The organism is Phormidesmis sp. 146-20 (assembly GCF_052939475.1).
Map to the genome: position 1 here is coordinate 1 of NZ_JBJPHT010000024.1, position 57671 is coordinate 57671.

At 49.4% G+C, this 57671-nt stretch carries 50 protein-coding genes and 1 tRNA gene (1 of these 51 running past the window's edge); 33 read left to right on the forward strand and 18 right to left on the reverse strand.

Features of this window, described 5'->3' with window-relative positions:
- The first annotated feature begins 195 nt into the window (after positions 1-195).
- Together ACKFKH_RS18660 and ACKFKH_RS18665 are read left to right on the forward strand one after the other, a co-directional pair.
- Positions 196-501, forward strand: coding sequence for a transposase family protein (locus ACKFKH_RS18660; protein ID WP_446859837.1), 306 nt, complete (start codon positions 196-198; stop codon positions 499-501).
- 300 nt (positions 502-801) lie between these two features.
- Entirely contained in the window at positions 802-1641 is an 840-nt protein-coding gene (locus tag ACKFKH_RS18665; protein ID WP_446859838.1) for a DEAD/DEAH box helicase family protein, read from the forward strand.
- Here the strand turns inward: ACKFKH_RS18665 and ACKFKH_RS18670 are convergent.
- Positions 1540-2073, reverse strand: a complete 534-nt coding sequence (locus ACKFKH_RS18670; protein WP_446859839.1) for a hypothetical protein — start codon at positions 2071-2073, stop codon at positions 1540-1542. The genes ACKFKH_RS18665 and ACKFKH_RS18670 overlap by 102 nt on opposite strands.
- 122 nt (positions 2074-2195) lie before the next feature.
- Here ACKFKH_RS18670 and ACKFKH_RS18675 point away from each other — a divergent pair, with 122 nt between their 5' ends.
- A complete protein-coding gene (locus ACKFKH_RS18675) occupies positions 2196-2564 on the forward strand; it encodes a hypothetical protein (protein WP_446859840.1) in 369 nt (122 codons plus the stop codon).
- A 193-nt stretch (positions 2565-2757) separates the two neighbouring features.
- Positions 2758-2952, forward strand: a complete 195-nt coding sequence (locus ACKFKH_RS18680) for a hypothetical protein (protein ID WP_446859841.1) — start codon at positions 2758-2760, stop codon at positions 2950-2952.
- A 154-nt stretch (positions 2953-3106) separates the two neighbouring features.
- Here ACKFKH_RS18680 and ACKFKH_RS18685 read toward each other — a convergent pair whose 3' ends face one another.
- From ACKFKH_RS18685 to ACKFKH_RS18715, 7 genes are all read right to left on the reverse strand, one after another.
- Positions 3107-3511 (reverse strand): hypothetical protein, encoded by a 405-nt coding sequence (locus tag ACKFKH_RS18685; RefSeq protein WP_446859842.1) that lies wholly within the window; start codon positions 3509-3511, stop codon positions 3107-3109.
- A 40-nt stretch (positions 3512-3551) separates the two neighbouring features.
- On the reverse strand, positions 3552-4340 hold the full coding sequence (locus ACKFKH_RS18690) for an Arm DNA-binding domain-containing protein (RefSeq protein WP_446859843.1): 789 nt from the start codon (positions 4338-4340) through the stop codon (positions 3552-3554).
- Between the two features lie 143 nt (positions 4341-4483).
- Positions 4484-4556 (reverse strand) — tRNA-Met (locus ACKFKH_RS18695).
- A gap of 127 nt (positions 4557-4683) precedes the next feature.
- The gene (locus tag ACKFKH_RS18700) at positions 4684-6672 is read right to left on the reverse strand and encodes a peptidoglycan DD-metalloendopeptidase family protein (protein WP_446859844.1); all 1989 of its coding nucleotides are present in this window, start codon (positions 6670-6672) and stop codon (positions 4684-4686) included.
- Positions 6673-7891: 1219 nt separating this feature from the next.
- Positions 7892-8353 (reverse strand): tRNA (cytidine(34)-2'-O)-methyltransferase, encoded by a 462-nt coding sequence (locus ACKFKH_RS18705; protein WP_446859845.1) that lies wholly within the window; start codon positions 8351-8353, stop codon positions 7892-7894.
- A 373-nt stretch (positions 8354-8726) separates the two neighbouring features.
- Entirely contained in the window at positions 8727-9857 is a 1131-nt protein-coding gene (gene gshA / locus ACKFKH_RS18710; protein ID WP_446859846.1) for a glutamate--cysteine ligase, read from the reverse strand.
- A gap of 253 nt (positions 9858-10110) precedes the next feature.
- Positions 10111-10809, reverse strand: a complete 699-nt coding sequence (locus ACKFKH_RS18715; RefSeq protein ID WP_446859847.1) for a TetR/AcrR family transcriptional regulator — start codon at positions 10807-10809, stop codon at positions 10111-10113.
- A gap of 230 nt (positions 10810-11039) precedes the next feature.
- Between ACKFKH_RS18715 and ACKFKH_RS18720 the strand changes: the two genes are divergently transcribed.
- The 9 genes from ACKFKH_RS18720 (at position 11040) to ACKFKH_RS18760 (ending at position 24244) form a co-directional block, all read left to right on the forward strand.
- Positions 11040-12338 carry an HlyD family secretion protein gene (locus tag ACKFKH_RS18720; RefSeq protein ID WP_446859848.1) on the forward strand — a complete coding sequence of 433 codons (1299 nt, stop codon included), beginning with the start codon at positions 11040-11042 and terminating at the stop codon, positions 12336-12338.
- Between the two features lie 18 nt (positions 12339-12356).
- On the forward strand, positions 12357-14330 hold the full coding sequence (locus ACKFKH_RS18725) for an ATP-binding cassette domain-containing protein (RefSeq protein ID WP_446859849.1): 1974 nt from the start codon (positions 12357-12359) through the stop codon (positions 14328-14330).
- A gap of 60 nt (positions 14331-14390) precedes the next feature.
- Positions 14391-15494 (forward strand): ABC transporter permease, encoded by a 1104-nt coding sequence (locus ACKFKH_RS18730; protein WP_446859850.1) that lies wholly within the window; start codon positions 14391-14393, stop codon positions 15492-15494.
- Positions 15495-15652: 158 nt separating this feature from the next.
- Positions 15653-16798, forward strand: coding sequence for an ABC transporter permease (locus ACKFKH_RS18735; protein ID WP_446859851.1), 1146 nt, complete (start codon positions 15653-15655; stop codon positions 16796-16798).
- Between the two features lie 263 nt (positions 16799-17061).
- Positions 17062-19452, forward strand: coding sequence for a TolC family protein (locus ACKFKH_RS18740; RefSeq protein WP_446859852.1), 2391 nt, complete (start codon positions 17062-17064; stop codon positions 19450-19452).
- 198 nt (positions 19453-19650) lie between these two features.
- A complete protein-coding gene (locus tag ACKFKH_RS18745) occupies positions 19651-20661 on the forward strand; it encodes a M23 family metallopeptidase (RefSeq protein WP_446859853.1) in 1011 nt (336 codons plus the stop codon).
- 96 nt (positions 20662-20757) lie between these two features.
- Positions 20758-22482, forward strand: a complete 1725-nt coding sequence (locus ACKFKH_RS18750; RefSeq protein WP_446859854.1) for a succinate dehydrogenase/fumarate reductase flavoprotein subunit — start codon at positions 20758-20760, stop codon at positions 22480-22482.
- A gap of 11 nt (positions 22483-22493) precedes the next feature.
- Positions 22494-23117, forward strand: coding sequence for a hypothetical protein (locus tag ACKFKH_RS18755; protein WP_446859855.1), 624 nt, complete (start codon positions 22494-22496; stop codon positions 23115-23117).
- Between the two features lie 473 nt (positions 23118-23590).
- Entirely contained in the window at positions 23591-24244 is a 654-nt protein-coding gene (locus ACKFKH_RS18760; RefSeq protein WP_446859856.1) for a TMEM165/GDT1 family protein, read from the forward strand.
- Positions 24245-24723: 479 nt separating this feature from the next.
- On the opposite strand, the gene ACKFKH_RS18765 is transcribed toward ACKFKH_RS18760, so the two are convergent.
- Complete coding sequence (locus ACKFKH_RS18765; protein WP_446859857.1) at positions 24724-24981, reverse strand: chlororespiratory reduction protein 7; 258 nt, start codon at positions 24979-24981, stop codon at positions 24724-24726.
- Between the two features lie 152 nt (positions 24982-25133).
- Here ACKFKH_RS18765 and ACKFKH_RS18770 point away from each other — a divergent pair, with 152 nt between their 5' ends.
- From ACKFKH_RS18770 to ACKFKH_RS18790, 5 genes are all read left to right on the forward strand, one after another.
- A complete protein-coding gene (locus ACKFKH_RS18770; RefSeq protein ID WP_446859858.1) occupies positions 25134-26105 on the forward strand; it encodes a YegS/Rv2252/BmrU family lipid kinase in 972 nt (323 codons plus the stop codon).
- A 233-nt stretch (positions 26106-26338) separates the two neighbouring features.
- Positions 26339-29512, forward strand: coding sequence for a PAS domain S-box protein (locus tag ACKFKH_RS18775; RefSeq protein ID WP_446859859.1), 3174 nt, complete (start codon positions 26339-26341; stop codon positions 29510-29512).
- Positions 29500-30450, forward strand: coding sequence for a diguanylate cyclase domain-containing protein (locus tag ACKFKH_RS18780; protein WP_446859860.1), 951 nt, complete (start codon positions 29500-29502; stop codon positions 30448-30450). Before ACKFKH_RS18775 ends, ACKFKH_RS18780 begins: the two co-directional genes overlap by 13 nt.
- A 593-nt stretch (positions 30451-31043) precedes the next feature.
- Positions 31044-31586 carry an outer membrane beta-barrel protein gene (locus tag ACKFKH_RS18785; RefSeq protein ID WP_446859861.1) on the forward strand — a complete coding sequence of 181 codons (543 nt, stop codon included), beginning with the start codon at positions 31044-31046 and terminating at the stop codon, positions 31584-31586.
- Between the two features lie 220 nt (positions 31587-31806).
- Positions 31807-32640, forward strand: coding sequence for a histidine kinase (locus ACKFKH_RS18790; protein ID WP_446859862.1), 834 nt, complete (start codon positions 31807-31809; stop codon positions 32638-32640).
- A 238-nt stretch (positions 32641-32878) separates the two neighbouring features.
- On the opposite strand, the gene ACKFKH_RS18795 is transcribed toward ACKFKH_RS18790, so the two are convergent.
- Positions 32879-35830: a cobaltochelatase subunit CobN gene (locus ACKFKH_RS18795; protein ID WP_446859909.1), complete on the reverse strand. Its 2952-nt coding sequence runs from the start codon at positions 35828-35830 to the stop codon at positions 32879-32881.
- Positions 35743-36576 (reverse strand): DUF3479 domain-containing protein, encoded by an 834-nt coding sequence (locus ACKFKH_RS18800; RefSeq protein WP_446859863.1) that lies wholly within the window; start codon positions 36574-36576, stop codon positions 35743-35745. Before ACKFKH_RS18800 ends, ACKFKH_RS18795 begins: the two co-directional genes overlap by 88 nt.
- Positions 36577-36781: 205 nt before the next feature.
- Here ACKFKH_RS18800 and ACKFKH_RS18805 point away from each other — a divergent pair, with 205 nt between their 5' ends.
- The 8 genes from ACKFKH_RS18805 (at position 36782) to ACKFKH_RS18840 (ending at position 43135) form a co-directional block, all read left to right on the forward strand.
- Complete coding sequence (locus ACKFKH_RS18805; RefSeq protein ID WP_446859864.1) at positions 36782-37249, forward strand: hypothetical protein; 468 nt, start codon at positions 36782-36784, stop codon at positions 37247-37249.
- A 281-nt stretch (positions 37250-37530) separates the two neighbouring features.
- Complete coding sequence (locus ACKFKH_RS18810) at positions 37531-40770, forward strand: type ISP restriction/modification enzyme (RefSeq protein WP_446859865.1); 3240 nt, start codon at positions 37531-37533, stop codon at positions 40768-40770.
- 113 nt (positions 40771-40883) lie between these two features.
- Positions 40884-41087 carry a hypothetical protein gene (locus tag ACKFKH_RS18815; RefSeq protein WP_446859866.1) on the forward strand — a complete coding sequence of 68 codons (204 nt, stop codon included), beginning with the start codon at positions 40884-40886 and terminating at the stop codon, positions 41085-41087.
- A 2-nt stretch (positions 41088-41089) separates the two neighbouring features.
- Complete coding sequence (locus ACKFKH_RS18820) at positions 41090-41356, forward strand: type II toxin-antitoxin system RelE family toxin (RefSeq protein ID WP_446859867.1); 267 nt, start codon at positions 41090-41092, stop codon at positions 41354-41356.
- 264 nt (positions 41357-41620) lie between these two features.
- Positions 41621-41866: a type II toxin-antitoxin system RelN family antitoxin gene (locus tag ACKFKH_RS18825; RefSeq protein WP_446859868.1), complete on the forward strand. Its 246-nt coding sequence runs from the start codon at positions 41621-41623 to the stop codon at positions 41864-41866.
- Positions 41859-42215 (forward strand): type II toxin-antitoxin system RelE/ParE family toxin, encoded by a 357-nt coding sequence (locus ACKFKH_RS18830; RefSeq protein WP_446859869.1) that lies wholly within the window; start codon positions 41859-41861, stop codon positions 42213-42215. Before ACKFKH_RS18825 ends, ACKFKH_RS18830 begins: the two co-directional genes overlap by 8 nt.
- Before the next feature lie 57 nt (positions 42216-42272).
- Positions 42273-42506: a DUF6737 family protein gene (locus ACKFKH_RS18835; protein ID WP_446859870.1), complete on the forward strand. Its 234-nt coding sequence runs from the start codon at positions 42273-42275 to the stop codon at positions 42504-42506.
- Between the two features lie 275 nt (positions 42507-42781).
- Positions 42782-43135, forward strand: coding sequence for a hypothetical protein (locus ACKFKH_RS18840; protein WP_446859871.1), 354 nt, complete (start codon positions 42782-42784; stop codon positions 43133-43135).
- A 437-nt stretch (positions 43136-43572) separates the two neighbouring features.
- Here ACKFKH_RS18840 and queC read toward each other — a convergent pair whose 3' ends face one another.
- A complete protein-coding gene (gene queC, locus ACKFKH_RS18845; protein ID WP_446859872.1) occupies positions 43573-44262 on the reverse strand; it encodes a 7-cyano-7-deazaguanine synthase QueC in 690 nt (229 codons plus the stop codon).
- Between the two features lie 86 nt (positions 44263-44348).
- Here queC and ACKFKH_RS18850 point away from each other — a divergent pair, with 86 nt between their 5' ends.
- Positions 44349-45692, forward strand: a complete 1344-nt coding sequence (locus ACKFKH_RS18850; RefSeq protein WP_446859873.1) for a 16S rRNA (cytosine(967)-C(5))-methyltransferase — start codon at positions 44349-44351, stop codon at positions 45690-45692.
- A 160-nt stretch (positions 45693-45852) separates the two neighbouring features.
- Entirely contained in the window at positions 45853-46269 is a 417-nt protein-coding gene (locus tag ACKFKH_RS18855) for a tellurite resistance TerB family protein (protein ID WP_446859874.1), read from the forward strand.
- A gap of 63 nt (positions 46270-46332) precedes the next feature.
- Here ACKFKH_RS18855 and psb35 read toward each other — a convergent pair whose 3' ends face one another.
- From psb35 to petP, 5 genes are all read right to left on the reverse strand, one after another.
- A complete protein-coding gene (gene psb35 / locus ACKFKH_RS18860) occupies positions 46333-46545 on the reverse strand; it encodes a photosystem II assembly protein Psb35 (protein ID WP_446859875.1) in 213 nt (70 codons plus the stop codon).
- Between the two features lie 130 nt (positions 46546-46675).
- Positions 46676-48961 carry a transglycosylase domain-containing protein gene (locus tag ACKFKH_RS18865; RefSeq protein WP_446859876.1) on the reverse strand — a complete coding sequence of 762 codons (2286 nt, stop codon included), beginning with the start codon at positions 48959-48961 and terminating at the stop codon, positions 46676-46678.
- A gap of 644 nt (positions 48962-49605) precedes the next feature.
- Positions 49606-50631 (reverse strand): chlorophyll synthase ChlG, encoded by a 1026-nt coding sequence (chlG, locus tag ACKFKH_RS18870; protein WP_446859877.1) that lies wholly within the window; start codon positions 50629-50631, stop codon positions 49606-49608.
- A gap of 170 nt (positions 50632-50801) precedes the next feature.
- The gene (locus ACKFKH_RS18875) at positions 50802-51893 is read right to left on the reverse strand and encodes a Get3/ArsA fold putative tail anchor-mediating ATPase NosAFP (protein WP_446859878.1); all 1092 of its coding nucleotides are present in this window, start codon (positions 51891-51893) and stop codon (positions 50802-50804) included.
- Between the two features lie 97 nt (positions 51894-51990).
- Entirely contained in the window at positions 51991-52197 is a 207-nt protein-coding gene (petP, locus tag ACKFKH_RS18880) for a cytochrome b6f subunit PetP (RefSeq protein ID WP_446859879.1), read from the reverse strand.
- 159 nt (positions 52198-52356) lie between these two features.
- Between petP and hisF the strand changes: the two genes are divergently transcribed.
- The 3 genes from hisF to ACKFKH_RS18895 all read left to right on the forward strand — a co-directional run bounded on the left by hisF (position 52357) and on the right by ACKFKH_RS18895 (position 55123).
- Positions 52357-53142, forward strand: a complete 786-nt coding sequence (hisF, locus tag ACKFKH_RS18885) for an imidazole glycerol phosphate synthase subunit HisF (protein ID WP_446859880.1) — start codon at positions 52357-52359, stop codon at positions 53140-53142.
- Positions 53143-53260: 118 nt separating this feature from the next.
- Complete coding sequence (locus ACKFKH_RS18890; protein ID WP_446859881.1) at positions 53261-53536, forward strand: hypothetical protein; 276 nt, start codon at positions 53261-53263, stop codon at positions 53534-53536.
- 300 nt (positions 53537-53836) lie between these two features.
- Positions 53837-55123, forward strand: coding sequence for a ribulose bisphosphate carboxylase small subunit (locus tag ACKFKH_RS18895; protein WP_446859882.1), 1287 nt, complete (start codon positions 53837-53839; stop codon positions 55121-55123).
- Between the two features lie 314 nt (positions 55124-55437).
- Here ACKFKH_RS18895 and ACKFKH_RS18900 read toward each other — a convergent pair whose 3' ends face one another.
- A complete protein-coding gene (locus ACKFKH_RS18900) occupies positions 55438-55809 on the reverse strand; it encodes a hypothetical protein (RefSeq protein ID WP_446859883.1) in 372 nt (123 codons plus the stop codon).
- 477 nt (positions 55810-56286) lie between these two features.
- Here ACKFKH_RS18900 and ACKFKH_RS18905 point away from each other — a divergent pair, with 477 nt between their 5' ends.
- Both ACKFKH_RS18905 and ACKFKH_RS18910 read left to right on the forward strand, forming a co-directional pair.
- Positions 56287-57285, forward strand: coding sequence for an amidohydrolase family protein (locus ACKFKH_RS18905; protein WP_446859884.1), 999 nt, complete (start codon positions 56287-56289; stop codon positions 57283-57285).
- 59 nt (positions 57286-57344) lie between these two features.
- Positions 57345-57671, forward strand: partial view of an IS5 family transposase gene (locus tag ACKFKH_RS18910; protein WP_446859885.1) — the 5' portion only. It continues 609 nt past the right edge of the window; the window shows 327 of its 936 coding nt (coding positions 1-327); the start codon lies at positions 57345-57347; the stop codon falls past the right edge of the window.

The following is a 57671-nucleotide window of genomic DNA, read 5'->3' on the forward strand; positions in this document are numbered from 1 at the left end:
TTCAAGTCGCACTGGTAAAACCAGTGGCTTACCTTCTGAGCTACTGACAAGTTAATACCAAACTATTGTGAAGCTGCATAGAACTCAAGAAGCTGAAAGCATTGCTATGCAAAGGTTTTTCCAATTCTTCTGTGCAGCTTCATACAAAATTGATATAAGACAGGTATGAGATCATAGAAATAGAGCAGTGATAACGTGAATTTCAATGAAACAACCCGGCTTGTGGTCGAGGCGATAAAGCCTATCAAGGAGCCGATCGCACCACGCCCCCACAAGAAGCCGAGAAACCAAGAACTCACCGAAGCCCAGCGTGCAGAAAACCAGGAGATTTCGGGTCAGCGCATCTTCATCGACCCCCTGATTCGCCGCCTGAAGATCTTTCGGATTCTCACCCATCGGTTTCGCCTTGATTCGCAGCGCTACGAGTCGGTGATGTTGGCAATTTGTGGGCTGGTGAGATTGCGATTGGGTCGGCTTGATTTCACGAATTACGACCGTTGAAATTAGGAGAAAGCTGATGATTTAAGCCCCGTGATGTTGAACAATGGTTTCTGTTAGAAACTGCCTCAATCCCTGATGCTACCATTCTGGAACAATCCTGGTGAAATGACCTCAAACCCAGGAGCAGTCTCGCTTGTAAATTCTCGGAAAGGTCTATTAGACAACTTCCGAAGCTGGGACTGGTTTATCAGAGAGTTCCCAGAGATTGCAGAACGACTATCTAACTCAAAGGAATATTCGCCGGGAAAGAGTGTTCTTGGCTCTGCATCCAGTTGTCCAGACTTTCAGATAAACACTGCCATGCGTCTCGGCGCGCTTGAAGTACTTGCTAACATTTTCTCAGGTCGTATTACTGCTAATGACAAAGATCCATTTCCACATCAACTTGCACTACAACAGTATGTGAAGACAAATTCAACCAGAGTTAAGCGGTTACTAATTGCTGATGAGGTTGGGTTAGGAAAAACGATTGAGATTGGTTTGGTGTTGCGAGATTTACTTGTCTCAGGAGGAAGTTTTGAACAATTTCGCTGCCTCTATCTAACAAAAGCTGGACTTCTAGAAGATGCTTGTACAAAACTCCAAGCAGTTATGAAGGGAGCGATCGACGGACAAAACATTGTTCAAGTTGTAAGCTCCTTCAGGGACTACGGTAAGAACAGTATCAGCGGTATTCATGTTGCCAGTATCGATGCTGCAAGATGTTATGTGGAAGAAAACGATAAAGAGAGCTTACCTCAAGATTTTACAATTAGTCCTGAAATTCTCATTATTGATGAATGTCATTACTGTGGAAGCAATGAAAATCTCAGCAGTTCTGAAAGAATTAAATCTGCAACTCAAACTTATAAAGCTGCCTACCAAATGATCACAGGGCAATATTGGCAGAATTCTAGCCCGCCAAAACTCGTTGTTTTAATGAGTGCCACTCCTTTTCGCTCCAAAGTTCAGTTTGTCAACTTGCTTCGTCTCTTGACTCATCAGAGTGCAGTTGAAAACGCTTTCTCAGATATCACAGAGAGTGAACTCGTCGAGAAATTAAGTCAAAATCTTACGCTTGTGTTGCAAACCGTAGCTAATGTGAATCGGCCGATCGCTTCCATAGAAATACAGCGAATCAAACGGCAATCGCCGCCCTAGAATCCACTCCACCAAGCGATCGCTTTCCAACCCTACAATCCGAAAATCACAAGCTGCACCTAAGCGTTTACCCCTTCGGGGAACAGCGAAGCTACCGCAGTAGTACTTCCCATTCCAGTTCACCTCATGCGCCATGTGCTGATCTCGGCTCGAATCAACGCGACCATTTTTAATTCCTGTTTCTGGGTCTTTCTGGCTCAAAAGGCGCTTCAAATCTCTTAAGCAGAAGCCATAGGTAAGCTGAAATCGCTCTTTGCCAAAATGGTCAATGATGGGGTCAAGCAAATGCTGACAGAGTGCTTGCAATGCTGGAATCGTTTCGTCTATGTTTTGTGGATAGGGGTTGATGAGATCTTGATGCTTCTGGTAGGTCTGGGTACAAGTACAGAAGTCATCCAGGTTGAGATATCGCCCCAACAATTGAGGCTGCATTTATTTGCATCTCCGCAGAAGCTGCTCAATATTATTAACGTGAAGAAATAGGAGTAATCTCGTTATTCTGCCTCTTCTGACGAATCACGGAACTCTTTATTTCGCATTTTCGAGAAAAACCTTTGCGATCTGCCATCAGAAATCTCGAAGCGATCGCAGAAAATAGAAGGGAACATTTGGGGACAAAAGAATCGATGGTTTGGCACACCAGTTTAGGAATACGATCGCTCCAAGGCACTGAGGCAGAACTTTATCTAGCCACCATGCAAGATGCGATCGATTACATCGAAGTCATGGGTGACGAATTAGATGTCAAAACGGGCGCAAGCTTCGCTCCACGTAGTGTTCGCATTTTCGATTCTACGAGTTTCCATCAAAAAGTCATCATTCTCCATCATTGTCTGTCCGCACTCTTGAAGCCAGAAGTTGAAGCTCCGGAATTGACGAATGTTCTCGAAGCAGGTGCTTACTTCCCTTTCGCTTACCTATAGATGCGATTGGAGGAAGAAATTTCAGAAGAGGATGAATGGTCTGATGACGAAGAAGATTTGAAATATGCTTATCGTCGATCGCTGTGGAACGCCTTTGAAGAATTTGTACGTCCTCGTTGGGTAAGCTGCTGTCGAAGAATACGGAGAACGTGAGGAAGAAGCTGATTTTAGCGATCTCTCCACTGACTTCGACTTGTGGGAAGAAATCATCGAAGACTTAGCCGATCGAATTTTTTGGGATCGAGACTGGCAGGTGAGTTCGCGCTGCTTGCATGTTGAGGATGAACTGCTCGACAGTATTGAAGAAGAATTTAGCCAACTTACAGGCTTAGATGAAGCATATATGAAGAATCGATTGCCTAGGCTGACGAGGCTGATTTGCCCCTAGCAGAGCGAGCGCTACTCGCATTAGCCGAAATCCGCCCTTGGAGATTGGAACCCTGAAGATTGTCAAATTTTCCTGTAACCATCACGACATCACACTGCTTCCAAAACCAATTAAACAAGCGAAAAAGGGTTGATTCGATCAACCCCTCGCTATCTTAATCACCAAATTCATCCTCTTCTAGCCCAAACGATGGGACTTGAATGTGGTTGATTGTCCCTGCGTAATGCTCTTCGATTACCGCAACAGATGTCCCGCACCATTCAGCCACCCGACGCGAAGAAATCCCATCTTCTAAGCACAGGGTGATGAATGTGTGACGACAGTTGTACTGAGGCAAATATTCTTTGACCTTGCCTGCTGCCACTAATTGCTTGACTACAGGTTTCCAGACGCGATTCAAGAAGTTGTGCGTATCCAATTCTTTCCCGTTTCTTGCTGGAAACACCAAGTCATTTGCGCTGCTAGCTTGCGGTCTAATCTCGTCCAAGATGCGCTGCAATTCTGCATTGATCGGAAAATAGCGTGGCGTGTGCGTCTTCGTGGACTTACGGATTCTCACATCAGTGGCAACCGCTTCACAGAAGTAGATGCGATTCTTCTCAATGTGCTTCCATTTGAGTGCGTTGCCTTCGGCTCACGCGGAGCGTGTCCGCTTCTTCGGGTCGGCATCCGGTATGAAATAGGAATTTGACATAGGAAGCGTAATACGAATGCGGAATCGGGGAGAACTTCGAGGAATAGGTATCATTCTCAAACGCTGAGATGATCGCTGGAACGCAAGTTCGAGAAAACGGCTTGCGCGACACCCGACTCTTCTTTTTTGTCCGAATTTCCTTTGCCAGTTCCTTGAATGGATTGTCAGTCACCAATTTCTTCCGCATTGCCCATTCGCAACAAGCACTCAGTTGCTTCAGGGTACGTTTTGCCGTTTCTGCCGCGTAATTCTTGAGCAGATAAGTTTGAATCGCAATTGCATCTTCAAAATTCGGCTTGGGCATTTTGCGAAGACGCTTCTCGACTTTGCCGTAATCCCGAATGATCGTCGTTTCTTCAAGATGAGCGCTTTGAAACTCGGTGTACTGTTCCCATAGCTCGATCAGCGAAGTCTTTGGCGGCGCACTTGAGGTAAAACTTGGGGTAACGGTGCTGAGAGCCGATTGCGGCTTGTATTTCTCCAATGTTGGATCAAACCTGGCCTTGAAAATGTCGTCTTCGATCATCGCTGCCTTGCGTTCTGCCACTTTGCGATTACTAGGTGTATCTGCAAGTCCAGTGGAGAGGTAGTGACGTTTGCCAGCGACCGAAAACACAAGCTGAATGCGATCGTTCGATACCTTGATCTGAACCGAACCTTTGAAAGCGCGTCGTGACGGATTGCTTGAGTACATTCGTGAAACTCCTAAACAGGAACATTCATACTCAAACGCTTTACCCCAAATTTACCCCAATTTCTAGCCCAAACTGAGCTAACCTGACCCAAAACAAAGCAGAGGGAATTCCTTGAAACCCCGCTGTATCTTACTTTTCCTTATGGCTCAGGCGAGATTTGAACTTGCGACCTTGGGCTTATGAGTCCCCTGCTCTAACCACTGAGCTACTGAGCCAAATTGAATTATTGCCTTAACAAGCATAGCACAAGACTCGAATCAGAATCTAGAGCGTCCTGTAAAAATAGCAAAAAGAGGAGCCAGTAAGACTCCTCCAAGAAGAAATCAGTCATTCACAGAACGACTAGCCGCGATTTTGAGGCAGATAGGCGATCGGGTTAACCGCTCCCTGACCTGGAAGATGAACTTCAAAGTGAGAGTGAGGCCCAGTGCTAAAGCCTGTACTGCCCATTTCAGCGATTTGCTGACCTTGAGCGACCTGCTGACCCACTTTCACTAAAATGCGGTTGTTGTGCCCATAGAGGGTAACGCTGCCATCTGCGTGCTTGACCTCGACCAGGTTGCCATAGCCGCCATCATTCCAGCCTGCGGTGATCACCTTACCGGGAGCCGCCGCCACAATCGGAGTCCCGATCGGGGCCGCAATATCGATCCCTTTGTGCATCCGTCCCCAGCGCCAGCCATACGGAGAAGTCAGCATTCCCTTAGCAGGCCAGATATATCCGGCAAACTTACCACTTCCAGGCAAGTAAGAATCGGGCTTGCCCAACGGCGGTAGGCTAGGAGAAACCATTTTGCCCACCGAAGACCGCATCAAGGGCGCGTAGGACTCCGAACCCGCAGGAGCGGCTGCCACGATTTGAGGTTTCTTAGCCTGCGGTTTTTCTGATTTGCGCTCACGCTGCTGCAAACTGCGAAGCTCTGCTTGGAGGGTTTCTAGATTGCGACTGGGACGAAACTCTGGGTTGACCCGTCGAGTCGAAGCGTTGAGCGTGGAGGGAGCGGGAGCCTGAGTACGACCGGAGAATAGAGGCTTAGACGGTTGGCTAGATCCTCTAGACTGGTACTTTTGACGCAGCTTAACCACCTCTGAAACCAGGTTGTTGACGTACTGATCGGGCTGCTTGGAGTCGATCGCTTGAGACGCTTGAGGCGCTTGAGTTTTGCCGTATTGTCCGCCCGATGTAATTCCAGAAGGATTGACGAGGGCAAACTGCTCGGCATCTCCGCCTACGCCAGCGGTCGAAGGAATGGGCTGGACATTTACAGAAACAGAGGGCGCAGTGGGTTGATTGGTCGCAGCAGAAAGGCTAGGCACCACTGGAACGGTGACCGAAGTCAGTCTGTCTGAAACTGAAGCAACCGGAACTGAGGCAACCTGCGAAGGCAAGGCTGCGCTAGATTGGGGAATTTTGATCGATTGATTAACCTTTAGCAAATTGGGATTGCTCAGTTGGTTAATCTTCACCAATTCCGAGGAAGAAACCCCGTGAGCTTGCGCGATCGAGGACAGGGTTTCCCCAGCGTTTACCTGATAGTTCATCAGATTTGCCACTTCAGCAGGAGATGGCACCTCCGCCGTGGAAGCCAACCCGTTCTCGGACTCCTCAGACTTCAACTCCGCCAAACTCTGCTTCAGACGATCCCGCTGCTGCTTTAGGCTCTGGACGGCAGCATCTTGCTTACTCTTTAGCTGCTGGGACTCGTCACCGGGGGTATAAATCCCAGGCTGGCTTGAGGCGATGACAGCAACGGGTTCTGTGAGTGAAGGCACTACTGCATTTGTAGAACCAGTGGCAGACACAGCCGCACGGTCATCAGGCCGACTTTGCTCAACGGTCGAAGCGCTTGCGGGCACTTGCAGCACTTGCCCAACGTAGAGAACGCTGTCAGGGCGCAGATTATTGAGCGTGGCGAGTTCGCTGACACCGAGTCTGTAAAGCTGCGCGATTCTCCAGAGGGTTTGACCTTCTTGAACCGTGTGCTTGACCTGTTCGGATTGAACGGCAGCAGCAGCTTCACTCAGGGGCGGCAAAACCGCAACATCGGGTATCGTAGCGGCGGTCGGTTCGGCAGGAACAGGTTCAGCGGCGACAGCGGCTTCTCCTTGTTGAGGTGCAAGTACCCCGTAAGCTCCCATCGAAATTGCCAACCCGATCATGGCGGCAGAAGTGCGAACGCGACGGTTTGATTCTGGGAGCGCCTGCTTGGGCTGTTCCGTCAGAGCGTCATTGTTGACAGCGCTAAAGGGAACAGGATTGATCTCTTGCGGAAATGCTCGTTTCAAAAAACGACCTCCTAAATGTCCAGCATTTAACTGTCCTTGAGCCATGAATTTCACCCTCTGTCAGTGATCAAAACTGCTTGAAGAAGCGATCGAGATCACAATCGGTAAATACACTTAGGCAAGATTACCTTGCTTTTTTGATTTAGACAAGTTCATATCATTCAACAAAATGAAATGATTTCCTGACAAATACCAAAAAAGCGGGTGACTGACTTGTAGCAACTTATCGTAACAGGGTAACTGTCCGATGTTGACCTGAGACAAATCCAAACAGGAGTTTAGCTTACTCTGCTCAGATTGCAACAGGAAAATATGGGGCAGTTGTTGATTCATAACTCAGAAAGACGGACAGGGTGTGAATCTGTCTAATTGAATCTTTAGTCCAATCTTAAGATCCGCGTCAAGTCACTGATTATCAGCATGTAGTGACATGAAGTTAAAGCAAAGGCAGATTCGCCTTCAACCGTAGAATCATGCAGACTACCATACTCTAAAGACGCAGGTCTGTCGCCTGGAAGAAATTATAAAAGCTAGAATCCTCACTCCACGAAGATTTCAGCCATTGAAAATTAATAGTTTGAAATTTCAAAGATAAAAATCTGAAGTTCTTCCGACGATCGACACCTCTGATATAAATTTCTTATTGGTTTAAAGCAATTTAGTAGTGTAAATCACTAATTGTGAGGATGATTTCACTTTGTGAATCAGGAGGCAGTATTTTCTCTGCACAACTTCTGCATGATTATCAGCTTGATGCCTAGATGCACATATTTAGATGCACATATTTAGATGCACATATATAGATATGGCATTGGTCAGCCATCATGGATTCTAATCCTTAGATCTACGGCTTGCCGGAGTTAAAGCGATTTTGGATTAACAGAAGTATTTGAGCTAAGAAACAAAGCTTTCTGCACAAGTCTGGGGTAACAGGGCTGAGTTCAAGCGCTACCAACAAGCGCTACAAAAGGGTTCAGGATTTGAGCGGTAGACGTTAACTCAACGTCAGTTCGATGAGAGTGACTCACTTCGCTTCAATCAGCTTCAGCCCCCTAAATCCCCCAAAATTGGGGGACTTTGAACGAGAGATCTTGTCCAAAAGTCCCCCAGAATTGGGGGGTTGGGGGGCTGAAGTGCTGAATAACGGAGCGGAAAAACTCCATCGAATTCACGTTAACTCAGATCCGGCCGCTTTCATAATCTGGGGGTGGTCTCTTTGAGGTGTCCGCAAAGGTCGCCCTAACCTGCTCTCAATCGTGGACAACTACTGCATCAATCCGAGTTGGCGACGAGCCTCAAATAGTCCAACAGTTGCGCTGACAGAGAGGTTGAGACTTCTAACCTGCGGCTGACTCATGGGAATATGAACCGTCAGAGCACACGCAGACAACACATCGGTCGAGAGTCCGGTCGTTTCGCTACCAAATAGCAGCCAGTCGTCGATCGCATAGTTGACCTGAAGATAACTAGAACGTCCTGAAGTGCTAAAGCCGATCCAGCGGCCGCCCTGCTGTTGGTGAAAGGTCTGAAACGCTTGTAGAGACTCGTGACAGTGCAGGTTGACATAGGGCCAGTAGTCGAGGCCAGCCCGCTTGAGGGTGCGATCGCTAATTTCAAATCCTAGCGGCCCGACCAGGTGAAGTTCGGTATTTGTAGCAGCACAGGTTCGAGCGATATTACCCGTGTTAGGGGGGATCAGGGGATGAATCAGGACAATTCTAGGCATGAATGAATCAATACTTGAGTTCTCAGTATCCAGAAGAATGCAGATGATTGGCTAAATTGAACGATTGATATATTTTTTTAATAATAGAGAATCATTGATGAATTGATTAGATATTTTAATTTTAAATTATCATCAGCCTCTGGATAGATTAAAGATTTGATTTTGTCATAAAGTAGTGATTTTTCTTGGCGAGAACTTAAATTCTCCTTTTATCAATCTCTAATTTGGCGCAGAAGAATCAATCAGTTGGCTTAGGGATCGATCGCATTTTTAGGGGAGCTTTAGTTGATTTACCTTCAAAATTTAGCGGTCAGACTAAAAGTTTGCTGACAATTTTACTCCAACCGCTAAAGGTCACCGACCAGATTTGTCTTTACGCCACCAACAATTCTGCTTGAAGCGCCACTTCTTGCATTTGCATTGATTGGATTGCGTCCATCAAAATCTGCTGATTATCCCAGCCCTGCTGTCGGAGTTTTAGCCAGCGTTGCGCTTCATTGCCTTCTCGAAGAATTTTTTTAACAGGAAGTAAAAAGCAGCTAAAGCCGTGTTTTTTGGCGATCGACCAGACTTCACCATAAAGTTCTTCGACCCAATCTTGAGCCAAAATGGGTCGGCCGTCTTGCCAATGACGCAATTCAGCCTGCAAACTCTCCTTGGCGGCGAGGCTTTCATTTTGGTCGGTCAGCGTGACCAATTCCTCGGCAGAGAGGTCGCTGAGTTGGAGCGGGTCGAGATCAGGATTTTCGATAAGTTGGATAAGTCGAGCTTCTAGAAGGGCTGTAACCGAGAGGAGGGCGATCGGATCAGACACCAGATCACAAATCCTCAGTTCCAAACGGTTGAGATTGTAGGGACGGCGATCGCCATTCGGTCGTACCGATGACCAGAGATGCCGCACACTTTGCATCGTTCCGGCTGCTAGTTGTTCCTCTGTCCAGTTGATAAAGTGAGCGTGGCTGGCAAACAGGGGGACGTGAGCAGGTGTTTTTGGGAAAAGTCCCCAGCGAGTTGAATGGTAGCCCGTCACGTCTCCATTCAAAAAGGGAGAGGCGGCACTCAGCGCCAAATACAACGGAGCTTCTAGCCTCACCAGCCGACAGGCCCGCATGAGAATTTCTGGATCACTAAAGCCAACATTGATATGGACGCTGGCCGTGACGACTCTGGTACCGTAAGTCTGCTCGATGTAGTCGTGATAAGGATTTCCAGGATCAGAGCGATGAAAGCGATCGGCTCCTCCCAAGGACAACGTGCTTCCCGGAATCAGGGTATAGTCTCCGAGTTGTTTGAGATATTGGCGCAGTTGAGTGCGAGGGCGTACCAGATCACAGAGCGATCGTTCATATCGATAGCTAGGAGGAGTGGTGTATTCAACGTTTCGGCTATCTGGTTCTCTCACAAAACCGTCAAGTGTAGCCACAATTTTGTCAGACATGCCGACGACTTCACCTTCGGGCGTTCCTGTGTAAACCTCAATTTCAAACCCTTTAGATAGCAGCATCTTGCCTCCGAAAAGTGATCGCTCTTATGTTTCCAGTATCAGGGAAAAGGGGAATTGGGGAGAGCGTCGGAAGAGAGAGGGAGGAGGGAGGGAAGAGAGAGGGATGAGGGATGAGGGATGAAAAAATTGTTTCTATCGGTTTTGGGGTGTCAATATTTCGGATTTTGCTCTTACCAAACAAGACCCGGACGAATCGCCACAACTCCCAATCTCTGTCCTCATCCCTCATCCCTCATCCCTCATCCCTCATCCCTCATCCCTCATCCCTTCTTTGCGCCAGGACTAAATTAATTAGGTTATTGATCAAGCGATCGCGCTCCATTGGAATGATGTCTTTGCCGTAGAGAACTTCTTGTAAAACGACGAATGAGACGAGCGATCCGAAGAAAATTTGGGCGATCGCGTCTGGGTCATCAATGCCGATTTCGGGGTGCAGGTCAAAATAACCTCTGAGAAGCTGCCGACCCTGGACGACAACGGCGCGAGTGTAGAGCTTGGCTAATTCTGGAAATCGGGCGGACTCGGCAATAATGATCCGAAACAGAGATAAATATTCCTCGTTGACTACCTTTAAAAAGTACGTCTCTGCAATTTGTCGCAGCATGATCGCTGGGTCGCCGCGCAACGATTCTGAGCAAAAGGTTTCTTGAAAGTGGCGAATCGTGGCCCGCTCGATCAAGGCAATAAATAGTCCTTCTTTGTCGCGAAAGTGGCTGTAGATGGTTTGTTTTGACACGCCTGCTTCTGTGGCCACTCGATCCATGCTGGTGCCTGGGTATCCCGATCGCAAAAAAACTCGCATCGCCCCCTGAAGGATTTGTTCCTGTTTTGGGCTGGCAGCCACGCTCAAGATTTTTAACTCAGACACTTTTAACTCAAATACTTCTAACTCAGATACTTTTAACTCAGACACTTTTAACTCAGACATCGGCGGCGGTGAGTCAGGGGACATCGACGATCCTAAGTGATCAATTAAGACTCCGTAGAGCGACTGGAGACGAGAAGACAGAACCGTCGATCGTCCGTTAGCCTCAGCCTACCTATCATTGACCGCTACTAGCCATTCTTGCCTTTGAATTCAGATTGGCTTGTTAACTTTTTCAAAGAGGAGTTGTTTAATCAAACTGGACAGTCTAGTATGATTTCAACTCGCATCCTCGCTGCTTTAAAAGCCTTACCGCGATGTCTCAGACCCTTCCCAAATCGACGGACAATCTTCAGGATTCGCTCAAACCTCAAGCGCGGCGTAAATTTAAGCCCATGTTGCTGATTCCGATTGGAGTGGCGATCGCCGGGATCAGTTACGCCACCTGGCAACTTTTGCCCAAACCTGAAGCGACAGCACTGCGACTGAGCGGACGGATTGAGGCAGACGAAACGGATATAGGGGCAAAAACGGGGGGACGGGTGAGTACGATCGCCGTTCGAGAAGGGGATCAGGTGCAAAAAGATCAGGTGATTGCTGAGATCACCGATGAAGAAGTGCCCGAACAGTTGAGAGCAGCGACGGCAGACATTCAGGCGGCTCGGCAAGAAGAACAGCAGGCGAGACAAGAGGTGGCTGTGGCAGACAGTCGAATTCGAGAATCACAGCTTAATTTGCAGCAGTCCAAAGGCGACGCCACCGGGCGAATCAGTCAGGCCTCGTCTACCGTTTCTGCGGCCAAGGCGCAACTGGCACAATCTCAGGCACAGGTGAAGCAAGCTGAGGCTGACGTTAAGCAAGCCGAAGCGCAATTGAGATTGGATATTAAGACGCGCGATCGCTATGCTCAACTCGTGGCAGATGGCGCAATCAATCAGCAGCAGTTTGATCAAGCCCAAACGACAGTCGAAACGACTCAGGCAAAAATTGAAACCGCTAAAGCAACGTTGTTGTCTCGTCAGGCGGCTGTTGCGGCGGCTCGTGATCAACTCAGTGCAGCTCAGGGTGGGTTAACTCAAGTGCAGACGACGGGATTGAATCCGGATATTCGTAGCGCTCAGTTGGCTGGCTTTTATCAACAGCGCGATCAGGCTTCTGCAAAACTGGCGGCCGCTCAAGCCAAAGTGAGAAATAAGATCGCCACTCAACAGCAGTTACAAAAACGGTTGGATTCCTTCACGATCAAGAGTCCGATCGCTGGAGTGGTGACGGCTCGACCCGTGGAACCGGGGGCCGTCGTGGCAACGGGTAAAACGCTGTTAACCGTGATTGATTTGAATTCGGTTTATTTACGCGGCTATGTGCCAGAAGGTGAGATTGGCAAAATTCGGGTGGGACAATCCGCAAGGGTGTTTCTCGACTCCAATCCTGATCAGCCTTTGGCGGCAAAAGTGGCGGCGATCGACCCCAAAGCGTCTTTTACGCCAGAAAATATTTATTTTAGAAACGATCGCGTCAAGCAAGTCTTTGGAATTAAAGTGACGATCGACAATCCCAACGGTTTCGCCAAACCCGGAATGCCGGCCGATGCCGAAGTCAAACTCAAAGGCGAATAATCGCAATCAGGACATCCTATGACTCAGAATGCGATCGACCATCCCACTTCTACGCTGGACGCTTCAGTTTCCAGTTCCCCGATCATTCAAGTCGCCAATTTGCACAAGCATTATGGACGAGTGGCAGCGGTGCGGGGAGTCGATTTTGAAGTGCGACGAGGGGAAGTGTTTGGGCTGATCGGGCCAGATGGAGCAGGAAAGACGACGACGTTTCACATTTTGGGCGGCGTGATGGAGGCGACGGCGGGAGAGGTGCGCGTTCTCAATCAGCCTGCACGAGATGCCCGATTGAGCATTGGCTATCTGACGCAGCAGTTTTCGCTTTATCTCGATTTGAGTTTGAATGAAAATTTGCGCTATGTGGCGGGCTTGCGGCAAGTCCCCGATCGCCTCTTCCAAGAACGTCAAGACAAATATTTGCGGCTGATGAGTCTGGCTCAGTTTGGCGATCGTTTAGCGGGTCAACTGTCGGGCGGCATGAAACAAAAGCTGGCTCTCTGTTGTGCGCTGGTGTCTGAGCCTCAAGTTTTGTTGTTAGATGAACCGACGACAGGCGTTGATCCCGTTTCGCGGCGGGAATTTTGGGATGTGTTGGCGGCCTTGTCTGCGGAAGGGGTGACGATCGTCGTAGCGACTCCCTATCTTGACGAAGCCGAACGCTGTAACCGAGTGGCTTTGATGTATGACGGTCAGATTCAGCAGATTGGCACTCCGGCTGAGTTGCGAAATAGTCTGGGGTTAGAGCGTTTAGAGGTTTTTCCTTCCAATTTGAGTGCAGCAGAGCGGGCGTTAGCCACCAGCGGGGAATTAGGTGAAACGGCGATCGCGGATGTGCAGACCTTTGGCGATCGCTTGGATGTATTGGTGACGGATTTGCGAGAGGGAGAGGCGCAGGTACGGGAGATCCTCGATCGGCATGACTTGAAAGTGGGCGCAATCAATCCCGCAGAGCCAACGTTGGAAAATGTGTTTGTGACTCGATTGCGGCAGGAAGGCTCGGTTCCTCAATTTCTGGAGTTTCCGCGATCGAAGGGCGATCGTAACCAGTGGGATTTAGCAGCCAGCAACCCGATCGCCATCTATGCCCAGAATTTGAATCGAATTTTTGGCAGCTTTCAGGCCGTCAAGAATGTGAATGTCGAAGTCCGCTATGGCGAAATTTTTGGGCTGTTGGGAGCAAACGGCGCAGGCAAAACGACGACGATTAAAATGCTGTGTGGCTTGCTGCCGAAGAGTTCGGGTGAGATTGCGCTGGGAGGAGAACAAGGCAACCTTCGTAGCAGTGACTTGCGGCGGCGGATTGGCTACATGAGTCAAAAATTCACGCTCTACGACGATCTGACCATTTTGCAAAACCTGGAATTCTACAGCGGCGTGTATGGCATTCCGCGCAAGCTGCGTCGAGAAAAAATCGAGTGGGTGATTGCCACCTGTGGACTAGAAGGGCAAGAAACCATGCTGACGGGGCAACTTCCGGGCGGTTGGAAGCAGCGCGTTGCGTTTGGGGCATCGGTCATGCACGAGCCAGAAATTTTGTTTTTAGACGAGCCAACTTCTGGAGTCGATCCGTTAGCCCGACGACAATTTTGGCGACTGATCAACGAGTTTGCCCGCAACGGGACGGCCATTCTCGTCACCACCCACTATCTAGAAGAAGCCGAACAATGTAACCGCATGAGCTTCATGGTGGCTGGCGAGACTGTCACAGAAGGTTCACCCAGTCAAATCAAAGCCGCCCAACCCGGACAACTAATCGAAGTCATGATCGACCAAAATCAGGCCGCCTCCAACCTCCTCAAACAGCACCTGGACTCCTGGCGCGTCTCAATTTTTGCCGATCGCCTCCACATCGTCGTCGATGACCCCATTCAAGACACTGCCAGAGTGCGATCGCTCCTCAAATCCGCCAATCTCCCGGTACGATCGCTCCGCCCCATCCCCTTCTCCCTCGAAGATGCCTTCATCGGAGTCGTCCAACGCGCCCAACCCTAACCCCCAAAGAATTTAATTCCTCCGTCCTCCGTCCTCCGTCTTCCGTCCTCCCTCCTCCCCATGTCCCGAATCCTCACCCAATGCTCCAAAGAACTAGCGCAGTTTCGTCGCGATCGCCTCACATTAGCGTTAGCGTTCATTTTGCCAGTCATGACGCTGTTTATCTTCGGATTCGCAATCCGGTTGGAGGCAAAGAATATCTATTTGATTGTGCAGGACGACGATCGCAGCAATCTCAGTCAAAGCTACATAGAGCGACTCTATGCGACCAATCAGTTTACGCCTGTGCAGTGGAGTGGAAAGGATGCGGCAGAGGGCATCGATCGGGGGTTGGCCAAAGCGGCGGTGATCATTCCCCCTGATTTTAGTCGCGACATCAAAGCTGGAAAGACAAGCACCGTGCAGGTTTTGATCGATGGAACGGATGTCAACAATGCCCGTGTGGTCAAAAACAGCATTCAAGCCGTCACTCACTTTTTCATTCAAGACCAGCAGCTTTTACCATCACCGAGTCGAGTCATCGCCCATACGCGCCTGTGGTTTAATCCGGGTCGCAAGGAATCGCTGTATATCGTACCGGGAGTTTTTGGTGTAATTTTAGCAATCTATCCAGCATTGTTAGCATCGTTGGCAATGTCGCGAGAAAAGGAGCAAGGTACGATTCTACAAACTTACGCTTCGAGTATGAGCGCTGCTGAATTATTGTTAGGAAAATGGTTAGCTTATTTTGTTGTAGGAATCGGTCAAGCGTTGTTTGTGATGAGTTTAGGATGCATTGTTTTTAGAATCTGGTTTGTGGGCGATCCCTCTCCTTTGATTATTGGAACTGCGTTATTTTTAACAGCCAGCATTATGTTTGGCTTGCTAATCGGCGTTCGTGCTAACAATCGTACCGTTGCTGTTCAGGGCGTTGCTACCGTAGGCTTCCTCACAGCGCTTTTATTATCTGGTTTCATCTATCCCTTAAGCAACATTCCCTTTCCATTATCGTTGGTCACGAATGTAGTTCCCGCTCGTTATTTTATCGAAATCAGTCGAGATGCATTTGTCCGAGGCACAGGCTGGCCGGGCATTTGGACGGCTCCTTTATTTTTAATTCTGCTCTCTCTATTTTTCTTCAACATCGCCAGAAGAGTCATTAGCCGAATGCAGCTACCCGGTTGATTAGCAGTGATGCGATTTAGTTTCTTTCGCTTCGTTGTCCAGTTCTTTTGCCCCCCAACCCCCCAATTCTGGGGGACTTTAAACTCGAAACATTAATCAAGTTCTACTCCTCACTCCTCACTCCTCACTCCTCACTCCTCACTCCTCACCTTCTCAAAATGAAACTACTTCGGCAATTAATAGAAAGTCGATTTTGGGCATTAGCGGTCAAAGAAGTTAGTCAGATTTTACGCAACAAACAGCTTATTTTTATTCTCATCTTTCCGCCCACGGTGCAGCTTTTGATTTTTGGCTTGGCGCTCAATCCCGACGTGCAAAATTTGAAATTAGGCGTGGTCGATTACTCTAATACGCCGATGAGTCGAGAATTAGTTGCGGCAATGACCGTGAATGGTGTGTTTCGAGTGGATCGACCCCTTGCGGGTATCTCGAAGAGATCGCCCCCCAGCGAGTTTGCTTTGGGCGAAGAAGTCCGGCGGGGCGAAATTACCGCAGGCATGGTGATTCCTCCTGACTTTAACCGCGATTTGAAGGGCGATAAAACGGCCGAAGTGCAGGTTTTAATCGATGCCGTCGATGCCAATACTGCGGGGATTGCCAGTGGCTACGCGACTCAGATTATTAACCAGTTTAGTCGGCAACTTTCACCGCAGACGATCGTACCCATCCAGACGCAGGCGGTTTATCTTTACAATCCAGGTTTGATCTCCAGTTGGTTCATCGTTCCGGGAGTGTTGGGGCTGGTGTTGAATATCGGAAGTTCGCTTGTTTCCACTGCAACCGTCGTCCGAGAAAAAGATTCTGGCACCCTCGAACAACTGCTGATGACTCCCGCCGAAGCGTGGGAAATTATTCTGGCTAAAATCGTTCCTTTATTTGTGTTGCTCCTGGGTGAAGTCATACTCGCCTTGAGCATCGCAAAATTTGTGTTTCAGGTTCCTTTTCGCGGTAATTTTTTCTTGTTCATGGTTTTCTCAGGGCTGTATATTTTTGTAGGCATCGGAGTGGGATTTTTACTCGCAACGATTTCTCGCACTCAACAGCAGGCAATTCTCACGTCATTTTTTATTAATCTCCCCTTAATCCAACTGTCTGGGGCGATCGCGCCCGTCGAGAGTATGCCACCCTTGATCCAAACCATTTCGCTGTTCAATCCGCTGCGTCACTATGTCAAAATTGCCCGTGGCGTTTTGCTCAAAGGCAATGGACTCGATGTTTTGTACCCCGAAGCGCTGGCTCTGTTGGCCTTTGCGATCGCCCTTCTCCTGATCAGCACTCATCAATTCCGTAATCAACTAAGTTAGCGGCATAATAGCGCTCGATTACTCGTGAAAATTGTTTAGTCTTTCAGATTGCTATTTTTTGTCCTGTATTCTTTCATGGGGGACGATCGTTTCTCCTAGACGCTAACCGCCAAAAGGATCAAACCGCCCAACCTGGAAAGTCTAAAGTCAAACAGTTTTGCCGATCGACCTCCACAAGCGGTATCCTGCTTAAGGTCGTCTCCGGAGTTTCTACTCCGTGTCACTGATTCAATATGCTGTGGGCTAACCGAGAACGTATGAAAATGTCTCTTCATTTAATGAGTGTGGGTGTGGGAGCTTTGATCGCCTTCGGCAGTACGGGAGTGGCTTATTCACAAACGCTTTCCGATGGTCAGCCCCAGAACCAGAGGCCGATTCCTTCCAACAGTCCGGCTAAAGACAGTTCAGTTAAAAAGCCAGCGATCTCCTCAAGCGATTCACAAGGGGTCGCCGGAATTGCTCAGTTTTTTAGACCCGAAACCCAGACAAACTCCAGTCTGAGACAGGCTTCTTCTGGCAATTCGATTACCAAAAATCCGACTAAAGATAATCCGACTAAAGACAGTTCGACTAACAGTCCGACCAAAAAATCCGTCGCCGAAGTCGCCCAAATCTTTAGATCCGAAAAGCAGACAAATTCCAGTCCGAGACAGGTCTCTTTAGACAAGTTACCTAAAGACAATTTGCTGGGTAATCTGACTCAACCATCTGTTGCCAAAGTCGCCCAAGCCTTTAAGCCTGAAATTCAACCCAATTCTAGACGGGCCCAGGCACTCCCCAAACAATCTGTCGTGGCTCCGCTGCCATCCGTGGGAACGATCGCTTCGAGAAACCTGCAAACGATCGCCCAGACCTTTAACCCGCCTCAGATCGAAGCCGTCAGCCTACCCAAAATTGGTACCTTGGCACAAGCATTCAACCGCCCTGTCACGGCTCAAAAGCGTTCTGTCTCTCAAGTCGTCAAGCCTGGTGAGCGCACCCTTCCCAAAGCCGCCGCGCCGATTAAAGGATCTCCAGCAATCTCTTCGAGATCCCCGCAAGGGGTCGCCCAACTGCCTCCCGTGGTAGAAGTGCCCAAACTGGAGGATGTCGCCAGAGCCTTTGAGCCAGAAAAGCTTGCGGACACGCGCACCACTCAGCCCCCTAAACCCACGGCTCAAAACACCCCGCCCGCCAAACCCCCAACGCCCTCGACTCCACTTCCTCCGGCTGGGCCGCCCTCGAATACGACCCCAACGCCCACACCGACCCCCGCCCCAAGTGAGAACCCTCGCCCTTCGGCTCCGACTCCCGGACGAATCGAGCCAGCCCCCGACTATTTGAACCCTTCGCCCAATCCGCTCCAGTTTCCTACCCGCCCCGAAGAAGTCCGACTTCAGGGAACGCAGCCGATTACGCTGGCCCAAGCGATCGAGCTATCAGAACGCAATAACCGTGACCTGCAAGTGGCGCGATTGCAGCTAGAAAGTACTCAGTCAGCGCTCCGAGAAGCCCAAGCAGCCAATTCACCTACGCTGGCCGTACAGGCAGACTTGACTCGCGCTCAAAGTGCGGGTTCAGAGATTGATCGTAAGGCTCGGGCCTTTCAGCAGCGAAACAATCCCTTCTTTCAGGAAGACGACAGCGATCCGGTCAACACGACGCTCAACGGCAGCCTACAACTTAGCTACGATATCTACACCTCTGGGCTGCGACCCGCTCGAAATCGGGCAGCCGAGCGTCAGGTACGGGTCAATGAGCTAGAAGTCGAGCGAGTGCGGGAAGATCTGCGGCTCAATGTCTCCAACGACTATTACGACCTGCAAGACGCAGACGAGCAAGTGCGGATTAATGCCGCCGCCGTGCGAAACGCTGAGATTAGTTTGCGCGATACTCAAGCCCAAGAACGAGCCGGACTGGGCACTCGATTTGATGTGCTGCGATCGCGGGTTCAATTAGCCAACGCTCAACAACAATTGACCAACTCGATCGCCACTCAAGCCGTTCGTCGTCGCCAACTCGCTCAACGAATCAGCATTGCCGAATCGGTGAATCTGTCTGCGGCTGATCCGGTAACCACCGCGGGAACCTGGCCGCTGTCGATCGAAGATAGCATCGTTCTGGCGTACAAAAATCGAGCCGAATTAGAGCAGCAGCTTGTCCAACGAGAAGTCAGCGAACAGCAGCGCAAAGCCGCCCTTTCTGCGTTAGGGCCCACCGTCAGCGTGTCAGCTCAATATAATCTTTCGGATATTTTTGAGCAGCCCGTCAGAGCCGCCGATGGCTACAGTATTGGGCTTCAGGCCCGCTGGAGTCTCTACGATGGAGGAGCCGCCGTCGCTCGTGCCAGACAGCAGGAAAAAAACAAAGAGATTGCCGAGGCTCGATTTGCTCAAAGCCGCAACACGGTTCGCTTCCAGGTTGAGCAGGCTTTTTCTACGTTGCAGTCCAATCGGATTAACATCACCACGGCGGGCACGGCTCTTAATGAAGCCAGAGAATCACTGCGGTTAGCTCGATTACGCTTTCAAGCGGGGGTCGGCACCCAGACAGAAGTGATCAACGCAGAAACCGATCTCACGCGGGCTGAGGGCAGTTTGGTGAGTGCGATTTTGGGCTACAACCGATCGCTCGCTCAACTCCAACGAGCCGTGAGCAACATTTCAAGACAGTAGGTTTTTGTCGGCAAATCTTTGTCAACGCTTCTGATTTCTACACGAACGCGATCGAGCAAGGCACAATAAGACAGAGCATCCGCTGGAGGGAGATTCACAATAGATTCACAATGATTTTTGATTAGCAGACTCCCTGACATTCGCCATCACTCAGAAAACTTGTCAACCGTCCACTTCATCGTCCGCGAGGATTGCCCCATGACTCAGCACAAAATTTTTCCTGCGATCGCACCCAAGCTGGCCAAACAGCGATTCTTTTTGCTCTGCGGCATGAGCTGGTGGGTGGGGTTGGGCGTTTTGAGTGGAAGAGTCAGCCTGGCCCAAACGTCGATCGCGCCCGACAATACGGCGACCCCTGATCCCGTGATTTCGGCTCCCGAACCTGCGGTGATCATTCCTGCCCCCGCTGCCCCCGAATACTCAGCCCCCGAAATTGTCTCCTCCCAAGAAGCCGCTCCCGTCTTAGACACCTTTATCGATCGCACCAACTACAATTTGGGTGCCACGCAGCGAGAAGAGCCTGTGACGATCGTGAGCCGCCCGCCTGTGGATCGATCAACTCCCGTCAATCTGGCTCCGATCCCGGCAGAACCCGTCACCGTTTCGAGCAGCATTGGTTGGACTCCGGGCAGCACAACTCCAGTGGGGCGAGAATACAGCACCGTTCGAGACTATTACAATCGCACGGTTCGCCCGATCGGTCGTCTGGGCAACAACATTCGGCTAATCTTTCCTCTCGCGCTTCCGGCTCCCATTACTTCGCTGTTTGGCTGGCGCGTTCACCCAATTACAGGCGATAGTCGCTTTCACTCAGGAACAGACTTGGGCGCACCGATGGGGACTCCTGTGTTAGCAGCTTATGCAGGTCAGGTGGCGATGGCCGACTTTTTGGGCGGATACGGGTTATCCGTTGCCCTGAGTCACAATCAAAACACCCAGCAAACGCTTTACGCCCACTTATCAGAGATTTTTGTCAAGCCTGGAGAAGTCGTCAAACAGGGCACCGTGATCGGGCGAGTCGGCAGCACGGGCAATTCGACCGGGCCTCACCTGCATTTTGAGTTTCGCCAATTGACCACTCAAGGCTGGGTCGCAATGGATGCCGGAACTCAGCTAGAAACCTCCCTGGCCCAGTTAGTCAAAGCGATGCAAGTTGCTCAAGCCCCCAACAAATCAGCTCAAGCGACCGGGAAATCGATCGCCAACTAATCAAGAGACTAAAGACCGAGACCAAAGACTCAAAATACCTCTTTGTCTACTGTCCAACGTCTAAAGTCCCTCCCTCCTCCCTCCTCCCTTCTCAACATGCTCGATCACGATGTCATCATTGTTGGCGGCGGACTTGCAGGGTCACGTGCAGCCCTCGAAATCGCCCGCACCGATCCCAGTTTGAGTGTCGGACTGGTGGCCAAAACTCACCCGATTCGATCGCACTCCGTCGCTGCTCAGGGCGGAATGGCCGCAACCCTGAAAAATGTCGATGCGACTGACACTTGGGAAGCTCACGCCTTCGATACGGTCAAGGGATCGGACTATTTGGCGGATCAGGATGCTGTCGCGATTCTCACGCAAGAAGCCCCTGATGTCGTGATCGATTTAGAACACATGGGCGTTTTGTTTTCGCGCCTTCCTGACGGGCGAATTGCTCAACGTGCCTTTGGCGGACATTCTCACAATCGGACTTGCTACGCGGCCGACAAGACGGGTCACGCGATTTTGCATGAGCTAATCTGCAATCTGATGAAGCATGGGGTCAAAGTCTACGAAGAATGGTACGTAACGCGCCTGATTTTGGAAGAAGGACAGGCCAAAGGTGTGGTCATGTATCACATCGAAACCGGGCAGCTAGAAGTCGTTCGCGCTAAGGCGGTGATGTTTGCGACGGGCGGCTATGGGCGAGTTTACAACACGACTTCCAACGATTACGCTTCGACGGGGGACGGGTTGGCAATGACCGCGATGGCTGGCTTGCCCCTAGAGGATATGGAGTTTGTGCAATTTCATCCGACGGGCTTGCCTGTGGGCGTGTTGATTTCGGAAGCGGTGCGGGGAGAAGGGGCTTATCTGATTAATAGCGAGGGCGATCGCTTCATGGCCAATTACGCACCTTCGCGCATGGAGTTGGCTCCCCGTGACATTACTTCTCGCGCCATCACCTACGAAACTCGCGCGGGCCGGGGCGTTCATCTCGACGGCAGCAAAGGCGGGACGTTTGTTTATCTTGACTTGCGCCACATGGGACGAGAGAAAATCATGAGCCGCGTTCCGTTTTGTTGGGAAGAGGCGCACCGTCTAGTCGGAATTGATGCCGTGACGCAACCGATGCCCATTCGTCCCACAGTTCACTACTCGATGGGGGGGATTCCCGTCAATACCGATGGACGAGTCAGAGCCAGCAGCCACGATCTGGTTGAGGGATTTTTTGCAGCAGGGGAGACGGCTTGTGTGTCGGTGCATGGAGCCAATCGGTTGGGCAGCAATTCACTGTTGGAATGTGTGGTGTTTGGACGGAGAACGGGAGCGGCGATCGCTCAATATGTCCAAGACCGCAAGCTTCCAGACTTGAATCCTGAAAAGTATCTGACCGAAACTGCAACACAAATTCAAACGCTGCTCGATCAGCCTGGAGAATACCGGATTGGTGCGATTCGACAAGCGTTTCAAGACTGTATGACCGAGCATTGTGGCGTGTTTCGCACTTCGGAAGTGATGCAGGCGGGACTGGTCAAACTCAGAGAAATTCAGCAAAAATATACTCAAATCAGGCTCGACGACAAAGGCAAACTCTGGAACACTGAAATCACAGAAGCGTTGGAGTTACGAAGTCTTTTAATTGTGGGTGAAATGATTCTCACGTCGGCGCTCAACCGCCAAGAAAGTCGAGGCTCTCACTTTCGAGAAGACTTCTCAACCCGCAACGACGAAACTTTTCTCAAACATACGCTTGCCTACTTCTCGGCCGCCGGGATCGACATCGACTATCTGCCCGTCACCGTCAATCTATTTGAACCCAAAGAGCGCAAGTATTGAGGTTTCAACCTATGGCATACAGCGATTTCACCCTCTCAAAAGTTCAGCAAGACTTCGATTTAATCCTTGAGGAAAGCCGAAACTTATTTTTTGATGTCGAGGAGATAGAACCCTCTAATTTTCTCAAACAAATGTTAGAGGAATCCATTCCTTTGGCCACTGCAATCAATACCGAAAAAGCTCGTTCTGAAATGATGATTGCACCTATTTTACTCGAAGTCAGACGACAGTTGAAAAACCAAATTAGTCTGTTTTCGGGCACCGAGTTTAATGTCGAACCTGAACAAGGACTTGCTGGTTTTTGTGATTTTATTATTAGTGGCTCGAAAGAACAGTTTTTCATTAGTGCGCCTGTCATTTTGATTACAGAAGCCAAGAATGAAAACATCAAAGCGGGTCTGGGGCAATGTGTTGCTTCAATGATTGCGGCTCAACGGTTTAATCAAAAAGCAGGAAATGAAATTCCAATCATCTATGGAGTGACGACCAGCGGGACACTTTGGCGCTTTATCACATTAGAAGAGAAGCTCGTTCACATTGATGTTACAGAATACTACATTCGAGAAGTTAACAAAATTTTGGGGATTTTGATGGGAGCGATCGTTCCCGTCTTACCAATAGAACACGCCGCCTAATAACATCGGATATTTCGCTGTGGGATGCAGATTCCATTTAACATTAGAAGAGCAATTACGAGAGTAACTGAACCTAATACAAGGGGGCTGAAGGCGATGCTAATGAAGCGAGTCCCTCTTATCGAATTCACATATCTTTAACGTACAATCACTCTATTCGATCGCTCACTCCCAATAACCTATATAATTGCATCAGTTTGAAGGGGAGTAGCTGCTGGTTTCTGACCAGCCCATTTGAATCAACATACTGGCGATGAGCCTGGTTCAAGTGACAAGGGAGAGAAAGGGGATGAGGGATGAGGGATGAGGGATGAGTTAGAACAACTCGGTAGCCTCAAAGCTTAGATCTTAAAACCTGGCATTCTTGCAAGCGAGACCTTCACTAAGTTCACATCTGTTGTGGGCTTGGTGGAGTCATCTGTACTCTCATCAAGTCACCTCAGATGCCACCACAATTCTGAGGAGCTTGACCGATGTTGAGTGCTTTTACGGCTGGGTTGACCTTAATTACCATTAATGAGCTGGGCGATAAGACATTTTTTATTGCCATGTGTCTGGCGATGCGTCACCGCCGCCGCTATGTGTTTGCGGGTTCGATCGCGGCGTTGTCGCTGATGACGATTCTCTCGGTGGCGTTGGGTCAGCTTTTGGGACTGTTGCCCCAACCGATCATTCACTACGGTTCAATCTTGCTCTTTGTCGGTTTTGGTTTCAAGCTGCTGTATGACGCTTACAAAATGCCTCCAGAATGTGGCAATCAGTCTCTCGCAGCAGACGATCGCCTCGCTGACTGTGCCACCGATGCCGAACGAGAAGCGGTTGCCGCGATCGCTCAAGCCGAAGCCAACCTCAAGAAAAAGACTCCCTTTGCCATTTGCTTAGAATCCTTTGTGCTGGTGTTTATGGGAGAGTTAGGCGATCGCACTCAGATTACGACGATCACTCTAGCAGCCACCAACAACGCATTGGGGATCACCCTCGGATCGATCGTTGGACATGGAATTTGCACCGCGATCGCCGTTATGGGTGGCAAACTGATCGCCGGGCACATTTCAGAACGCATGGTAACCACGATCGGCGGCATTTTGTTTTTGGTGTTTGCGGGCGTGTCCTGGTTTGAGGGTTGAGGGAGAAAGGAGGGATGAGGGATGAAATTAGGCAGATTTGGCGATCGCACCTCTAATCAAACGTGAATTCGATAAAGGGGGTTTGCTTCTTTTGCTTCGTTCTTCAGCGCTTCTGCCCCCCAAGCTGCCAATTTTGAGGAACTTTCAGACAAGATTTTGGTTCAAAGTCCCTCACTCGTGGGGGATTTAGGGAGCTGCCTGGATTAACAACCGCAGCGAAAGATTTCATCGAATTCACGTTAATCAATTACAAAAGTTATGAAACTCTAATTCATCAGTTGTTGAGAGTGAGTGCTTCACAAGTTGCTTTGGAAATGAGTTTGCGTCTACCCAAACGAAGTCTACCTTCGCAGACTCGAAAACTGATTCAGAGTTTTAATCATCTGCAACGGCGATTTTTGTTCTGGTAAATGTAGTTTTGACCACCCAACAAAAAGCTTTGTCTTTGAATCTTTTGGGGACAAATCGCACCCCTCTTCCTACTTCTCTAATCGCACCGCATACCACTGAAGATATTGCCCCGCCCCCATATCCAAATCGCAAGTCGTGTCTAGCAGATGCTGGGCTTGATCTGCCACCGTTGAAAACTTCTGCAAATCTGGAGGCAATGCATCTTGACGCTCAGACAAAATCGATCGTAGCTTTTCTAACATCTCGTCAGCGGTCAAAAATTGCTCTGGTTGGTCGGTTTCTAACACCACAAAATGCTCTTCCTGGTACATCAAAGAATCTGCCATAATTTGCTCCCAATTTAGCTACATCTATTGTGACAGTTCGATCACAAAATATTGATTCACAACCCGGAAATCCATCGTCGGTATGAGCTTTCAGCCAGGGCAAACATGTTATCTAAAAGGCATCCGTCTAGTTTCTATACCAAACTTCTATTATGCGCTCTGCATTTCTCATCTTTAACCCCGTTGCTGGACAAGGCAACCCCGACCAAGACCTAGAAACGATCAAAGCATTGCTGGCTGACATCGAACTGGATATTCACCTGACCACCGAAGAAATAGATGCTGACCATTTAGCAGAACAAGCGATCGCTCAAGGGGTTGATGCGGTGATTGCCTCTGGTGGCGATGGCACCCTCTCGGCGGCGGCGACAGCCCTGGTAGGGACGGGCATTCCGTTAGGGGTGATTGCACGTGGCACCGCAAATGCGTTTGCAAATGCGATGGGCATTCCGACGACGATCGAATCCGCTTGTGAAACTATCTTACAGTCCAACACCAAAACCGTCGATGCCGCCTTCTGTAACGGCAAACCGATGGTTCTTTTAGCCGGAATCGGCTTTGAAGCAGAAACGGTAGAACGCGCCGATCGCGAAGCCAAAAATCGCTTTGGAATGCTGGCCTACGTGCTCGCCGGACTCCAACAACTTCGCAATCTAGAACCCTTTGAAACCGAAATCGAAACGGAAGATAAGATCATTTCGGTTACCGCGTCTGCGCTGACGGTGGCCAATGCGGCTCCGGCAACTTCCGTATTGGCTCAAGGGCCGTCGGGCTTGATTGTCGATGATGGCTTGCTCGATCTGACGATCGTTGCCCCTTCTAATAAAGCAGGCGCGATCGCCGCTACTTATCACTTACTGCAATCGGCTCTGAGTGGCACCCCAGCCGAGCGTGACGATATTGGCTACCTACGAGCCAAGCGGTTTAAGATCACGACAAATCCGCCTCAGAAAGTCGTTTTGGATGGCGAAATGGTCGGAGTGACACCCGTAGACATTGAGTGCGTTCCGGGAGGGCTAACGATTTTTGTGCCCCTGGTTGAAGAAGTCGTGCCCACCGAAAAGCTAGAAGGACTGCCTGATCTCGTCGTTGAGACTAAAGAATCTCCAGAATTTGCTAGCTAATTGCCAGATACTCCTGAATTCTGCTTGACACCGATGAAGTTTGCTTGATACTAATCATCAAGGGTTGCAATATAACTAAAGAAGTGGCCAAAAAATTCCGTGGACGTTGACCCACTGAAAGACGGGAGTCCAGCAAATATCTCCGTGGCTCCTGACTTGGGTTATCCAGTCAACTTCCATTGCGAAAAGAAAAGGCACCTGGCTAGATTAGTCATCCGTAAGAGCGAACTTGAATGCTTGCAGTGACTGTTGAGTGGGCTTTTCTGAGTGCAAATGCGATCGCGGCACTCTGCAACCTTGCTCTGCTGATTTTTTTGATTCGGCGGCTAAGGCAAAAAAAGTCACGTCTAAAGACTCATCCCATCGCCCGTCGTTTAATTCAGCAAGCTACCCACCTGCTCACCGATCAAGAGTCTCTGCACCATCAATCGATCGCCGTTGTCGCCGCTATGGACGGGATCGCGATTCTCAGCGACGATGGTCAGTTTCTCTATCTCAACGACGCTTATTTAAGAATTTTTGGCTACCAGCACAGCCGCAATCTGGTGGGCAAATCGTTGACAACGCTCTATTACCCCGATGAGATGGCGCGGATCGAAGGAGAAATCTTGCCCATCCTGCACCGAGAAGGTCAATGGCGCGGAGAAGCGATCGCCAAACGTCAGGACGGTAGCACCTTTTATGAAGAAATCTCGCTCACCCTCACCCAGGGCGGATTTATCTGCATCTGTCGCGACATCACCGAAGCCAAACAGTCCGAGGTGCGCCTGCGATTATTAGAACGCGCGATCGGAGCCAGCAGCAACGGCATCATCATCACCGACGCGACGCTGCCTGACAATCCCATGATCTACGTGAACCCCGGCTTTGAGCGGATCACAGGCTACAGCGCCGATGAAGTCGTAGGCAAAAATGGGCGCTTTCTCGAAGGCCCCGAAGCCAACCAGATGGCTTTAGAATCTTTGCGAAGCGCCATCAAAGCTGGAGAAGACTGCGTCGTCAACCTGCGAAACTACCGCAAAGATGGCACCCTCTTTTGGAACGAGCTTTCGGTTTCTCCCGTCCGCGATGCCCAGGGGCGATTGACTCACTATGTCGGCGTACAGACCGATACCACAGAACGCAAACGAGCCGAAGATGCCCTACAGCGCCAATATCAGCGCACATTACTGCTGAGACAGATTACGCAAGAAATTCGGCAAAGTCTGGATACCCAGCAGATCGTCCAAACCACGGCCACGCAGATTGGTCGAGCCTTTCGGGTCAATCGCTGCCTGATTCACGCCTATGTGGGCACCGCCGATGACGCACTCCTTTCTGGGTTTGAGCTATCTCAATTGGAGACCTCTTCGCCCAAGATCCCGATCGTCGCTGAGTATCTAGAATCTGGCTGGCCGTCTCTATTTGGGCTAGAAATCCCCCTTGAAGGCAATCTTCACGTCGAAGCGATGCTCGGTTCCGATCGAGCCATTGCCTCTTTGAATGTCTACATTGACCCACTGCTGCACCCGGTGGTCGGGCTTTGCCAACAGATTCAGCTTAAATCCATGCTGGCGATTCGCACCTCTTATCAGGGGCACCCCAACGGATTGATCAGCCTACATCAGTGTGACTCGTTTCGGCAATGGAGCGAGGACGAAATCGAACTGCTCGAAGCCGTCGCCGATCAGGTGGGAATTGCCCTCGCCCAGGCGCGTCTGTTAAAGCGAGAAACCCTTCAGCGCGAAAAACTGACCAATCAGAATGTGGCCTTAGAACAAGCTAAAAAAGCCGCAGAAGATGCCAACCGAGCCAAAGGCGAATTTTTGGCCACCATGAGCCACGAGATTCGCACGCCGATGAATGCGGTGATTGGCTTGACGGGACTCCTGCTCGATATGGAGTTGACCCATCAGCAGCGCGACTTTATCGAAACGATTCGGGGCAGTGGCGACACGCTGTTGACGATCATCAACGACATTCTCGACTTCTCAAAAATTGAGTCTGGCAAACTCGAATTAGAACAGCAGCCCATCGATCTGCAAGCCTGTGTCAGCGACTCGATCGACCTGCTGATCACCAGAGCCGCCGAAAAGAAACTGCACCTGTCCTACAAAATCGCCCCAGATCTGCCCAGAACGATTATTGGTGACGCAACTCGACTACGACAAATTCTCGTCAATCTGTTGAGCAATGCCATCAAATTTACCGACAAAGGAGAGATTTTAGTCACCGTTCAAGCCGATCCCAACGCCCCACGCACGTCTCACACCTCCCTTCGTTTTGCTGTCCAGGATACCGGAATTGGCATTCCGCCCGATCGCATGGATCGCCTCTTCAAATCCTTTAGTCAGGTTGATTCTTCGACCAGTCGCCAATATGGAGGCACCGGACTAGGGCTAGCAATCAGCAAACGTCTGAGCGAAATGATGGGCGGTCAAATGTGGGTCGAGAGCAACGGACAAGTCGGGGGAGATCCGCCTACTCAAGTGCCTCGCGTGATTGCCAGACAAGGCTCTACGTTCTACTTCACAATCACCGCAAAGTCCGTATTTATCGTGCCCCCGCCGCCTCAACTGGTGCAGGAACGATCGCCCGCCTCCGAGGAAGCCTGCCCGATCGACCCTTATCCCCTGCGGATTTTGCTGGCTGAGGACAATGTGGTTAACCAAAAAGTCGCCCTGCATCTCCTGCAACGGTTGGGCTATCGCGCCGATGTCGCTGGAAACGGGCTGGAAGTGTTAGAGGCCCTGCGCCGTCAAGCCTATGATGTGGTTTTGATGGATGTCCAGATGCCAGAAATGGACGGGCTGATTACCACTCAGCAGATTCATCAAGAGTGGGCCCCTCGGCTGCGCCCCTATATCATCGCTATGACCGCCAACGCCATGCAGGGCGATCGCCAAACCTGCCTAGATGTCGGCATGGATGACTACCTGAGCAAGCCGATTCGGATCGAGGCTTTGATGCGGGCACTCAATCAGGCTCACCGGGACAATGCCTTTAGACTCGCGTTGGGAGGCACTCCGACAGATCCGTCTGGGCGATCGACCCCGCGCACTTCGCCCGATCGCATCACCCTCAACCGCAAAGCGCTGCAAGCAATCCGCAGTCTGGCTAATGAAGGAGAAACCTTTCTAGCTGATATTATTAACAGCTACCTGCTCGATGCGTTCAAACTGGTGCAAACGATTCAAACAGCCGCCGAAACCCAGGATTGGCTCGCCCTACAACAGGCAGTCCATACCCTCAAATCGACCAGCGGCATGTTGGGCGCGATCCAGTTGGCCGAATTCTGCCGAGAGTTGGAAACCCTACTGCAACTGGGAACTCTAGAAAGTGTTGCCTCAAAAGTATGCCAACTGGAGGCTGAATACGACAACGTGAAAGCTTCGCTCAACCTGGAACTTCAGCAATGTCAGAGATAATGCGCTCTAACCATAATCCTCCGTTGATTCTGGTCGCTGATGATGACAAAACGACTCGGATTGGGTTGCGCCAAGCGATGGAGCAAGACGGCTATCAGGTAGTAGAGGCGATCGACGGTGAGGCCTGCTTGACCCTATTTTCGCGACTGCGCCCCGACGTGGTTTTGCTGGATGCGATCATGCCTGTGTTAGATGGGTTTGCCTGCTGTAAGCGGATTCAAGACCTGTGCGAAGGGGGCAGCAAGACTCCTGTTTTGATGATCACCGGGCTAGAGGATCAAGAGTCGGTAGATCAGGCCTTTTCGGCGGGGGCGGTCGATTACATTACCAAGCCGATTCATTGGGCGGTGCTGCGGCAGCGAGTTCGGCGATTGATCCAGCAGGTGCGCCTCTATCAGCAGCTTGAAGAAGCCAACCACGAACTTCAGCGTCTCGCGTCGTTTGATGGGCTGACTCAGGTGGCCAACCGTCGCCGTTTTGATGAGTATCTCCAGCAAGAATGGTCACACATGCTGCGAGAGCAATTGCCGTTGTCGCTGATTCTTTGTGATATTGACTGTTTTAAGCTGTTTAACGACACTTACGGGCATCAGGCGGGCGATGACTGTCTCAGGCAGGTGGCCCAGATTATTCAAAATGCGGCGAAACGAGCGATCGATTTACCTGCCCGCTATGGCGGCGAAGAATTTGCGGTGGTTTTGCCGACGACTGATCTTGAGGGGGCCATTCAGGTGGCGCAGGAGATTCAATTAGGAGTCAAGCGCTTGAAAATTGCCCATCTGACCTCTAAAGTCGAGCCGATCGTCACGGTGAGTTTGGGGGTGACGATGACGATTCCGACGCAGCACAAGCCTCCAGAGACGCTAATTACGGCGGCAGACAAGGCGCTTTATCAGGCCAAGGCAGAAGGGCGCGATCGCTACTGCACGATTGTCTAGCTACCTCAAATGGAACAATCCAGCCGTAGGTTTCATCTAATCTATTAGCGATTTGGATTTCTTGCGATCGTTCCTGTTGCTAAGTAGGAAGTGAGGGAATCAGGCAGCGATCAATTCTCAAGCTTAAAGAGACTGGATTAATCGTCACTTGAAATCAGTTTCGCATCACAGGTATAGAGAGCCAGAGAGCTTGTTTTTTGCGCTGGCTTTTGTGAATCACAGGTAGTATTTACCGAACTTAATTGCACCTTTAACTAACAGAAACTCTGTAATTTATTGCTTCTCAAGACTAAAACATTACGGAATTTATGTGACAGTTTGCAAACAGACCATCAGACTACAAATCAAACTGAACTGCACACTAAAACTATAGATATGAGAGGTGAATACCCATCAGGAACTAACCACTCTTTGTTTCCGGGCAATTAAGTTTCAACTGCTTCCAACCGACTCATCAAAACTTTTGAGATTCCTTCAAAAAGTCCCTTGATTAAACTAAAAGCTTGTTGAAATCCCTGGAACAATTCAATCAATTCTTACGACTTAGAAAGTAAGAAAGCAAACACAAACTCACGTCACTCAGGGATACGAAAATGAAACTCTCTCTTAAGTCCGTTGCCCTTCTTTCGATTTCCATTGCAGCCGTTGCTCCTCTTTTCTTAGGTGCGGGTTCCGCTTCGGCTCAACCCATCGGCACTCAAACCGATCGCTTCGATCGTAGCTATGTGGGCGCTGGCGCTTCGGCAGGCGTAACCAATGGAGGACGCACTAACGATGCGGCTGTATTTGGTGGAAACATTCAAGGTCGTTTTGCAGTTCCGAATGCGCCTGTTTCTGTGAGAGGGACTGTCCTCTATACAGGCAAAAACAGCGCTGTGATTCCGACTGTGACCTATGACCTGCCTGTGAGCAGAAACACCAACGTTTATGGCGGTGCAGGCTACTCTTTTGTGCAAAACGAAAATCAGTCTTCTCAAATCGGCAACAAAGACGCGGCGGTAATTACGGCGGGTGTCGAGTCTCAAGTTGCTAAGGGTGTGGTGGTCTACAGCGATGCGAAATATGGCATCAACGCTTACCAAGGTAGCAATTCAGGTGCTTTGAGCGTGCAAGCGGGTGTTGGTCTCAGCTTCTAATCTCAGCTTCTAATTAAAGAAATCGGGTGCAGCTTCCTTTGTGAGATAGCTATCATCTGAACTCCTAACGGCTTCTGATCGGGTGATCGAGGCCGTTTTTTTTGGCTTTTCCCGTCTAAAGAGAGAGGTTAAAGGTGAGAAACTTCGTCATATTGAAATTGAAGACAGATATTGCTTAAAAATACTCGATCGTAAGACGTATTCCTATTAGGAGAAAACCATGACGAATCCTGTCAAAGAAAAGATTTCAACTGATTTGAAGCAAGTTAAAGAAGTGGGACAAGTGCGTACCGATCGCATTCGTGAAATTGTCAGATCTGCGGTTTCTCAAGTGACTTCAGAAGTCAAAATTGGCTCTAGTGAACTGCGATCGATTGTCAAAGATGCGTTTACTTCTGCGCTATCTGGCATTCAAGAGAGTGGTGAACATGTTAAGGAAGAAGTAACCGCTTCGGTGGAAGGCGTGATCGAAGGCATCAGTCGGGCGCGTCAGCAAAAAATTTCTGAAACTGAGTCAGAAGTTAAGCGGCTTCAAGCGCAATTAGACGAGCAAGAAGGCGAACTTGAACAGGAAGTCGAGGAAGGACTCGCGGGACTCAAGGACGCAAGCAAAGACATGTCTGCTGAAGTGCGGGAGCAAATTGAGCAAGCGATCGCTACCATCCGCGACAGTGAGGAGGTTGCTTTGTTGAAGAAACGGTACGCCCAACTGCAAGCGCAAGCGGCCATTTTGAGAGCCAATCTTGCGGCTCGAAGTGAAGGCTATTACGATCGCGCTCAAGAGCATTTAGACGATGCCAAAAAGTGGTACGAACAGGCGCGTCCTCAAGCTGAGTCTCTCAAAGGTCAAGCGGATCAAAAAGCAGCCGAGTTAGAATCAAGTTTGGGTGAAGCAGGAACGGCGTTAGCGAAAAGAGAACGTCAGGTTCGTAAATTGCTCAAAGATCTCCTCAAGCAGGCCACAGATTTGATCAAAGAGTCCGACAAGGAAACCCACAAAGTGAATCACGAGTTGCCGCCTGCTAGAAAGATCGAGCGTGATCGCGAACTGTAATTAACCATGAATTTGCTGGGTTATTTTTTCGCTTCGGTGTTTAACCCTTCAGCCCCCTAAATCCCCCACGAGTGAGGGACTTTGAAGCAAGCTTCCTCTCTTAAAGTCCCCCAGAATGGGGGGTTGGGGGGCAGAAGTTCCAAGCAAGGAAGCGAAAAAATCATTAAACTGACATTGACAGAATCTCCGATCGCTCCAATGCACGGGGATTTTTGCGTTTACTGTAATTTTGAATTACTTAAAGTGTTGCGGTTGGGGTGACTCCTTCGATCGCTTCATCTGCTGTCTCGTAGAGTTCTCGTAGCGTTGTCAGCTTGTCGGGATCGGGTTGCCAAAATCCTCTGCCGTTTGCTTCTAAAAGTCTGCCGACGATGTTGCGAAAGGCTTCTGGGTTTGATTCTTTGAGTCTGTTTGCCATCTCTGAATCGAGCGCATAAGTTTCTGCGGACTGGTCATAAACCCATTGGTCTTTGAAGTCTACGGTGCCACTCCATCCGATTAACGCAGTCATTCGCTGAGAGATTTCGTAGGCACCTCCTGAACCTTGTGTAGCCATCGATTCTGCCCATTTGGGGTTGAGTAATTTGGTGCGGTATTCTAGCCGTAACAGGTCTTCTAAATTGCGTGGTGTGGTGTCTTTTGAGAAACTTTCGACAAAGCTGGCTTGTACCTTTTTACCCTGCTGATTTTCTGCGGCGCGTTTCAGTCCGCCTGTGTTGGCGTAGTATTCTTGAATGTCGGTTAAGCCATATTCCACAGAGTCAATTTCTTGAACGATCCGATCGGTCGTTTTCAACAGCGTTTCTAAGACCTGCGATCGCGCTTCTCCTTTGTCCTTTCTGCCATAGCTGAAGACGTTTCGACCTTGCCAGGTTTGTGCGAGTTCGTCTCCAGATTCCCAGTTTCCGGCAACCACTTGATCGTTGACTAGCGAACCATAGTCGCCTGCTGGATTTGAGAAGAGTCTTGCGGATGCGTTCTCAACTCCTTGCGATCGCAGACTCAAAACATGCTTACGGATGAAGTTTTGGTCTTCTGGCTCGTCTGCGTCTGCCGATCGCTGAAATAGATCATCGAGCAGTTCGATAATGTTGACGAAGCTATCGCGAAAGATGCCCGAAAGGTTGGCTAATACGTCGATTCGAGGATGTCCGACGATTTCGAGGGGCTGCAATTCATAGCGCACAATTCGACCTGTGCCTTCTTTGACGGGGACTGCACCCACCAGTTCGAGCAAGATTCCTAGCGATTCGCCTTTGGTTTTGATGGCATCCAAGCCCCAGAGCATGACGGCTACGGTTTCAGGATAGGTGCCGTGTTCCTGCAAATGTTGGGTGAGGATTTTTTGAGCGATCGCTCGTCCTCTCTCATAGGCAGCCGGAGAAGGCATCCGATAAGGGTCAAGCGCGTGAATGTTGCGTCCCGTTGGCAAAACACCCGCTCCATCGCGCAGCAAATCACCCCCCGGCGCAGGCGGAATGTATTCACCGTTGAGGCCGCGCAGCAGATTCGTCAATTCGTCTGTGTTTTGAGCCAGCAGATTGCGAATTTTGTCGGCTTCGAGAAGCTGATCGCTGTTTAGAATCTCTTGATCAAAGTAGGCGTTGAGGTAGGTTTCTAACGCTTCTGGGTTGGGAGGTTCGCCTAGTGTGTGCAAGCCGGATGAGAAGAGCCGATTTTCGAGAATTTGCAGATATTCGTAGAGTTTGACTAAATACTGATTGAAAGCATCGCGGCTAAAGAGTCCAATGGTTTCTGGCGTGAAGGCAATGCCCAGGCGTTTTGCATCGTCAAAGGGACAGTCGGCATCCAGTCCGGTGTCTGCGATTTTTTTGGCGATCGCACTTCTCAACAAGTCATTCTTTTCGGGATCTTCTCGATATTCTGCGATCAACTCTCTGAGAGACATTAATTCTTTGTATAAGCCCGATCGACCATAGGGCGGCACGTTGTGAGAAATCAGCACGCCATAGCCCCGACGTTTGGCCAGAATCGATTCTGAGGGATTGTTTGCCGCATAAATGTAGAGATTTGGCAAATCGCCCAAGAGAATGTCAGACCACGAATAGCCCGTGTTGCCCAACGGAGAACCCGGCAGCCATTCGACCGTGCCGTGCATTCCAAAGTGAATCAGCGCATTCGCCTGCAAGTCTTTTTGCAACCACTGATAAAAAGCGGCATATTGCGGATGAGGGGTCAAATCTCGCTCAAACATCAGCCGCATCGGATCGCCCGAAATTCCCAACGGGGGCTGTACGCCAATCCACACGTTACCCAGTTGCACTCCGCCCCAAACCAGGTCATCGCCCAACGTCTTGATGCCGCTTCCTGAAAGCGATTTCCACTGTTTTTCGACTCGTGATGTGAGCAGATAGCCGAGCCATTTTTCGAGCTTGCGTGTGGAAATTGAGGTTTGATCAGGGTGAATGTCTGTGTCGGCTGCTTTGACTTGACGAATCAGATCTTCGCCATCTTCGGGCAGATCGCCGACGGTGTAGCCTTGTTCTTTGAGTGCTTTGAGCAGGTTGAGTAGCGATCGCGGCACGTTCAATAAAGCAGCCGTTCCCGTTGCACCATAGCCCGGTGGAAAGTCGTAGAGAATAATGGCGAGTTTGCGATCGCTCGTTGCAGTTTGATGTAGTTGAATCCACTGTTTGAGCCTGCCTGTGAGCCGCTTGACGCGATTGGGAATCAGGTAAATCTTTTCTCCGACCAAGCCGCCCAAGGGAATCGTGTCGATCGCCCCATCCAACTCTGGTAAGGCATACAGTACAACGCTTTGCAATCCGCCGATTCCCTGTCGTGTCCAGGAGTGGATGTCTTGAATTAACAGCGGTGCGGCAACCATATAGGGCACGTTTTTGGCGCTGAGAATCCGTTTGGCAACTTCGATCTGACGACCTGCTTCCATTGAGCCAGCGGGGCCGCCGACTAGCGGAAACCCAATGGTGGAAACGATCGCATCCACAGTCACCGCCTCAGCCGACAACGAGGGCGTTTCTCGAATTCCTTTCTGGCGTTGCGCTTGCTCATAGGTGGTCGTCATCCAATCGCGGACGGCGACATGTCCCTCAACGCCGTTGATAAAAATCGGCAACGGAATCAAACCAGCCTGCTCAAACTGACGAATGAGTTGCGGAATGTAAGGCTGTTTGGTGATGACGTGTTTGCGATAGAGGAGGAGGGCGATCGTGGGAAGGGAGGAAGAGAGGGAGGAGGGAGGAGGGAGGAGGGAGGAGGGAGGAGGGAGGAGGGGGTTTGTTTGGTGGCGTACCAGTCCAAGTACTGTTGGGGAGACTCGAAGTAGCCTGCGTAGTCGGGGTGGAGGAGTCCGATGTTGGGGGTTTCGATCGGGGCTGCAATTTCGCCAATTTCTAGACCGAGGTACTTTTCGGCCAGCGTCCAAAATAGGGCTGCCACGTTGTCGGAGCCGCCTGCATTCCAGTAGCCGTAAACAATTAGCCAGTTTCGCAAATCCTGGACTTTTTGCCCTGGGACAAACTTCAGCAGCTTGGGGCCGACTTTGAGAAAACTAATGTAGCCCGCTAACTTGTCTTCTTCGCGCCCATTACTGAATTTGTCGAGAATGAATTTGACGGGCTTCGGTATTCCTTTGGGCTTGTCACCGATCGCAAATTTGCCCAACTGCGTCAAACTCATCAACTCCAACGCTGACTCAAAGACGAGACGAATGGGAATGCGCTTCACCCGTTCTCTTAGCCACATCACTTGATCGTAGTCAAACAACAAACTTCCAAAAAACACGTCAGCCGTTTGCAGGGCCACTTCGACTTGAGTGGAATTGGAGGCGAGATCGCGATCGCTAAACACCAAAATATCCAAGGCTGGGCACCGTGCCTGAGCAACCTGGGCCGCCTGCCGATAGAGGTCAGCGTTAAATGACTCAAAGCCCGCAATCAAAACAATGCGCTTCATGCCCGTTATTAGCCTGTTGTTGAGAAGTGTGGAGTCTCTCAAGTTTAACGTCAGTCGAAATGACAAAAGCGCTAAAGAGATTGAAGGTTGGACATTAGACTCTAGACCTTGGACATTAGACCTGGGACGGATTCTGAAATCACACGACAAATCTAAGGCAGTTTGGGCACTCTACAGGCATTGACTCCTAGAAATTTTGACGACGATGAATAGAATCAGTACGACGTTGACGAAGGCAGATAGAGAAACGGTGATGGAAGCGATCGCGACGATCAAATCAAAGCTGCCGTTTTTGGTGGGTTTGACGGCGGAGCAGCGTCAGGGGTTGCCCAAGATGGGCGATAAGAGTCGGGCGTTTGTGATTAAGGCGCTGGAGGTGGCGACGCAGAACCCGGACTTTTTGCCTCGTGCGTTTGATTTGGATGAAATGCGGCGCGATGTGGAATTGTTTGAAGCGATGTATCCCATTGTGGTGGCGCTAAGTCAGCTACAGACGTTGGTGGATGATACGACGATGGCGGCGGGGAGTGAGGCGTATGCGGCCGCGTTGCAGGTATATGGTTATGCAAAGGCGAGTGGTCAAGGTGCTGGGCTAGAGGGAGTTGTGGGGGAATTAGGACAGCGATTTCACCGCAAACCTCGCAGACCGAAGAGTGATCAGGCGACAGCGTAGAGATTAGCCCGATCGTTTGGTTTCTGACAACTAATCTTGGAGCTACAAGCTTGAAAGTTGGAGTAAATAACTCGGCTTTTTGAGTTCGTAGCTCTTTTTTTTGAGGTTGGAAGTCGGCTAATTGAGTTCTGAGGTCAAATTCTTGAGTTCTCAACATGGTTAATTGAGTTCTGAGGTCAAATTGTTGAAGTTTGAACCCGGCTGGTTGAGTTCTAAGGTCAAATTGTTGAGGTTTGAACCCGGCTAATTGAGTTTTGAGGTTAAATTATGGAGTAAAAAGCTTGAATGACCGAGTTTTGCACATAACGGTTGCAGGTCTGAAGCTGAAAGGCGCACGTTTGGACGAGAATCATTATGCGTTAGAAACGATAAACACTGTTTCAAGCGGCGGTGGTCAGAGATTGAGTCAGTCTCTCGATCGTTTTGCTACCTTGAATACAATTGAGACGATAGCCGCTTCTGTTCACTTGACCTCGTTGCCCGAAATCATGTCTAGACTCTTGATCACGCAGTATCACGCAGACGTTCAAAAAATTATTCAGTACGGTGGTTCTCGCAATGAGGGCGCAATTAGTGGGGCGTTTTTCAATCTGCTGAATGAGTATTGCAAGACGCGAGACTTTGTTTTGATCGGTCAGTTGGAGTATCCAGCGAAGAATGGCAAGATGGTTCGTCCAGATGGCACCGTCAAGGATGCGCTGCGATTGGATTGGGGATTTTGGGAAAGTAAAGATGAGGATGACGACTTGGATCGAGAGATTGCCAAGAAGTTTGCCAAAGGCTACCCCAATGACAATATTTTGTTTGAAGATTCTCAGACGGCGGTGCTGATTCAGGCGGGTCAAGAAGTATCGCGGGTGTTAATGAAAGATGCCGACGCGCTCGATCGTCTCCTCAGTGCCTTTATCAACTACGTGCGCCCAGAGGTGAAGAGTTTTCGGGAGGCGATCGAGAGCTTTAAGGGTGATCTGCCGACCATTGTTGAGACACTGCGATCGCTCCTTCAGCAGCAGGATCAGACAAACGTTAACTATCAGCAAAGCCGCGATCAGTTTTGGCAGATTTGCCAGGATTCGATTAATCCTGCAATCACTTTATTGGATGTGCAAGAGATGATTATTCAGCACATTTTGACGGAAGATATCTTTCTCACGGTGTTTAGCGAGTCGCAGTTTCATCGCGATAATAATGTTGCACGAGAACTCAACAAGATTATTGATACATTTTTCACTAAAGCGACGCGGAAGAACACGCTGAGTTCTATCGATCGCTATTACACAGTGATCAAACAAAAGGCTGCAAGTATTGCCAACCATCATGAGAAACAGAAGTTTTTGAAGGTGGTATATGAGAACTTTTATAAGGCTTATAACCCGAAGGTCGCCGATCGTTTGGGAATTGTATATACGCCGAATGAGATTGTGCGATTTATGATCGAGAGTGTCGATTATTTGCTGTACAAGCATTTTAATAAGCTGCTGGCTGATCCGGGGGTGAAGGTGCTTGACCCAGCGACGGGAACGGGCACTTACATCACAGAGTTGATCGAATATTTGCCGCACGACAAACTTAAGCATAAATATCAGCATGAAATCTTTTGTAATGAAGTGGGTATTTTGCCTTACTACATTGCCAACTTAAATATTGAATTTACTTATCAGCAAAAGATGGGTGAATATGAGGAGTTTCAAAATATTTGCTTTGTCGATACGTTAGATCACACCAGTTTTGAAGGGAAGCAGGGTGATTTGTTTGCAATGAGCATTGAGAACACGGAGCGAATTAAACGTCAGAACGATCAAGAGATTTTTGTAGTGATGGGTAATCCTCCTTACAACGCCAATCAAGCAAATGAGAACGACAATAATAAGAACCGTGCTTATCAGGAAATAGATAAGCGAATTAAAGCAACTTACATTAAGCAGAGCAAAGCTCAGAAGACGAAGCTTTATGATATGTACTCTCGCTTTTTTAGATGGGCAATGGACAGGCTAGAAAAGAATGGAATTCTTGCATTTATCACCAACTCTTCTTTCGCTGAGACAAGAAATTTTGACGGATTCAGAAAAATAGCTGCTGAAGAGTTTAGCGAGATATATGTTGTTGACTTGGGAGGAAACGTTAGAGCAAATCCTAAACTTTCAGGAACGAAGAACAACGTGTTCGGTATACAAACAGGCATAGCTATCAGCTTCATGGTTAGGCGTGATGAAAGCAATTCTTCATCTTCTTGCACAATTCATCATCATCGTAGACCCATGCTTGATACTACTCAGGATAAGCTTAAGTTTCTCTTAAATAATCGCTTTCAGGAAATCAGCTTTGAACACATTATCCCTGACGAGAACGGCGATTGGTTCGGTGTTAAAAATGAATTATTTGATTCATTCATCTCCATTGCAGACAAATCTTTTGATTCCTTATTAGAACCTGAAAGTATCTTCTTTTCTTACTCGCTTGGGATATCAACTAATAGGGATGAGTGGGTTTACGATGCCAATCAAAAATCACTTCTAGCCAAAATGAAATTCTTCTGCGATTTCTACAATTCAGAAACCTCGCGATATAAGAATAGTAGCAAGTTGCATGACCTTGATGAATTTGTAGATGCATCCAAAATCAAATGGAGTGAGCAGCTTAAAAAAAGATTGAAAAACGGCGAAAAAATTACCTATAACGAGGTTCATATTCGTAAAGGTCTTTACAGACCCTTTATTAAACAATATCTCTACCTTTCTGCCCAAGCAGTAGATCGACCCGGCAAAAGCTTCAGCTTTTTTCCAGAAGACCAAGACTTAACAAATCAAGCAATCTGGTTCAAGGTTGGTTCTGAGACTCCTACATTCTCTATCGCAATTGATACAGTGCCAAACTTGCTTACTCAAGGAGGCTCTCAATATTTTTCGCTCTATCGCTACGAAAAAGACGGAACCCGCATCGACAACATCACCGACTGGGGCTTAACCCAATTCCAAACTCACTACAACAACCCCAACATCACCAAACAAAACATCTTCCACTACACCTACGCCGTCCTTCACCATCCCGCCTACCGCACCAAATACGAACTCAACCTCAAACGCGAATTCCCCCGCCTGCCCTTCTACGACAACTTTGCCCAATGGGTCACATGGGGAGAGCAATTGATGGAACTGCACATCGGCTATGAAAGCGTCGAGCCATTTGGATTAGTTCGGAAAGATCAGGGAGATGAGGAAGCAAAGACACCCAAAGCTAAACTCAAAGCAGATAAAGCAAACGGTGTGATTATTCTCGACGAAATGACCCGCCTAGAAGGCATACCCGCGATCGCTTGGGACTATAAACTCGGCAACCGTTCCGCTTTGGAATGGATTCTTGACCAATACAAAGAGAAAAAGCCTAAAGACCCCACGATCGCTGCTAAATTCAACACTTACCGTTTCGCTGACTACAAAGAACAAGTGATTGACTTGCTCGATCGAGTTTGCACCGTCAGCGTCGAAACCATGAAAATAATTCAACAGATGCTAGACGTGTGAAAACTTTCCAAAACAGGGTTAGAGAAAGCGACTCTTTTGGAGAACTGCAAATAAATAGCAGCCATTTGGTACGATCGAGATCAAACTCGACGCTTAAAACGGAAGGAGAGAGTATGCCTGAGCTGAGCCTAGATCAAAACCAACTCAAGGAAATTTTGAAAGCAGCGATCGTAGAAGTTCTTCAAGAGAACAGAGAGGAATTTTCTGAACTGCTTGCCGAAGCACTAGAAGATATTGGGCTACAGCAGGCGATCGTAGAAGGCGAAACTACAGAGTTAGTTAGCAGAGAAGCGATTTTCAAAGTTCTGGGATCGTAGTTGTGGAAGTATTCTTTAGAAAAAGCTTTGAGAAAGATTTAGGCAAACTGCGAGACGAAACATTGCTTACGAAAATCAAAGCGCAGATCGAATGCGTTGAAAGTGCTGAGACCTTGCAAGACGTGAGTAACCTCAAAAAACTCAAGGGCGAAGTCAATCACTACCGGATTAGGATTGGAGATTACAGAATTGGACTAACTGCTGATGAGGACATTATCACCTTCGTAAGAGTTTTACATCGCAAAGAGATCTACCGATACTTTCCTTAGCATCCCTTTCAAAAGCTCCTAAAGCAAATGTCTCTGCACAAACGATTAGCAGACGCAAAAATGGCTTTAGACAAAAAGACGATCGAGCAGCAATCAAAGTCACCGATCGCCAAATTGATCAGTTAGTTTATGAATTGTATGAGTTGACCGAGGCAGAGACGCGATCGTAGAGGGTAAATAACTCTAATTCATTAGCTACGATCGACTGGATAAACCAGCAACTCAAAGCACTCGACCTACAACTAGAGACATTTCAGGAAAACCATGAAAGCCGTCAAAGCCACCGGAAGCATTAACGAACAAGGTCAACTTTTGTTAGATCATCCCTTAACTGCCAGTAAAAATAGCCGCGTTGAAGTCATCGTTCTCATCCTGGAAGAACCAGATAGCGACGAAACCGAGCAGACCAAAGAAGCCATCCTAGAAGATTTTCGCCAATCGTGGCACCAAGCGATGACCGGACAAACCATTCCCGTTGCTCAGATTTGGGACAGTATCGACGATGACTGAGCCTCTGATTATTCAAGTCGAAGCATCCCCAGTCTTCAATCGCAACCTACGCACACTTGCAAAAAAATATCGCGATATTCGTCGTGACATTGAGCCGATTATCGAACAGCTTGAACTTGGAGAACTCCCCGGCGATCGAGTTCCTGACACAGGGTATGAAGTCTTCAAACTACGAATCAAAAATAGCAACATTCAAAAAGGCAAAAGCGGCGGCTATCGTCTTCTCTACTACGTTAAAACTGCAACAACCATTATTTTATTAACCATTTACACTAAATCTGAACAAGTCAATATTGCTGCGGATGATCTTAGACAAATTATTTTAGATTATGACCAACGCGAAGTGTAAGTCCAGTGACCGCACTGCTACGATCCTCTCAGCGTCTAGAAACTAATGGAGAGCCTAATGAGCGTTTGGAACTATAAGCCCTGGTGGTGTCAGCCGTGGTCGATCGGGCTTACAGGCGTGACGGCGATCGCTGCCAGTTGGCTGCTATTCAAACTCATTTGGCTGACGGTGCTGGTTGCGATTCCGATGGTGACGTGGATGGGCTTTTTTATACTCGTCTATCCCCGAATGATGCAGTCCAGTTTAGAAGAATACGCTCGTTCAACTTCTGATGAGAACTCGATCAAATAAAAAGATTTACTTGACGCGGATCAAAATTCCAGATATTCTCTCAAATCAAGGACACCTTTTCTTCACCAGGAGGTTGTCTGGTCGCCCAAAAAATCTAGTCTGTCGCCACCCAAAGTTGTTAGCGCAACAGAGGGCAGCTAACCCACGAGACTGTACAGGCAGTCCGGAGGGCTAATGGAGAATTTTATCACTCCTTTGGCCGCTCTGACTTGTCACGATCGTCGGGGCGGCTAGTTTTTTGGGTTTCTTCAGAAACTTAAAATTGGAGTACCCACATGGCAGAGCGCTTATTGAACGCTGGCTTTTGGCTGTGCGATTTCGCCTATGCATTTCTAGAATTGATTCAACGCCGTTTCCTTCCCGACACCATTCCCCGTTTCACAATTACTTCACTTCGCATTCCGCTTCAGGATCTTTTACCTGACGTTGCCATTCCTCACTCTGATGAGTTTGAAATCCTGCGGGTGTTAATTATCGGTTCCTCAGACGGTGTGACCGAAACGATTCAAAATCTCCACGTTCGACGATTTGCGAATGCCACAGACTGGAGTCCCTTGCTGCCTGCGCCCTCGTTTGGCGAGGTGATGAGCATTCTCACCCGACAGCGCCGCAAATTAGCTGAATCGTGAGTTTTTGAGGTGACTGAGTTTCTTTCGCTTTGCTGATTGCGTCTTCTGCCCCCCAACCCCCCAATTCTGGGGGACTTTCGGATAACCCTTTCGATAAGCATTCTTGTTCAAAGTCCCTCACTCGTGGGGGATTTAGGGGGCTGCCCGATTCCACAACCGTAGCAAATAGCCCGATCTGAGTTACCCGCAAGGGGTCGCTTCGAGTTACCCGCAAGAGGTTGCGTTTCTTTCGCTTTGTTGATTGCGTCTTCTGCCCCCCAAGCTGCCAATTCTGGGAGACTTTCGGATAACCCTTTCGGATAAGCATTCTTGTTCAAAGTCCCTCACTCGTGGGGGATTTAGGGGGCTGCCCGATTCCACAACCGTAGCAAATAGCCCGATCTCTTTGAGTTACCCGCAAGGGGTCGCTTCCAGTTACCCAAAGGGATCGCTTCACGTCACCGCCACTGCCAAATTGGGTCGTCAATTCCCGCCTCTCGAAAGCCTCGATCGCGCAACAAACAGGCGTGACACTTTCCACAGCCACCTTTGACCCCGGCGTAACAGGTGTGAGTCAGCGACATCACTTCCTCAAAACGATCGCCCAACACCTCCCGCGCCAACTGCACCGAGTCTGCCTTGGTCAAATTCATTAACGGCGTGTGAATTTCAAAAGCATGGGGTTGACCATAGAAGCCTTCACCGAGCGCTATCGCCATTGCATTCACAAAACTTTGACGGCAGTCCCAATAGCCCGCAAAATCGGTTTCACACACCCCAATAAAAATGTCTCGAATTCCTAAACAAACAGCCCGATTAGCAGCCAGCGTCAAAAATAGAATATTACGTCCTGGAATGAAGGTCGATTCAACGCCTGTGGGCAGTTCCTCTACAGACGCATACTCGTCCAGCGACGCATCACTGACTAGCGGACTTGTGCTGCTGAGAATCGAACCGATCGCGCTCACATCATGCTTGAGATTCAACGCTTTGGCAACGGCGATCGCGCTTTCCAATTCAATCAAATGACGCTGCTGATAATCAAACGTCACGGCGTGGACTTCTTGAAACTGCTGAAGCGCGATCGCGGCACAAGTCGTAGAGTCCTGACCGCCAGACAAAATAACGAGCGCTTTAGAAGAAGACATAAGATTTGCCCCAAGACCACAGACGTAGAACGATAGACTAAAAACGGTTCGCTCAGACGAATCACTCCACAAGAAAAGGTTAGCCGTTGTCCAAAGTTCCTCAAAATTCTCGTCAGTTGGCATTTTTTGCGCTGCGATCGGTCTATCAGGGTGCGTTTGCCGATGTTGCGCTCGATCAGGGGTTGCGTCAAAGTGGGCTACCCGATCTCGATCGTCGTCTGGTGACAGAATTGGTCTATGGGTCGGTGCGTCGTCAGCGATCGTTGGATGCTCTGATCGATCAGTTTGCCAAAAAGAAAGCCATTCACCAGCCGCCCGATCTGCGCGTGATCTTGCATCTAGGATTTTACCAACTGCGCTATCTCAATCAAATTCCCGCTTCGGCTGCGGTCAACACCACGGTAGATTTAGCCAAACAAAATGGCTTCCCCGGACTGACCGGATTTGTGAATGGACTCTTGAGACAATACCTGAGAGCCAGTGAAACCGCTGACCCGCTTCAACTGCCCAACAATCCTATAGAACGATTGGGAATTTTGCACAGCTTTCCCGATTGGATTGTACAAGTCTGGTTTGATCAGTTTGGACTAGAAGCGACCGAAGCCCTGTGTGACTGGATGAATCGATCGCCCCAAATCGTCTTGAGAATCAACACCCTAAAAACCACCCTAGAAACGGTCGAATCCGCACTCCAAACGGCAGGCATTCAAACTCAGCGAGTCCCTCATGTGCCCCAGGCGCTCCAGCTTCAAAATCCAGGCTCCATCCAAAAACTTCCCGGCTTTCAAACTGGCGATTGGATCGTCCAAGACAGCAGCGCCCAACTGGTAAGTTACCTTCTCGACCCCCAGCCAGAGGAAACGATCGTCGATGCCTGTGCGGCCCCCGGCGGCAAAACCATGCACCTCACAGAACTGATGAGCGATCGTGGCACCGTTTGGGCCGTTGACAAAACCCCGTCTCGCCTCAAAAAACTGAGAGAAAACGCCGATCGCTTGGGCTTACAGTCGATCCAGATTTGCACAGGTGACAGTCGAGCGTTACCTCAATTTGTGGGGAGGTGTGATCGCGTTCTAATCGATGCGCCCTGTTCGGGACTGGGCACTTTAAATCGTCACGCCGATGCCCGTTGGCGACAAACCCCCGACTCGGTTTTAGAACTCGCCCAACTTCAGAAAGCGATTCTCAATCACGCCGCCACCTGGGTCAAATCCAACGGCAGTTTGGTGTACGCAACCTGCACTTTACACCCCGCCGAAAATGAGCAAATCATCCAAAATTTCTTGACTCAGCAGCCGGAGTGGAGGGTCGATCGACCTGAATCTACTCCCACACTTGCCCCATTTTTCACATCTGAAGGCTGGGCCAAAGTGCTACCTCATCACCATAATATGGATGGCTTTTTTATGGTCAGGCTGACGAAGGGATGAGGGATGAGGGATAACTTTGCTCCGCTTGGCGAGGAGGGGTAAAAAGTGAATAAACGTGAATTATTTTGTAAAAGGGGTGGGTAGGATGAAAAGAATTAGAGAGTCGGTTGGTCTGTGTTTCGCAGCAATTTTTCCAGCCCTTCATTCCTCATCTCAATCTATGAATCCTCAGCAAAACGTCAAAACTCTGGTCAAAATCTTGATTGGAACGGCCTGGTTAGATGGCAAAATTCAGCCCGAAGAGCGTCAGTATTTGCAGCAAATCGCCACCGAAAAAGGAGTCGCAGACGACCTAGAAATTCAACCTCTGCTGTATGAATTTCGGGCGGTCAAGCCAGACGAATGCTATGAGTGGGTGAGAGAATATTTAGGCGATCGTCCTTCTTCTGAAACCTGCCAAAATCTGATCGAAGCCATCAGCGCACTCATTTATCGCGACGGAACGATCGCCACCGAAGAAGCCAAACTACTTGCGAGACTCCAACTGCTGGACTCTAGCAGCGATTCTGAATCCATTTTTGACAAAGTTTTGACCGAAATTCGCAAACTCTACCAACGAGGAATGAGCAAACTGTAGAGATCAGCCAGACGCGAGCCTCTCTACAGTTCAATATCACTCAAATCAATATCACTCAAATACTTATAGACCAGGCGTTTCTTCTTTTTTGACTTCGGGCACTACATCAGGACGCTCTTTGTCTTCCCAGCCAACCGGACGCTTTGAGTTGTACCAAGCAAGCGACCCGATCGACACCGCCGCAATAAAACCAACCACATAAACCGCCGTAAACGACACCGGAAAATTCATGCCAGTTGCGCTAGTCGCATCATTCAAAACAGCTAAGATATCCATTTGCAAAATTCCTCTTAAACTTTACTAGGGTCAGATTACAAGAGCGAGTGGACGACGACATCTCTCACAGGTACGATCCCCAGATTAAGCCAATCGATCGAAGGAAGCAATCATTTTAGTTTTACAGCGCTTAATTGGGGGGAGGCAGCGGATCAGCAGCAGGTGGGGCCGGTTCAGGCGGTGGAGCTTCTTGGGGAGCAGGCTCAGGCGGCGGGGCAGACGATTCGGGAGGCGGGGCGGCTTCTGGCTCAGGGGGAGGAGGAGCCGGAGTCGGATCAGAAGATTCACTACGAGGCGGTTCAGAATAAGGGCGCTCGGCTGGCGGCTCTTCATAGCTGCGCCCACTTCGAGACTCTTCGGGATCAGGCGAATTGCCCAACGAGAGCGATCGCTGCGGTTTGACTGGCTGTGCTTTGATCGACCCCTTGCGATCGTCCAGATTACTAGGAATTTCAGCGAACTTTTGCACAGGCATTCCGCTAATCGCCTCTTTCATAAACTCCTGCCACGCATAAGCAGCCGTACCGCTCGATCCCCACGTGGGTGAGTTGTCATCGTTGCCCAGCCAGACTCCAGTCACCACTTGCGGAATAAAGCCAATAAACCAGAGATCGCGTGCTTTCTCAGAGGTGCCTGTTTTTCCGGCGACGGGGCGATCGAGACTGGCAGCCCGCCCGGTTCCCTCGTTAACTACATTTCTCAACATCCAGGTCGAAATTGCTGACGTTTCTGCATCCAGGACGCGCTTTGGCTTGTAATTTGCGTCATACAACACTTGACCCTTGCTGTTGAGGATACGCCGAATGCCATGTGGCTCGATCGCATTGCCTTGAGCAGCCAGAGTCCCGTAGGCGCTAACCAACTCCAGCAGATTGACCTCATAGGCACCCAACGCCAGAGAATAGGTTGGCTCCAGCTTAGAGCGAATGCCCATCCCCTTTGCCAGCTTGATTGCAGGCTCAAACCCGACATCGATCAAGACTTTCACCGCAATCACATTCACCGAGTTGGTGAGCGCATCTCGCATACTCATCCAGCCGCGAAACTTGTTGCTGTAGTTTTTGGGCTGATAGCCGTCTACCGAAAATCGCTCATCCAGGTAAGACCGATACGGTGAAAAGCCCGCTCCGATCGCGGCCGCATAGACAAAGGGCTTAAAGGTTGATCCCGGTTGCCGTTGAGCCTGAGTCGCCCGGTTAAACTGACTTTCTTTGTAAAAATCGTAGCCACCGACCATTGCCCTGATTTCACCTGTGCGGGGGTCGATCGACACCAGGGCCGCCTGCTTAAAGTTTTGCCCGGCCCCATCCACCTCAATCGCGTTTTTGATCGCCTTGTCAGCCGCCTTTTGAAACTTAGGACTGAGCGTTGTCTCGACCGTAATGCCGCCTGCGGCCAGGGCTTCCTTCTTAACCAATTTGGGCAACTGCTGCTGCACATAGTAGGTAAAGTACGGCGAGTCACTCTGGATTTTTTTAGGTTCGCTCGGTTTGACCGTCAGCGTTTCAGCCTTCGCCTTTTCTACTTCCAAGGGGGTCACATAGCCCGCTTCGAGCATCTTATCCAAGACAACGTTACGCCGTTCACGCGCTTTGTTTAGACTAACCAATGGAGAATAAAGGCTAGGGGCAGGGGGCAATCCGGCGATCGTCGCTGCTTCTGAAAGGGTCAACTGACTCAGCGGCTTGCTGAAATAAATCCAGGCTGCATCCGCCACCCCATAAGCATTTGAGCCGAGGTAGACGACATTCAAATACTTTTCGAGCAGCTTTTTTTTATCGACTTCTCGCTCTAATTTTTGGGCTAATAGCGCTTCTTTGACTTTGCGCCCAAGACTGCGATCTTGATTTAAGAAGACGACTCGCGCCACCTGCTGAGTAATGGTACTACCGCCTTCGACCAGCCCGCCTGACGTGAAATTTCGCACCATCGCCCGAACGATCGCCTGGTAGTCTACGCCCTTATGCTCATAAAAACGGCGATCCTCAGAGGCGACAAAGGCATTCACCACCTGTTTGGGCATTTGATCGATCTGGGTTTTCTGGCGAGTGGCCGGCCCCAATTCGTGCAAAACAGTCCCATCAGAGGCTCTAATGGTCAGCGTTCCCGGACGCGCAAACGAGGCTAAATCAGCGGGATTGGGAAGGCTGCGATCGATCTCCCAGGCGGCCAGCCGAAACAGCCCAAACCCACCCACCAGTAGCCCAACTAATAGAAATCGCTTCCGCACGATCGGATTTTTGAGCGGCGGCGGCAGTTTTTGCTCAAATTTTTGAACCTGCTGTCCCGTTTTGCTGAATCGAGCCTGTAGCCCCCCCAGTTTAAGGGTTTCGAGCAGCTTGCCCAATCTCCGACTCTTGCGGCGACGAGTCCGTGAACCGGGCCGTCGATTTTGTTCGTTTGTTCCGTCAGTCATGGCTTCCGGCCTGGTTGCTTGGGAGTCGTCTCTGGATATCCCTTTGCGTTTTGAGCCATCCTTTGTCACGTTGAGTGCCTCATCACACCAAAGTTACCGCTTGCGCCTCAGTAGATTCAGAGATGTCAACGTGAGCGGTTTCACTTTGTACAGCGCTAACTGAGGATGGAATCACAATCTGAGTTTCAGGTTGACCGAAAGTGTCGATTCAGTCAACCGTATTATCAAAATGTGATGACTTCTAGAGATTCAGGAATTAAACTGCTGCCTCGCCTGTGGAGTCTTTGAGGTCAGTTTACAAGAAGTTTGGGAATAAATGTGAAGATTTGCAAGAAAGATGTCCTTTAGAAGTAGAGAGAAAAATCATCGGTTCACTTACCCAAACGCCAGTTCGATGAAGTTCTTTTACTGGGTTGTTTAACGTCAGTTCGATGAGAGTGACTCGCTTCGTTTCAATCGGCTTCAGCCCCCTAAATCCCCCAAAATTGGGGGACTTTGAACGAGAGATCTTGTCCAAAAGTCCCCCAGAATTGGGGGGTTGGGGGGCTGAAGTGCTGAGTAACGGAGCGGAAAAACTCTATCGAATTCACGTTTGTTTGGTGTCTTATGCCTTTGCCAATCTGTCACTGCTTTTCATCACTTGATTATCGCAAGTGACCTAGAGCCAAGGCTGTGACAAGCATTCCAAACACGAGAAAGGGTTGAGCACTCGCTTGATATTTCACGTCATTTTTGAGGGGATCACGCAAAAAGTACATGTCTTGAAAGGTGATCTGAGGAATGATCAACAAAATCAACAGCACTGCGTAGAGGTTTTGGTGCGTGTAAATCAAGTAAGCAGCCACGCCCGCCTGAAATACATCGATCATCAAAACGCAAATCCAGGCAGCATTGATCACACCAAACATAACTGGGAGTGAGTTGAGTCCCAGCTTACGATCGCCCTCTACACTCTTAAAGTCATTGATGATGGCAATTCCCAGTCCCGCAAAACTATAGAACAGGGTGAGCCAAACGATCGTCGGAGTCAATTCGCCAAACAGCGCGTGACCCGTCCACCAGGGAATTGCAATATAGCTGGCTCCCAGGGCAAAGCTCCCCGTCCAACCGTTTTGCTTGAGTTTCAAGGGCGGTGCCGAGTAGATGTAGGAGAGAAAAGATCCGCCGATCGCCAACGCCGTGATCGTCGGAAATTCGTGGCCTGCCCAGACATCCAGGGCGTAAGCAACCCCCAGCCCCGCAAACAGCAGCACCCAAATTTGGACGACCACCTGATTGAGCGGAATGGCACCCGATGGAATGGGGCGGTAGGGTTCATTAATGGCATCGATCTCGCGATCGTAGTAGTCGTTGAGAATCTGCGTATAGCCCGTCAGCAGTGGGCCAGCCAGCAACAAACCCGCAGCCGAAATTAAAAAGTTCTCTAGCGTCCAGGTGTACTGACCCGACGAAGCAGCCCCACAGATGATCCCCCACATCAAAGGAATCCAGGTGATCGGCTTCATCAGTTGTAAACGAATCTTCCAGATCGAAGACTCTTTCACCGCTGCGCCTTTCATGCCGAGTAGTTGACGAGTTTTAGCATCGCGATCGGACAAAGCATCGCCGCCCAACTCTAAAGAATCGACTGACTCAGATGAGGGGGAAGTTTCGGGAGAAATGTCAGACATAGGGGGAGAAGAGGGGTGAAGGATGAGAACAGGGATGAGGGATGGGAGAGGTTGGTGAGAAGGTTGAAGAACAATGGAGAGGTGACAGTGAAGAGCGGAGGTCAGACGACTGAGAGCAGAATGATCTACCTGATCTACTTTTCATCCCTCATCCCTCTCTCCCATCCCTTCTAGAAGGAAATAATTAGATAGCCGTCTTGAAACTTGGCACCTCGGACGGGCTGGCCACGCAGTTCGGGGGGGAGGGAGATGTTGCGACGCTGATCGCCTGCTTCGATCGTAATCTCTGGCCCGTTTTGACTTAGTTTGACCTGTTTTTTATCAAATCCTGGCAAAAAGAGGGAGACTTTGCGATCGATCACACTCACTGCCATCGCACGGGGAGCCTGACTGGTCTCTTCAAGGTCTGGCAATGCGTCGATCAAAGGCTGCCAATCCCGTACTGGGAGAGAGGAAATGGCGGTGACAGGCAGGGGATTAAAGGTGTCGCTGAGATCAGATGCAGACTGGTTGGCAATCACACCCGCGATCGTGAGGCCGATTTGTTGAGCGCTTCCCCAGAGGTATTGGGCGGTGGCGATCGCAGCAGGATCGTCCGTCGTCACCAGGTAAGCGGCCATGCGTTTGGGATTGTTGACGGCTTGTTGACCTTGCGCTAGTAAATCATTTACCTGCCCCGTCGGTTGAGCAAAATTGTCTCCGGCAAAGCTGGCATTGTTGAGAACGGCACCCGCCACAGGCTGAATAAACGGAGACAGCGTTTTACCCAGATCGGAATCTGCAAAGACTTGACGAAATCGCCGAATGTACCAGCCTAAAATCTCAGGCATTCCTAACATTCTCAGCGTGTCTTGATTGCCCAAACCATCGTAGACAATCACATCATATTGATTGCTGGCATCAAATTCACGAATAGCATTGAGGGCGATCGCGCTGTCCATTCCAGGCATCACGCCCAGTTCTTGCCCAAAGACTTCCTTAAAAAACGGAGTTCGCAAATACTGCGCTTCTAATTTTTTGACCTCATCCCAACTGCGTTCTAACAGCGTCGAAGTCTGGAGTTGAACGGCTTGCAACTTGGGAGAAATTTCCTGCGGGTCAACGCCCACAGCGGCACCCAACGCCATACCAAACGCCGGACTCGCATCTTGACCCACTAAGAGAACCCGCTGACCCTGAGCGGCGAACTTTTTGGCGGCCGCAATCGCGATCGTGGTTCGCCCTGTTCCACCTTTGCCGAGAAACGTCAATATAAAAGCCATGTCTGATCAAATAAAGTTTTGAGCCTTGAGTAAAAAAATTAAAAATAATTCAAAACTCAAAGCTCTTCCTATGTTAGCGATTGCGTGAGATCTCAAGCTAACTTGACGGCTCAACTTCGTCTTCAAAGAACCAGGTTCCGGTCTGATCTTCAAACTGCACCAACATACCAACCCCTGCACCATCGACTACTTTAAAGTCGCGAATCGTGCCAACTTTACCTAATTTATTGATAATTTCTTGAGAAACCCGATCGCGCAAGCGGCGCACACGAACCTTTTGACCAATTTCCATTGCAACTAGCATTGATGACAGAGGATACAAGCTACCCGAAAGTCTACCAGAATGTTGCGTCTTATTAAGCAGTCTCGACCAAAAGGCAAAAAACATCCGACAAAACACGAAAATATCGGCTTCTGACGCTATACTTCAACCTCTATTCCTTCATTTTTAGGTCGAGCCTCCATGTTGGCAAAGAGAATTCTGCCTTGTCTAGACGTGAAAGCAGGGCGCGTAGTCAAAGGTGTGAATTTTGTCGATCTGCGCGATGCGGGCGATCCGGTAGAGTTGGCGCAGGCTTACAATCTGGCGGGGGCTGACGAACTGGTGTTTTTGGACATCACGGCCACTCATGAAGATCGAGACATTATTTTTGATGTGGTTTATCGCACTGCCGAGCAGGTGTTCATTCCTTTGACGGTGGGCGGTGGCATTCAGAATCTCGACGTGATCAAGAAACTATTGCGGGCGGGAGCGGATAAAGTCAGCATCAATTCCGCTGCGGTGCGCGATCCAGACTTCATTAATCAAGCGAGTGCCCGGTTTGGAAATCAGTGTATTGTCGTAGCGATCGATGCTCGTCGTCGTCCCGATCCCACGAATCCCGGTTGGGATGTGTTTGTCAGAGGCGGCCGCGAAAATACTAAACTGGATGCCGTCTCATGGGCAAAAGAAGTCGAAAAACGCGGCGCAGGCGAACTGTTGATCACCAGTATGGATGCCGATGGCACTCAAGCAGGCTATGACCTGGAACTGACACGCACGATCGCTGACCAGGTACAAATTCCTGTGATTGCCTCCGGAGGCGCTGGCACTTGTGACCACATCTATCAAGCCGTCACCGACGGGAAAGCAGAAGCCGCTCTGCTCGCATCATTACTTCATTACGGACAGTTAACGGTTTCTCAGATAAAGAATTACTTAAACGATCGGCAGATTCCCGTGCGCCTCACCGAGGCTATAACCCTGTGAAGGCTTGAGATTCAAAGGTTTTGGCTGAAACCATAGAGTAGGTTATGATCAAAGTGTGGTGTTTACCAAGCTTGAAACAGAGCAACACTTTCTGAGCGTCTGTTACACTGTGTAAACTATGTTAATTATCATTCTCATCATTGTGATTGGTCTCGTGTCCTGGTCGCTGCACTTAATGCAGGAGGCAGTCGATCAGCGCGAATTTTCTCTCATGCTGGCTGGGACGCTGGTGGCGTTTTCGGCGGTAGCAATGATTGGCGTGTATTTTCTGATGGGCAACTATGTCGGATATGTGGCGCAAATCAGCCACAACACGGCCTATACAAGTCAGCCTGATATTCCCATCACCTGGTCTGCCGAAGATATTCAAGAAGTGCAGGCTTTTTATCAGTAAGGGTTTCTTCGCGTCAAGATGAAGTTGTCTCCCTTCGCTATTCAGGACTTGCTGCCCCCACTCCCCCATTCTTGGATTCATCGAATTCACATTTGTTTTTAGATAACTCTAATTTCGATCGCAGCACCTCTACTCTTTGTGCAAGAAGTTTAATAAAGTGGCTGTTTGCAACTTGCTCAAATTCTGGGGCCAGGGTTCGCTAAGATTCAGAGAGTGGTGAGTCGATCGGGTTCAATTCTCGGCAAACGAAGGATTTCAACCCCGACTATTCAAACACTCAAACCTTTCGTCTGGCGCTGCATGAGTTATTACATTTCTCCTCGCTTTCTAGATAAACTTTCGGTTCACATTACCAAAAATTATTTGACGCTGCCCAATGTCAAAGTGCCTCTCATTTTGGGCGTTCATGGCAGAAAAGGCGAAGGAAAAACCTTTCAGTGTGAGTTGGTCTATGAGCGGATGGGCGTGCAAGTCGTCAGTATGTCGGCGGGAGAGTTAGAAAGCCCCGATGCGGGTGATCCAGCTCGTTTGATTAGACTGCGCTATCGAGAAGCGGCTGACCTGGTAAAGGTGCGCGGCAAAATGGCGGTGTTGATGATTAACGATATTGATGCGGGAGCGGGTCGAGTTGATCAGTTTACGCAATACACCGTCAATACGCAGTTGGTCAATGGCACCTTGATGAATATTGCCGACAATCCGACGAATGTGCAGCTTCCGGGCAGTTATGAAATTGAGCCGATTCAACGCATTCCTATCATCGTCACTGGCAATGATTTTGGAACCCTTTACGCCCCGCTGACTCGTGACGGTCGGATGGAGAAGTTTTTTTGGGAACCCGATCGCGACGATCGAATTGGCATTGTCAGTGGCATTTTTGAAGCCGATCGCGTCAACCAGGGCGATGTCGAAAAATTAGTGGATGCGTTTCCGACTCAGGCGATCGACTTTTTCGGAGCGATTCGATCCCGTCTTTACGATGAGCAAGTTCGCAATCTAATTCAAAAAGTTGGGTTGGATCGCATCTCTCTGCGAGTGGTCAACAGTGCCGAAGCGCCACCCGAATTCAATCGACCTGATTTTAGTTTGCCTCATCTATTAGAAGTGGGTCGATCGCTGGTGGGCGAACAGCAACGCATGAACGAAATGCGCCTGGTTGAGGAATACAATTTGACGATCGGCAATCGCAGGCTGGGCGAAATCAATATGATGCCAGCCCCCCCAGTTTCACAGTCAAACTCACAGTCAAGCTCACCGCAAAACTCATCGCCCAACGGTCACACGCCAACGATGAGCTATAACGGTCAATCTTCTAGCACTCGTCTCAGTCCTGAAATGGTCAGCGAAGTGAATGCGATCTTAGGAAATGGACACCGCTTGGGCATTGAATATGTGGACGATCGTCGCTTTCGCACAAATTCGTGGAACTGTTATGGCATGTTTGACGGCAATGGAGCCAAGGCGATCTCAGCCTTAGAATCTTGTCTATCAGAACACCACAAAGACTATGTGAGACTGGTGGGAATTAATGGGAGCGACAGGCGCAGAGTGATAGAAACGATTATTCAGCGTCCTGGCAGAAGTTGAACGCATCACTTTAGGTCGAATTCGATAAAACTCTTACTTCACACGAGGCGCAACTTCTTTAAGTCCCCTTTTTTAAGGGCAGTTCGATGAGAGTGACTCGCTTCGTTTCAATCGGCTTCTGCCCCCTAAATCCCCCACGAGTGAGGGACTTTGAACGAGAAATATTGTCTCAAAGTCCCCCAAAATTGGGGGGTTGGGGGGCAGAAGTGCTGAATAACGAAGCGAGAAAACTCCATTGAATTCACGTTTTTTTAAGGGCAGAAGATCTCAACGACGAAGCAAAAGAACTTTATCGGATCGACTACTTTAACCACTTATAGTTGAATGATTTTTTTGTTGTGCAATTCCTCCAGATGTATCAGTGAACCAGCCCCCATGACAATATCGAACTTCATTAGAGAACGCTGAGTTTGATAACCCGCTAACACGCGAATCACTTGATATTCAGTCGTCAAATCGCTCGTGCCATCCCATTTGAGATAGGCTAATTGATTTGAAGCAACTTCACTCAATTGTTCAACAAACTCTTCAATACAATTCCTGACATCCGAGAGAATGCCAGAGGGCATAAAAATCAATCGCTCTTGCAAATCCATGGTAACGGTAACTTGGTATCGTCTCACTAACGAGCATTGCAACTCAAAGCTAAACGAAACCGAGTCAGGAAGGTGTCTCCTAACGGCCATGTTGTTTTATCCTCTCTATTTAGTTCAAAGAGGATAGGAACGCTGACGGCTCAAACGTTCCCCCATCGTATGAAGTGTATGCAGGATCTTGATTCCAACCTTTCAAGATCCCATCGCAAAGCAGACGTAGTACAATCATGAACGCCTCCAAAGTTAGTACGTTTAACTTAGGTGGAAGTCCTCGGAGGTCTGATCGCCACAATCAGATTTCCGGGGCGTGATACCCACCTGCGGAATATCTTACAAGAGTTTTTGGTTTTTTGGAATCCCGAATTTTAATTCGTGTGAATCTCGGTATCGATCGAGTACTCTTTTAATCTCATAATTTCAATGTTCGCACAGTCATACATAACAAGTTGAAATTTGAAATTTGCCTCCGCCCATCATTCATTCAAAAACGCTGCATTCTGACATATAGCCTACGATCGACCTCACCCAAAATCGGTATGATTGTCTGCAATATCGAAGGTGTGAGGAATGGATAGACTGCTGACTGGTGCAACTGTAATCACAATGAATCCGGGGCGAGAAGTGCTAGAAGATGCCGCCATTTTGGTGAGGCACGATCGCATTCTCGATATTGGCAACACGATTGAACTAGTGGCAAAATACCCCGATGCCGACCAGTTGGATTGCAGCGATCGCACCATCATTCCTGGAATGGTCAACACGCACACGCATTTGTTTCAGACCTTACTCAAAGGGTTGGGCAACGATCGGGTTCTCAAAGATTGGTTTACCTGCATGACTGGGCCATCTGCGGCCCAACTCACTCCAGAAGATTGTTATGCAGCAGCGCGTCATGGCTGTGTGGAAGCAATCAAATCAGGCACCACAACGCTCGTTGATTTCATGTATGCCCACCCCAAAGGCAAGCTAACCGAAGCCGTCATTCAAGCCTTTCAAGAGACAGGAATGCGGGGTATTGTGGCGCGGGGCTATCTCACACTGGGAGAAGAGTTTGGCGTTCCCAAAGCATTAATCGAACCGTTGGATCAAGCGTTATCTGATGCGTCCAATTTGATCAACAAATACAATCAACCTGATGCGCGAGTTCAAGTTGGGTTAGCGCCCTGCATGATTTGGAGCGTAGACACAGAAACCTTATCCAAAACTCGTCAACTTGCGGATGATCTTAAAGCACTAATTACGATTCACGTTTCTGAAACTCCGTTTGAGATTGAGAATTCCATACAGCGTTTCGGAATGCGTGATCTTCCCTATCTCGAATCGATTGAATTTCTCAAGCCTGACGTGTTAGCGGTGCATTGTGTTTATTGTGACGATCGTGATCTTCGCATTCTCAAACTACACGATGTCAAAGTGTCTCACAATCCCTGTAGCAATCTGTATCTCGCCTCTGGTTTCGCTCCCATTCCCCAAATGCTACTCGCAGGAATCACCGTCGGATTAGCCTGTGACGGGCCCGCCAGCAACAACAATCACAACATAATTCACAGCGGCGTTGTTGCATAAAGAGGGGTTGCGGAGGGTAGAGACATGGTAAGTTTCAATTACCACACCAAAACTACGCCATGAAACCTCAATACCGCATCCGCAACTGGTCTGAGTATAACGCTGGATTGAAGCAGAGAGGAAGTCTCACCTTCTGGATCGAGGAGTCTGTGCTGGAGGCATGGATTGTTGAGGATTTGAGCGGTAAGCCCGGAGCATCCAAGCTTTATAGCGATTTGGCAATCCTGACGATGGCGACGTTGAAAGCCGTGTATCAATTAGCCGGACGGCAATGCCAAGGCTTCGTGGAATCCATTTTTGAGTTGATGGAGATTGATTTACCCGTTCCTGACCACAGCACTCTATGGCGACGATTGGGTCAACTCTCGGTTGAACTGCCGGTGGTG

Bases quoted from the DNA above. Each gene is read 5' to 3' on its own strand.
- ACKFKH_RS18800 (WP_446859863.1), bottom strand. From the start codon at position 36,576: ATGAAGCGCATTGTTTTGATTGCGGGCTTTGAGTCATTTAACGCTGAC.
- ACKFKH_RS18665 (WP_446859838.1), top strand. From the start codon at position 802: ATGCGTCTCGGCGCGCTTGAAGTACTTGCTAACATTTTCTCAGGTCGT.
- ACKFKH_RS18835 (WP_446859870.1), top strand. From the start codon at position 42,273: ATGAGCGTTTGGAACTATAAGCCCTGGTGGTGTCAGCCGTGGTCGATC.
- ACKFKH_RS18745 (WP_446859853.1), top strand. From the start codon at position 19,651: ATGACTCAGCACAAAATTTTTCCTGCGATCGCACCCAAGCTGGCCAAA.
- ACKFKH_RS18760 (WP_446859856.1), top strand. From the start codon at position 23,591: ATGTTGAGTGCTTTTACGGCTGGGTTGACCTTAATTACCATTAATGAG.
- ACKFKH_RS18900 (WP_446859883.1), bottom strand. From the start codon at position 55,809: ATGGCCGTTAGGAGACACCTTCCTGACTCGGTTTCGTTTAGCTTTGAG.
- psb35 (WP_446859875.1), bottom strand. From the start codon at position 46,545: ATGGATATCTTAGCTGTTTTGAATGATGCGACTAGCGCAACTGGCATG.
- ACKFKH_RS18790 (WP_446859862.1), top strand. From the start codon at position 31,807: ATGACGAATCCTGTCAAAGAAAAGATTTCAACTGATTTGAAGCAAGTT.
- petP (WP_446859879.1), bottom strand. From the start codon at position 52,197: ATGCTAGTTGCAATGGAAATTGGTCAAAAGGTTCGTGTGCGCCGCTTG.
- ACKFKH_RS18670 (WP_446859839.1), bottom strand. From the start codon at position 2,073: ATGCAGCCTCAATTGTTGGGGCGATATCTCAACCTGGATGACTTCTGT.
- ACKFKH_RS18780 (WP_446859860.1), top strand. From the start codon at position 29,500: ATGTCAGAGATAATGCGCTCTAACCATAATCCTCCGTTGATTCTGGTC.
- ACKFKH_RS18700 (WP_446859844.1), bottom strand. From the start codon at position 6,672: ATGGCTCAAGGACAGTTAAATGCTGGACATTTAGGAGGTCGTTTTTTG.
- ACKFKH_RS18705 (WP_446859845.1), bottom strand. From the start codon at position 8,353: ATGCCTAGAATTGTCCTGATTCATCCCCTGATCCCCCCTAACACGGGT.
- ACKFKH_RS18775 (WP_446859859.1), top strand. From the start codon at position 26,339: ATGCTTGCAGTGACTGTTGAGTGGGCTTTTCTGAGTGCAAATGCGATC.
- ACKFKH_RS18890 (WP_446859881.1), top strand. From the start codon at position 53,261: ATGTTAATTATCATTCTCATCATTGTGATTGGTCTCGTGTCCTGGTCG.
- ACKFKH_RS18715 (WP_446859847.1), bottom strand. From the start codon at position 10,809: ATGTCCCCTGACTCACCGCCGCCGATGTCTGAGTTAAAAGTGTCTGAG.
- ACKFKH_RS18875 (WP_446859878.1), bottom strand. From the start codon at position 51,893: ATGGCTTTTATATTGACGTTTCTCGGCAAAGGTGGAACAGGGCGAACC.
- ACKFKH_RS18730 (WP_446859850.1), top strand. From the start codon at position 14,391: ATGTCCCGAATCCTCACCCAATGCTCCAAAGAACTAGCGCAGTTTCGT.
- ACKFKH_RS18735 (WP_446859851.1), top strand. From the start codon at position 15,653: ATGAAACTACTTCGGCAATTAATAGAAAGTCGATTTTGGGCATTAGCG.
- queC (WP_446859872.1), bottom strand. From the start codon at position 44,262: ATGTCTTCTTCTAAAGCGCTCGTTATTTTGTCTGGCGGTCAGGACTCT.
- ACKFKH_RS18770 (WP_446859858.1), top strand. From the start codon at position 25,134: ATGCGCTCTGCATTTCTCATCTTTAACCCCGTTGCTGGACAAGGCAAC.
- ACKFKH_RS18830 (WP_446859869.1), top strand. From the start codon at position 41,859: ATGACTGAGCCTCTGATTATTCAAGTCGAAGCATCCCCAGTCTTCAAT.
- ACKFKH_RS18905 (WP_446859884.1), top strand. From the start codon at position 56,287: ATGGATAGACTGCTGACTGGTGCAACTGTAATCACAATGAATCCGGGG.
- ACKFKH_RS18825 (WP_446859868.1), top strand. From the start codon at position 41,621: ATGAAAGCCGTCAAAGCCACCGGAAGCATTAACGAACAAGGTCAACTT.
- ACKFKH_RS18785 (WP_446859861.1), top strand. From the start codon at position 31,044: ATGAAACTCTCTCTTAAGTCCGTTGCCCTTCTTTCGATTTCCATTGCA.
- ACKFKH_RS18865 (WP_446859876.1), bottom strand. From the start codon at position 48,961: ATGACTGACGGAACAAACGAACAAAATCGACGGCCCGGTTCACGGACT.
- ACKFKH_RS18840 (WP_446859871.1), top strand. From the start codon at position 42,782: ATGGCAGAGCGCTTATTGAACGCTGGCTTTTGGCTGTGCGATTTCGCC.
- chlG (WP_446859877.1), bottom strand. From the start codon at position 50,631: ATGTCTGACATTTCTCCCGAAACTTCCCCCTCATCTGAGTCAGTCGAT.
- ACKFKH_RS18750 (WP_446859854.1), top strand. From the start codon at position 20,758: ATGCTCGATCACGATGTCATCATTGTTGGCGGCGGACTTGCAGGGTCA.
- ACKFKH_RS18855 (WP_446859874.1), top strand. From the start codon at position 45,853: ATGAATCCTCAGCAAAACGTCAAAACTCTGGTCAAAATCTTGATTGGA.
- ACKFKH_RS18895 (WP_446859882.1), top strand. From the start codon at position 53,837: ATGAGTTATTACATTTCTCCTCGCTTTCTAGATAAACTTTCGGTTCAC.
- ACKFKH_RS18765 (WP_446859857.1), bottom strand. From the start codon at position 24,981: ATGGCAGATTCTTTGATGTACCAGGAAGAGCATTTTGTGGTGTTAGAA.
- ACKFKH_RS18755 (WP_446859855.1), top strand. From the start codon at position 22,494: ATGGCATACAGCGATTTCACCCTCTCAAAAGTTCAGCAAGACTTCGAT.
- ACKFKH_RS18815 (WP_446859866.1), top strand. From the start codon at position 40,884: ATGCCTGAGCTGAGCCTAGATCAAAACCAACTCAAGGAAATTTTGAAA.
- ACKFKH_RS18740 (WP_446859852.1), top strand. From the start codon at position 17,062: ATGTCTCTTCATTTAATGAGTGTGGGTGTGGGAGCTTTGATCGCCTTC.
- ACKFKH_RS18805 (WP_446859864.1), top strand. From the start codon at position 36,782: ATGAATAGAATCAGTACGACGTTGACGAAGGCAGATAGAGAAACGGTG.
- ACKFKH_RS18720 (WP_446859848.1), top strand. From the start codon at position 11,040: ATGTCTCAGACCCTTCCCAAATCGACGGACAATCTTCAGGATTCGCTC.
- ACKFKH_RS18725 (WP_446859849.1), top strand. From the start codon at position 12,357: ATGACTCAGAATGCGATCGACCATCCCACTTCTACGCTGGACGCTTCA.
- gshA (WP_446859846.1), bottom strand. From the start codon at position 9,857: ATGCTGCTATCTAAAGGGTTTGAAATTGAGGTTTACACAGGAACGCCC.
- hisF (WP_446859880.1), top strand. From the start codon at position 52,357: ATGTTGGCAAAGAGAATTCTGCCTTGTCTAGACGTGAAAGCAGGGCGC.
- ACKFKH_RS18690 (WP_446859843.1), bottom strand. From the start codon at position 4,340: ATGTACTCAAGCAATCCGTCACGACGCGCTTTCAAAGGTTCGGTTCAG.